Source organism: Rhodopila sp. (assembly GCF_035548095.1).
Taxonomy (GTDB): domain Bacteria; phylum Pseudomonadota; class Alphaproteobacteria; order Acetobacterales; family Acetobacteraceae; genus Rhodopila.
The window spans coordinates 1-55,323 of the sequence record NZ_DASZUV010000027.1; the positions used below are offsets into that span (position 1 = coordinate 1).

Annotated in this window: 57 protein-coding genes, 1 tRNA gene and 1 pseudogene (1 of these 59 only partly in view); 27 read left to right on the top strand and 32 right to left on the bottom strand. The window is 65.2% G+C overall.

Annotated elements, in window-relative coordinates; all coding sequences use genetic code 11:
• Positions 1 to 129: 129 nt before the first annotated feature.
• The 7 genes from VHC04_RS18680 to VHC04_RS23085 all read right to left on the bottom strand — a co-directional run bounded on the left by VHC04_RS18680 (position 130) and on the right by VHC04_RS23085 (position 3,111).
• Entirely contained in the window at positions 130 to 321 is a 192-nt protein-coding gene (locus VHC04_RS18680; protein WP_325684099.1) for a hypothetical protein, read from the bottom strand.
• A 182-nt stretch (positions 322 to 503) separates the two neighbouring features.
• Complete coding sequence (locus VHC04_RS18685) at positions 504 to 710, bottom strand: hypothetical protein (RefSeq protein ID WP_325684349.1); 207 nt, start codon at positions 708 to 710, stop codon at positions 504 to 506.
• Positions 656 to 883, bottom strand: coding sequence for a LysR family transcriptional regulator (locus tag VHC04_RS18690; protein ID WP_325684101.1), 228 nt, complete (start codon positions 881 to 883; stop codon positions 656 to 658). The genes VHC04_RS18685 and VHC04_RS18690 overlap by 55 nt, the downstream gene beginning before the upstream one ends.
• A 129-nt stretch (positions 884 to 1,012) precedes the next feature.
• Complete coding sequence (locus tag VHC04_RS18695) at positions 1,013 to 1,417, bottom strand: CrcB family protein (protein ID WP_325684103.1); 405 nt, start codon at positions 1,415 to 1,417, stop codon at positions 1,013 to 1,015.
• A 12-nt stretch (positions 1,418 to 1,429) separates the two neighbouring features.
• Positions 1,430 to 1,816, bottom strand: coding sequence for a fluoride efflux transporter FluC (locus VHC04_RS18700; protein WP_325684105.1), 387 nt, complete (start codon positions 1,814 to 1,816; stop codon positions 1,430 to 1,432).
• A 201-nt stretch (positions 1,817 to 2,017) separates the two neighbouring features.
• Positions 2,018 to 2,260 (bottom strand): hypothetical protein, encoded by a 243-nt coding sequence (locus tag VHC04_RS18705; RefSeq protein ID WP_325684351.1) that lies wholly within the window; start codon positions 2,258 to 2,260, stop codon positions 2,018 to 2,020.
• A gap of 464 nt (positions 2,261 to 2,724) precedes the next feature.
• Positions 2,725 to 3,111, bottom strand: a complete 387-nt coding sequence (locus tag VHC04_RS23085; protein WP_408903835.1) for a transposase — start codon at positions 3,109 to 3,111, stop codon at positions 2,725 to 2,727.
• 266 nt (positions 3,112 to 3,377) lie between these two features.
• On the opposite strand from VHC04_RS23085, the gene VHC04_RS18710 reads away from it, so the two are divergent.
• From VHC04_RS18710 to VHC04_RS18760, 10 genes and pseudogenes are all read left to right on the top strand, one after another.
• Positions 3,378 to 3,680: an urease subunit gamma gene (locus VHC04_RS18710; RefSeq protein ID WP_325684107.1), complete on the top strand. Its 303-nt coding sequence runs from the start codon at positions 3,378 to 3,380 to the stop codon at positions 3,678 to 3,680.
• Between the two features lie 128 nt (positions 3,681 to 3,808).
• Positions 3,809 to 4,099, top strand: a pseudogene (locus tag VHC04_RS18715) (urease subunit beta); the annotation flags it as partial.
• A gap of 150 nt (positions 4,100 to 4,249) precedes the next feature.
• Positions 4,250 to 5,971, top strand: coding sequence for an urease subunit alpha (locus tag VHC04_RS18720; protein ID WP_325684109.1), 1,722 nt, complete (start codon positions 4,250 to 4,252; stop codon positions 5,969 to 5,971).
• A 56-nt stretch (positions 5,972 to 6,027) separates the two neighbouring features.
• Positions 6,028 to 6,642: a hypothetical protein gene (locus VHC04_RS18725; protein ID WP_325684111.1), complete on the top strand. Its 615-nt coding sequence runs from the start codon at positions 6,028 to 6,030 to the stop codon at positions 6,640 to 6,642.
• Positions 6,608 to 7,345, top strand: coding sequence for an urease accessory protein UreF (locus VHC04_RS18730; protein WP_325684113.1), 738 nt, complete (start codon positions 6,608 to 6,610; stop codon positions 7,343 to 7,345). Before VHC04_RS18725 ends, VHC04_RS18730 begins: the two co-directional genes overlap by 35 nt.
• Before the next feature lie 13 nt (positions 7,346 to 7,358).
• Positions 7,359 to 7,997, top strand: a complete 639-nt coding sequence (gene ureG, locus VHC04_RS18735; protein ID WP_325684116.1) for an urease accessory protein UreG — start codon at positions 7,359 to 7,361, stop codon at positions 7,995 to 7,997.
• On the top strand, positions 7,997 to 8,905 hold the full coding sequence (locus VHC04_RS18740) for an urease accessory protein UreD (protein WP_325684118.1): 909 nt from the start codon (positions 7,997 to 7,999) through the stop codon (positions 8,903 to 8,905). Before ureG ends, VHC04_RS18740 begins: the two co-directional genes overlap by 1 nt.
• A gap of 9 nt (positions 8,906 to 8,914) precedes the next feature.
• On the top strand, positions 8,915 to 9,958 hold the full coding sequence (gene yut / locus VHC04_RS18745; protein WP_325684120.1) for an urea transporter: 1,044 nt from the start codon (positions 8,915 to 8,917) through the stop codon (positions 9,956 to 9,958).
• A complete protein-coding gene (locus tag VHC04_RS18750) occupies positions 9,955 to 11,013 on the top strand; it encodes a hypothetical protein (RefSeq protein ID WP_325684122.1) in 1,059 nt (352 codons plus the stop codon). Before yut ends, VHC04_RS18750 begins: the two co-directional genes overlap by 4 nt.
• Positions 11,014 to 11,729: 716 nt before the next feature.
• Entirely contained in the window at positions 11,730 to 12,095 is a 366-nt protein-coding gene (locus VHC04_RS18760) for a Na+/H+ antiporter NhaA (protein ID WP_325684125.1), read from the top strand.
• Positions 12,096 to 12,209: 114 nt separating this feature from the next.
• Here VHC04_RS18760 and VHC04_RS18765 read toward each other — a convergent pair whose 3' ends face one another.
• The gene (locus VHC04_RS18765; RefSeq protein ID WP_325684127.1) at positions 12,210 to 13,340 is read right to left on the bottom strand and encodes a nitronate monooxygenase; all 1,131 of its coding nucleotides are present in this window, start codon (positions 13,338 to 13,340) and stop codon (positions 12,210 to 12,212) included.
• Positions 13,341 to 13,551: 211 nt separating this feature from the next.
• Here VHC04_RS18765 and VHC04_RS18770 point away from each other — a divergent pair, with 211 nt between their 5' ends.
• Complete coding sequence (locus tag VHC04_RS18770; RefSeq protein WP_325684129.1) at positions 13,552 to 14,178, top strand: glutathione S-transferase family protein; 627 nt, start codon at positions 13,552 to 13,554, stop codon at positions 14,176 to 14,178.
• A gap of 3 nt (positions 14,179 to 14,181) precedes the next feature.
• Here VHC04_RS18770 and rsmG read toward each other — a convergent pair whose 3' ends face one another.
• Complete coding sequence (gene rsmG, locus VHC04_RS18775) at positions 14,182 to 14,796, bottom strand: 16S rRNA (guanine(527)-N(7))-methyltransferase RsmG (protein ID WP_325684131.1); 615 nt, start codon at positions 14,794 to 14,796, stop codon at positions 14,182 to 14,184.
• A 418-nt stretch (positions 14,797 to 15,214) separates the two neighbouring features.
• A complete protein-coding gene (gene purU / locus VHC04_RS18780) occupies positions 15,215 to 16,072 on the bottom strand; it encodes a formyltetrahydrofolate deformylase (RefSeq protein WP_325684133.1) in 858 nt (285 codons plus the stop codon).
• Positions 16,073 to 16,275: 203 nt separating this feature from the next.
• On the opposite strand from purU, the gene VHC04_RS18785 reads away from it, so the two are divergent.
• Positions 16,276 to 16,350: transfer RNA gene (locus tag VHC04_RS18785), tRNA-Val, on the top strand.
• A 9-nt stretch (positions 16,351 to 16,359) separates the two neighbouring features.
• Here the strand turns inward: VHC04_RS18785 and VHC04_RS18790 are convergent.
• On the bottom strand, positions 16,360 to 16,809 hold the full coding sequence (locus VHC04_RS18790; protein ID WP_325684347.1) for a SufE family protein: 450 nt from the start codon (positions 16,807 to 16,809) through the stop codon (positions 16,360 to 16,362).
• A gap of 207 nt (positions 16,810 to 17,016) precedes the next feature.
• On the opposite strand from VHC04_RS18790, the gene VHC04_RS18795 reads away from it, so the two are divergent.
• Complete coding sequence (locus VHC04_RS18795; RefSeq protein ID WP_325684135.1) at positions 17,017 to 18,105, top strand: acyltransferase family protein; 1,089 nt, start codon at positions 17,017 to 17,019, stop codon at positions 18,103 to 18,105.
• A gap of 191 nt (positions 18,106 to 18,296) precedes the next feature.
• Here VHC04_RS18795 and xseA read toward each other — a convergent pair whose 3' ends face one another.
• Entirely contained in the window at positions 18,297 to 19,775 is a 1,479-nt protein-coding gene (gene xseA / locus VHC04_RS18800; RefSeq protein ID WP_325684137.1) for an exodeoxyribonuclease VII large subunit, read from the bottom strand.
• A gap of 245 nt (positions 19,776 to 20,020) precedes the next feature.
• Between xseA and purD the strand changes: the two genes are divergently transcribed.
• Genes purD through VHC04_RS18815 form a run of 3 tightly spaced genes read left to right on the top strand, consistent with a single transcriptional unit; the run spans position 20,021 to position 22,653 of the window.
• Positions 20,021 to 21,289 (top strand): phosphoribosylamine--glycine ligase, encoded by a 1,269-nt coding sequence (purD, locus tag VHC04_RS18805; RefSeq protein WP_325684139.1) that lies wholly within the window; start codon positions 20,021 to 20,023, stop codon positions 21,287 to 21,289.
• Positions 21,286 to 22,086 (top strand): pseudouridine synthase, encoded by an 801-nt coding sequence (locus tag VHC04_RS18810; RefSeq protein WP_325684141.1) that lies wholly within the window; start codon positions 21,286 to 21,288, stop codon positions 22,084 to 22,086. The genes purD and VHC04_RS18810 overlap by 4 nt, the downstream gene beginning before the upstream one ends.
• A gap of 18 nt (positions 22,087 to 22,104) precedes the next feature.
• Positions 22,105 to 22,653 carry an RsmD family RNA methyltransferase gene (locus VHC04_RS18815; RefSeq protein ID WP_325684143.1) on the top strand — a complete coding sequence of 183 codons (549 nt, stop codon included), beginning with the start codon at positions 22,105 to 22,107 and terminating at the stop codon, positions 22,651 to 22,653.
• A gap of 136 nt (positions 22,654 to 22,789) precedes the next feature.
• Here VHC04_RS18815 and VHC04_RS18820 read toward each other — a convergent pair whose 3' ends face one another.
• Positions 22,790 to 23,677, bottom strand: coding sequence for a polysaccharide deacetylase family protein (locus tag VHC04_RS18820; protein ID WP_325684145.1), 888 nt, complete (start codon positions 23,675 to 23,677; stop codon positions 22,790 to 22,792).
• A gap of 65 nt (positions 23,678 to 23,742) precedes the next feature.
• On the opposite strand from VHC04_RS18820, the gene VHC04_RS18825 reads away from it, so the two are divergent.
• Both VHC04_RS18825 and VHC04_RS18830 read left to right on the top strand, forming a co-directional pair.
• Positions 23,743 to 25,134, top strand: a complete 1,392-nt coding sequence (locus tag VHC04_RS18825; RefSeq protein WP_325684147.1) for an amidase — start codon at positions 23,743 to 23,745, stop codon at positions 25,132 to 25,134.
• Between the two features lie 386 nt (positions 25,135 to 25,520).
• Positions 25,521 to 27,848, top strand: a complete 2,328-nt coding sequence (locus tag VHC04_RS18830) for a xanthine dehydrogenase family protein molybdopterin-binding subunit (protein ID WP_325684149.1) — start codon at positions 25,521 to 25,523, stop codon at positions 27,846 to 27,848.
• Positions 27,849 to 27,884: 36 nt separating this feature from the next.
• Here the strand turns inward: VHC04_RS18830 and VHC04_RS18835 are convergent, their stop codons facing one another.
• The 5 genes from VHC04_RS18835 to glk form a co-directional block, all read right to left on the bottom strand.
• Positions 27,885 to 29,078: an LLM class flavin-dependent oxidoreductase gene (locus VHC04_RS18835; RefSeq protein ID WP_325684151.1), complete on the bottom strand. Its 1,194-nt coding sequence runs from the start codon at positions 29,076 to 29,078 to the stop codon at positions 27,885 to 27,887.
• Positions 29,079 to 29,264: 186 nt separating this feature from the next.
• The gene (locus tag VHC04_RS18840; RefSeq protein ID WP_325684153.1) at positions 29,265 to 29,882 is read right to left on the bottom strand and encodes an NIPSNAP family protein; all 618 of its coding nucleotides are present in this window, start codon (positions 29,880 to 29,882) and stop codon (positions 29,265 to 29,267) included.
• A 107-nt stretch (positions 29,883 to 29,989) separates the two neighbouring features.
• Positions 29,990 to 30,670 carry a ribose-5-phosphate isomerase RpiA gene (rpiA, locus tag VHC04_RS18845; RefSeq protein ID WP_325684155.1) on the bottom strand — a complete coding sequence of 227 codons (681 nt, stop codon included), beginning with the start codon at positions 30,668 to 30,670 and terminating at the stop codon, positions 29,990 to 29,992.
• A 348-nt stretch (positions 30,671 to 31,018) separates the two neighbouring features.
• Positions 31,019 to 32,101 (bottom strand): transaldolase, encoded by a 1,083-nt coding sequence (tal, locus tag VHC04_RS18850; protein WP_325684157.1) that lies wholly within the window; start codon positions 32,099 to 32,101, stop codon positions 31,019 to 31,021.
• 110 nt (positions 32,102 to 32,211) lie between these two features.
• Positions 32,212 to 33,240, bottom strand: a complete 1,029-nt coding sequence (glk, locus tag VHC04_RS18855) for a glucokinase (protein ID WP_325684159.1) — start codon at positions 33,238 to 33,240, stop codon at positions 32,212 to 32,214.
• Positions 33,241 to 33,318: 78 nt separating this feature from the next.
• Here glk and VHC04_RS18860 point away from each other — a divergent pair, with 78 nt between their 5' ends.
• Both VHC04_RS18860 and VHC04_RS18865 read left to right on the top strand, forming a co-directional pair.
• Positions 33,319 to 34,038, top strand: coding sequence for a DUF1028 domain-containing protein (locus VHC04_RS18860; protein WP_325684161.1), 720 nt, complete (start codon positions 33,319 to 33,321; stop codon positions 34,036 to 34,038).
• 245 nt (positions 34,039 to 34,283) lie between these two features.
• Entirely contained in the window at positions 34,284 to 34,934 is a 651-nt protein-coding gene (locus VHC04_RS18865) for a flavin reductase family protein (protein WP_325684163.1), read from the top strand.
• 15 nt (positions 34,935 to 34,949) lie between these two features.
• Here VHC04_RS18865 and VHC04_RS18870 read toward each other — a convergent pair whose 3' ends face one another.
• Positions 34,950 to 37,142 (bottom strand): Hint domain-containing protein, encoded by a 2,193-nt coding sequence (locus VHC04_RS18870; protein ID WP_325684165.1) that lies wholly within the window; start codon positions 37,140 to 37,142, stop codon positions 34,950 to 34,952.
• 339 nt (positions 37,143 to 37,481) lie between these two features.
• Between VHC04_RS18870 and VHC04_RS18875 the strand changes: the two genes are divergently transcribed.
• Positions 37,482 to 37,688, top strand: coding sequence for a hypothetical protein (locus tag VHC04_RS18875; RefSeq protein WP_325684167.1), 207 nt, complete (start codon positions 37,482 to 37,484; stop codon positions 37,686 to 37,688).
• Positions 37,689 to 37,849: 161 nt separating this feature from the next.
• On the opposite strand, the gene VHC04_RS18880 is transcribed toward VHC04_RS18875, so the two are convergent.
• A complete protein-coding gene (locus VHC04_RS18880; RefSeq protein ID WP_325684169.1) occupies positions 37,850 to 39,682 on the bottom strand; it encodes an ABC-F family ATP-binding cassette domain-containing protein in 1,833 nt (610 codons plus the stop codon).
• Between the two features lie 138 nt (positions 39,683 to 39,820).
• Here VHC04_RS18880 and VHC04_RS18885 point away from each other — a divergent pair, with 138 nt between their 5' ends.
• From VHC04_RS18885 to VHC04_RS18905, 5 genes are read left to right on the top strand one after another with little or no spacing between them, the layout of a single operon-like run.
• Positions 39,821 to 41,278 (top strand): FAD-linked oxidase C-terminal domain-containing protein, encoded by a 1,458-nt coding sequence (locus VHC04_RS18885; protein WP_325684171.1) that lies wholly within the window; start codon positions 39,821 to 39,823, stop codon positions 41,276 to 41,278.
• Positions 41,275 to 42,480, top strand: coding sequence for an FAD-binding protein (locus tag VHC04_RS18890; RefSeq protein ID WP_325684173.1), 1,206 nt, complete (start codon positions 41,275 to 41,277; stop codon positions 42,478 to 42,480). The genes VHC04_RS18885 and VHC04_RS18890 overlap by 4 nt, the downstream gene beginning before the upstream one ends.
• A 3-nt stretch (positions 42,481 to 42,483) precedes the next feature.
• On the top strand, positions 42,484 to 42,756 hold the full coding sequence (locus tag VHC04_RS18895; RefSeq protein ID WP_325684175.1) for a hypothetical protein: 273 nt from the start codon (positions 42,484 to 42,486) through the stop codon (positions 42,754 to 42,756).
• A gap of 9 nt (positions 42,757 to 42,765) precedes the next feature.
• Positions 42,766 to 44,067: a glycolate oxidase subunit GlcF gene (gene glcF, locus VHC04_RS18900; RefSeq protein ID WP_325684177.1), complete on the top strand. Its 1,302-nt coding sequence runs from the start codon at positions 42,766 to 42,768 to the stop codon at positions 44,065 to 44,067.
• Between the two features lie 3 nt (positions 44,068 to 44,070).
• Positions 44,071 to 44,646, top strand: coding sequence for a tetratricopeptide repeat protein (locus VHC04_RS18905; RefSeq protein WP_325684179.1), 576 nt, complete (start codon positions 44,071 to 44,073; stop codon positions 44,644 to 44,646).
• A 6-nt stretch (positions 44,647 to 44,652) separates the two neighbouring features.
• Here the strand turns inward: VHC04_RS18905 and VHC04_RS18910 are convergent, their stop codons facing one another.
• Entirely contained in the window at positions 44,653 to 45,027 is a 375-nt protein-coding gene (locus tag VHC04_RS18910; RefSeq protein ID WP_325684183.1) for a hypothetical protein, read from the bottom strand.
• A 93-nt stretch (positions 45,028 to 45,120) separates the two neighbouring features.
• Complete coding sequence (gltX, locus tag VHC04_RS18915) at positions 45,121 to 46,518, bottom strand: glutamate--tRNA ligase (protein WP_325684185.1); 1,398 nt, start codon at positions 46,516 to 46,518, stop codon at positions 45,121 to 45,123.
• A 62-nt stretch (positions 46,519 to 46,580) separates the two neighbouring features.
• On the opposite strand from gltX, the gene VHC04_RS18920 reads away from it, so the two are divergent.
• On the top strand, positions 46,581 to 48,821 hold the full coding sequence (locus tag VHC04_RS18920) for a ComEC/Rec2 family competence protein (RefSeq protein ID WP_325684187.1): 2,241 nt from the start codon (positions 46,581 to 46,583) through the stop codon (positions 48,819 to 48,821).
• Between the two features lie 68 nt (positions 48,822 to 48,889).
• Here VHC04_RS18920 and VHC04_RS18925 read toward each other — a convergent pair whose 3' ends face one another.
• The 10 genes from VHC04_RS18925 to VHC04_RS18970 form a co-directional block, all read right to left on the bottom strand.
• A complete protein-coding gene (locus VHC04_RS18925; protein ID WP_325684189.1) occupies positions 48,890 to 49,462 on the bottom strand; it encodes a PEP-CTERM sorting domain-containing protein in 573 nt (190 codons plus the stop codon).
• Between the two features lie 396 nt (positions 49,463 to 49,858).
• Positions 49,859 to 50,380 carry an integrase core domain-containing protein gene (locus VHC04_RS23090; protein ID WP_408903836.1) on the bottom strand — a complete coding sequence of 174 codons (522 nt, stop codon included), beginning with the start codon at positions 50,378 to 50,380 and terminating at the stop codon, positions 49,859 to 49,861.
• A gap of 81 nt (positions 50,381 to 50,461) precedes the next feature.
• On the bottom strand, positions 50,462 to 51,322 hold the full coding sequence (locus VHC04_RS18935) for a F0F1 ATP synthase subunit gamma (RefSeq protein WP_325684191.1): 861 nt from the start codon (positions 51,320 to 51,322) through the stop codon (positions 50,462 to 50,464).
• Positions 51,319 to 52,857: a F0F1 ATP synthase subunit alpha gene (locus VHC04_RS18940; protein ID WP_325684194.1), complete on the bottom strand. Its 1,539-nt coding sequence runs from the start codon at positions 52,855 to 52,857 to the stop codon at positions 51,319 to 51,321. Before VHC04_RS18940 ends, VHC04_RS18935 begins: the two co-directional genes overlap by 4 nt.
• The gene (locus VHC04_RS18945; protein WP_325684196.1) at positions 52,854 to 53,627 is read right to left on the bottom strand and encodes a F0F1 ATP synthase subunit delta; all 774 of its coding nucleotides are present in this window, start codon (positions 53,625 to 53,627) and stop codon (positions 52,854 to 52,856) included. Before VHC04_RS18945 ends, VHC04_RS18940 begins: the two co-directional genes overlap by 4 nt.
• Before the next feature lie 13 nt (positions 53,628 to 53,640).
• On the bottom strand, positions 53,641 to 53,889 hold the full coding sequence (locus tag VHC04_RS18950; RefSeq protein WP_325684198.1) for a F0F1 ATP synthase subunit C: 249 nt from the start codon (positions 53,887 to 53,889) through the stop codon (positions 53,641 to 53,643).
• Entirely contained in the window at positions 53,886 to 54,587 is a 702-nt protein-coding gene (locus VHC04_RS18955) for a F0F1 ATP synthase subunit A (protein ID WP_325684200.1), read from the bottom strand. Before VHC04_RS18955 ends, VHC04_RS18950 begins: the two co-directional genes overlap by 4 nt.
• Positions 54,584 to 54,877 (bottom strand): ATP synthase subunit I, encoded by a 294-nt coding sequence (locus tag VHC04_RS18960; protein ID WP_325684202.1) that lies wholly within the window; start codon positions 54,875 to 54,877, stop codon positions 54,584 to 54,586. The genes VHC04_RS18955 and VHC04_RS18960 overlap by 4 nt, the downstream gene beginning before the upstream one ends.
• A complete protein-coding gene (locus VHC04_RS18965) occupies positions 54,874 to 55,164 on the bottom strand; it encodes an AtpZ/AtpI family protein (protein WP_325684204.1) in 291 nt (96 codons plus the stop codon). The genes VHC04_RS18960 and VHC04_RS18965 overlap by 4 nt, the downstream gene beginning before the upstream one ends.
• Positions 55,161 to 55,323 carry the end of a F0F1 ATP synthase subunit epsilon gene (locus VHC04_RS18970; RefSeq protein WP_325684206.1) on the bottom strand. Its footprint extends 296 nt past the window's final position, so only the last 163 of its 459 coding nucleotides appear in the window; the start codon falls outside the window, past its right edge — the gene reads right to left on this strand; it ends in the stop codon at positions 55,161 to 55,163. The genes VHC04_RS18965 and VHC04_RS18970 overlap by 4 nt, the downstream gene beginning before the upstream one ends.

A 55,323-nucleotide genomic window follows, 5' to 3' on the forward strand; every position in this document is an offset into this window, starting at 1 on the left:
CATCCCGGTGGTGCCATCACGCAAGGGCACCAGGCAGCCGGAACCATGCCCCGCCTTCATCTATCGCCACCGCAATCTGATTGAACGTTGCTGGGCCCGTCTCAAGGAACGGCGCGCCATCGCCACTCGTTACGACAAGGCGCGCGCTGCGCCCTGTTTCTCGGCAATGGCGAGAATCCGGTGCTTAAGGTTGCTCTCTCCCATGTAGAACAGGCTCTGCCCGGTCATCGTCGAGTAGCAAGCCGTCTCCTCATTCGGCATGAACTCCAGCACCACATCCATCAGCGCGGGTTTGCTGGCGGCACTCGATGACTGGATCATCACGGCGAGCGGCCGATCCAGTTGCGCGAGGTTGCCGCGAGATATCCGACCAGCTTGTTGGTGGCCGCGCCGCGCTCACCGGCCTCGTCACGCCCGAACGCGCGGCACGACAGGCAAGCAAGCGAGCCAACTCGACCAGCCGCGGATCGGGACCGTCGCCACGTTGCAGCCACGCATCTGGATCAACGACCGACGGCGGCGAACGAGGCCTCTCGGTTCGTCAGCTTCACAAGCTTGCCGGAGGGCGTCAATCCCATATCGACCCAGGAATGGAAACGCGCAACTTCGGCGAAGTCCGGCATGAGCAGGTGTGTCGCGAGGGTCGGTGCCAGCGTCACCCGCAGAAGCCCACGCACGCTCTGGTCGCGCCCAAAGACGCGCGTCTCCATGACGACGATTCCATCTGGTCCACGAACTCGAGGACCTCTTCGCCCGCAGCCGTCAGGCGATAGCCCAAAGGCAGCTTCTCGAACATGTACGCCCCGAGGCGTTCCTCGAGCTGGGCGATGCTTCGCAGCACGGTTGAGTGATTCACCCCGAGGCGCTCAGCGGCAGCTTGCACCGAGCGATGATCCGGTGAATCAGTCCTTCCTTAACGGCACGCTTTCTTTTGGGACAGGCTCTTGGATGTACACGCTGCAACGGGAAGCGTTGGTCTTGTCCTATTGACAGGGAGGATCGTGCACCACAGTCACGTCAAGGAACCGGATCTTCTCAGGCGGCTCTCCCCGCCGAGCTTTAAACCGATGAGGACCGCTATATAGCCGAGCACTGTGCTGATCGTGACATAGGCGGCCGCGACTGCGGCACTGGCGGTTGAGGCGGCCATCAGTACGACGGCACCATAAACGAAACTCGAGAAGGTCGACATTCCGCCCATGATGCCGGCACCTGCCAATGCATTAACGTCGTCGGATATAATCCGCCGACTGTGCAGCGCCGCCACGAGCCCAAGCAGGAACGCGGCGACAAGATTGGCGGCGAGGATGTCGAGAGGGAAACCGTCAACCGGATCTTGCACCATCAGCATGATGTACTCACGAAACGTGGCGCCGAGCGCCCCGCCGACGAACACCGCTATCATGAGATTGATCATGGTGCGTCCTCCTCAACCCACCAAACGGGCCAGCATTGCCCCGAGCGCCGCGCTCAGCAGGCCGACCACCGTCGACAGCGCAAGATAAGGCGCGGCAAGGATGCGATTGGTTCCGCCCAATTTGGCGGCGTCAAGCTGCATGCTGCTGAAGGTCGTGTAACCGCCGAGCAGACCGGTCAGTACACCGGCATTGAGAACCGTTCCGTAGCGGTCGCGCCAGTCCACCCCAAACAGCACGGACAGGTAGCCGATAGCGAAGGCGCCGGAGATGTTGATCACGAACGTGCCAAGTGGAAAGGCGCCGTGGTGGCGCTCGCTGATAAGGCTCCCGATCCACCAACGCAGCAATGATCCGAAACCTCCGCCCAGGCTGACCCACATCACATCCAGCGGTTTCATTCCGACTGCCTCCGAATTTGAGCTGACCGTCCCTATCTTTCAACCGCCTTCGACAAGAGTTGGCCTCACGTGTTTGGACAGCGCCCCGGGGAATTTGCGTGGATTCCTGCCGTTACGCTGAACGCAGGACTTGGCAATTTTACTGCGGCGTCGGGAGGTCGTAGCCCGACCAGAGCTGCAGTAAAATCACGCGGCGACTGATCATGCGACCATCGCCAAGCGTTCCATGCCGAAGTAGGCCTCGTCGGGCGTCCGCTCGTCAATGCTCGAATGCGGGCGCCATCCATTGTAGAAGGCCACAGCGGCATCGGGATATAGCTTCGGACGGCAGATCGACATGCCCCGCAACAGGTAGGGATAGACCTTGCGTCCCGGCGCGGGCTTGGGCGCGGGCTTGCTCGTATTCGGGGGACGATAGGTCGCCTCGATCCCTATCAGCGTCAAATTCTCGACCGAGATGGCCGGGCCTTATGATCGACCGTGCTACGGATCAGCTTCAGAACCTTCGTCTGGCGTGCCACAGGCAGTTCGTGATTGCGATGGATCGGTACGCATTGAAGTTTCGATGATGAAGCTGTACGCTCAGCGGAACTAGATTTTGTCAAACGCGAGGCAATGGTCATGGCGGAGGCATCAGCGAACAAGCCGACGGCACGCCGGACTAAGCAGTCGACCGGAAGCCTGCTCAAAAGTAGCGCGGGACGGACGAAAGTTGTTCAGCGTGACGCGAAGATCGACCAAACTTTCGTCGGTAAGACGCGGTTCGAGGCGGTCATGCGGGCAGCGACCAGTCAGGTCTTCTGAGAACCTGATTCAAAAGTCTACGACCTGGCGAGCCGCCTGACGGCGAGCTGGACGCAGGCGGTGTAATGAAGGCCGCGAGGGTGTAAGCGAGGCTGTCGTAGTCTTTAGCCAGGCGGCGGTTTCGGCCGAACCACGAAAAGGTCCCTTCGACAGCCCAGCGACACGGCAGGACGACAAATCCTGAACTGTCGTCGGGGCGCTTGACAATCTCCACCCGCAGAGGAGGCTGCGCGGCGACGGCGTGTTCGGACCTCGCGGGCGTTGTAACCGCCATCGGGCCAGACGAGTTCGAGCCAATTGAAGCGCTGGCGGATGCGGTCAAACACCAAGGCGGCGCTTTCCCGGTCCTGAATGGCGGCGGAGTGAACCGCTGCGCACAAGGGTAAGCCTTCGGTATCGACCAGAACGTGGGCCTTGCGCCCCTTCACCTTCTTTGCTCGGCAGGCAATCCCGGCTCGGCGATACCGGCTCCGATCAGCGTCCGTCCACATCCCGAATCATCCGCAAAATTGCAGATGACCCAGTGAATCATACCTTCCTTAACGACTTTTGAGACGGGCTCTAAACAGGCATGGCGGAGTATCGACGCATATCAACGACACTCATAGAAATTACCGGTAGACAAATATTGTGAAGCAACTCCAACTTGAAAGGCAACGCAAGTAAGAGCAGTATCGCGGCGTTAGTGGGCTCGGCCTGTAGATTCCATCGAGGCGGCAACGGCTCTTATTGGTCGTTGCGTCGAAGAGAGATTGGCATGCACCTGACACCGCGGGAGTTCGACAAGCTTCTCATCCATATGCTTTCCGATGTGGCGCTCAAGCGCAAAGCCAAGGGCTTGAAACTCAACCATCCCGAGGCCGTCGCCGTACTCTGTGCCTACGTCCTCGAAGGTGCCCGCGAGGGAAAAACCGTCGAAGAGGTCATGGATGGCGCCCGCAATGTCCTCAAGATGGAGGATGTGATGGAGGGCGTATCGGATCTCGTGCCACTCATTCAGGTCGAAGCGGTCTTTACCGACGGCAGCCGACTGGTGAGCCTGCACAATCCGATCACCTGAATTCAAGTCGCTACTGGACGCGGCGTATTTAGCGCGCACCAAAGGAGAGTTCTGTGGCCAAGACTGCCCAGCAAACCACCCATCCCCGGCCTGAACACACGAATATTTCACACAAGTTCGTCAGGCCCGTGGGCGGCTATGTCCTCGCAAAGGACCCCATCGAGATCAATGTCGGCCGGCCGCGTACGAAAGTGACGGTGCGCAACACCGGTGATCGGCCGATCCAGGTCGGCTCGCATTTCCACTTCTTCGAAACCAATCGCTATCTCGAATTTGACCGCGCGGCCGCATTCGGCAAGCGCCTCGATATTCCGGCCAACACCGCCGTGCGTTTCGAGCCCGGCGACGAAAAGGAAGTGACGCTCGTGCCTTACGCCGGCAAGCGCTTCGTCTACGGGTTCAACGGTCTGGTCGACGGCTGGACCGGTGGCGGGCCACCCCCAGACTACTGCCCCAACCGGGATGCAGCCATCGCGCGCGCTGCCAGGCTTGGCTTCAAGTCGCGGACATCGGGCAAGTCGAGCAAGTAATGCATCCTGCCACCCGGGCACCAATCGAGGCGCGGTACCATGACTCAGATTTCTCGCCAGCAATATGCGGACCTTTATGGGCCGACCGTCGGTGACAAGATTCGCCTCGGCAATTCGGACCTCTACGTCGAGATCGAGCAGGATCTGCGCGCCAGCTACGGCGATGAACTGCAGTATGGCGGCGGCAAGACATTGCGCGACGGCATGGGATCAGAAAACCAACTGACGCAGGAAGCCGGCTGTCTCGATCTCGTCATAACCAACGTCACCGTCATCGATCCGATGCTGGGTGTGGTCAAGGCTGACGTCGGCATTCGTAATGGCCGGATCGTCGGGCTCGGCAAGGCGGGCAATCCCTCGACCATGCAAGGCGTGACGCGGGGTCTCGTCACCGGAGCGGCGACCGATGCGATTTCTGGCGAGCACCTGATCCTCACTGCGGGCGCCATGGACACCCATGTGCATTACATCTCGCCGCAGCAAGTCTACGCCGCACTGTCGAACGGGATCACCACGCTTTGGGGCGGCGGCATTGGTCCGGTGGACGGAACGAATGGCGTCACCACGGCCAACGGGCCATGGAACCTCGAAATGATGCTGCGTTCGATCGAGGGTCTGCCGATTAATTTCGGCGTGTGCGGCAAGGGCAATTCCACTGGCAAGGCGCCGCTCGTTGAGCAGCTTCTGGCTGGCGCCGCAGGTTTCAAGGTGCATGAGGACTACGGTGCAACCCCGGCGGCGATCCGCACCTGCTTGACTGTTGCCGACGAGTACGACGTGTCCGTCGCGGTTCACACCGACACGCTCAACGAGTCCGGCTACGTTGAAGATACCATTGCCGCGTTCGACGGCCGCTCGATCCATACCTACCACAGCGAGGGCGCCGGCGGCGGTCACGCTCCCGATCTGCTCAAGGTGGTCGGCCAGAGCAATGTCCTGCCGAGCTCGACGAACCCGACGCTCCCGTGCGGGTCGAACTCCGTCGCCGAGTTGTTCGACATGATCATGGTCTGCCATAATCTCAACCCCAGGATCCCCTCGGACGTCGCCTTCGCCGAAAGCCGGGTTCGGGCTGAAACCATTGTCGCCGAAAGCGTGCTGCATGACATGGGCGCGATCTCGATGATCGGCAGCGACTCCCAGGCCATGGGCCGCATCGGCGAGTCGTTCCTGCGAGCGATTCAGACCGCCGACGCCATGAAGAAGGGCCGCGGTCCCCTGCCGGAAGACGCCTCCGGCAACGACAACTTCCGGGTGTTGCGCTATCTCGCCAAGGTGACCATCAATCCGTGCCTGACGGCTGGCATCGCCGATGTGGTGGGATCGATCGAGCCCGGCAAAATCGCCGATCTCGTCTTGTGGGAACCGGCCTTTTTCGGCGCCAAGCCCAAAATGGTTCTCAAGGGCGGCTTCGTCGCCTGGGCCAATATGGGCGATCCCAACGCCTCGCTGCCGACGCCACAACCGATGTACTATCGGCCGATGTTCGCCGCTTTCGGTTCAACGCTGCCAAAGACTTCCATCACCTTTGTCTCGCGCGCCGCATATGACAACAAGATCGGCGAACGCTATGGCCTCCAGCGCATGATCAGCCCTGTGTCGAGCACGCGTGTGCTCGGCAAGGCCGATATGGTGCGCAACGGCTACCTGCCAAATATCGAAGTAAATCCGCAGACCTTTGCCGTCACGGTCGACGGGGTGCACGCCACCGTGAAACCGCCGAGAACGATCGCCCTCAACCAACTCTATTTTTTCAGTTGATCAGAGGAGCGCGCGCACAGGACGGTTCTGCCGATGCGGCAACAACGGAGGATTTGATGATTATAGTCGAGAGCGTCATCGGGAACGCGAACCAGCCGCAATGGCGCGACCGTCTCGAAGGCGCAGACATTGACTGGTTGATGCTGGACCAGTGGGAAGCCCAGAAGAGCCGTCTGCGCAAATCGACCGCGCAGGATGTCGAGCTCGCTTTGTCACTCGACCGCAACACCCATCTGCATGACGGTGACATACTATTCTGGAACGATGCCGACCGACGGGCCATCGTGGCACGCATCCAGCTCAAGGAAGTCATGGTCATCGATCTTGCGGACGTGATCCGCGAGGACGTCGAGACCATGGTCCGCACGATGTTCGAACTCGGTCACGCGCTCGGCAACCAGCACTGGCCGGCGGTGGTCAAGGACACGCGCGTTTTCGTTCCGCTTACGATCGATCGCAAGGTCATGGCGTCTGTCATGAAAACCCATGCCCTACCTGGCGTGCGTTACGACTTCACGCCTGGCGCCGAAGTCATCCCCTACATGGCGCCGCACGAAGCGCGCCGGCTCTTCGGAGGCGCGAGCGCGACGTCTCATTCGCACGCCCATCAGCAAGAGCGCGAGCACCAAGACGACCATGAACATCGTCACCAACACGGCCACGATCACTGAGCCGGCCGGCTCCTGTCGCCGTCTGCCGGTGCTGCTGCATCTGTTGCAGTTCGGCGATTCTGCCTTGCCGGTCGGAGGCTTCTCCTTCTCAAACGGACTCGAGTCGGCGGTCCAACAGAACATCGTCCACGACGCGGACAGCCTGCGGGAATTCGTGTTGACGGCCATGCGCCAGGCGGCGACATGCGACGGAGTCGCGCTCCTGTGCGCACACCGCGCCGCCATGGCTGGGGACCTTGTCGCCCTGACGGCAATCGACCGCACGACTTTCGAACGCAAGCTCAATGAGGAGACACGGCTCATGACGGTGCGCATGGGCCGCAAGCTCTGCGAATTGTCTGACGCTATCATCGGCGACGAACTCAACCGCGTCTGGCTCGGCAGGATCAAGCGGGCGGAGACCGCTGGAACGCACCCGGTCAGTCTGGCAACGGCAACGGCCGCGCTGGGCGTCGAACGCAGGGACGCCTTTGCCGTCCAGCAATACGGGGTGGCCACGACCATATTGGGGGCTGCGTTGCGCTTGATGCGAATGTCGTTCGTGGACACCCAGAAGATTCTTCTTGATGCGACCGCGACGGTTGCACCGGCCTACGAGGAAGCCGCCGACGCGACCATTAACGACATGGCGTGCTTCGCACCCATGACCGACATACTCGCCGCGGTACATGTGAAGGGCCACGTACGCATGTTCATGAACTAACTCGGAAGGTGATATGAAAAAAATTCCTCGCATCGGCATCGGCGGCCCGGTCGGCTCCGGCAAGACTGCGATCATCGAGGGGATCACGCCGATCCTGATCGATCTCGGTTTCCGCATTCTGGTCATCACCAACGACGTGGTCACGACGGAGGATGCCAAGCATGTCCAGCGCACCCTGCGCGGTGTCCTGATCGAAGAGCGCATCATTGGCGTCGAAACCGGTGGCTGCCCACATACGGCCGTGCGCGAGGATCCCAGCATGAATCTCGCCGCGGTCGAGGAGATGGAAGCAAAATTCCCCGATTCCGACCTCGTTCTGATCGAGAGCGGCGGCGATAATCTGACGCTGACCTTCAGCCCGGCGCTGATCGACTTCTTCATCTACGTGATCGACGTGGGTGCTGGCGACAAGATACCGCGCAAGAACGGGCCCGGTATCACGCAGTCCGACATCCTTGTCATCAACAAGACCGATCTCGCGCCTTATGTCGGGGCCAGCCTCAAGGTCATGGATGATGACACACGCATGATGCGCGGCAAAAAGCCTTACGTCTTCACGAACTGCAAGCTCAAGGAGGGCATTCCTAAACTGGTCGAGCTGATTCGCGAAAACCTGCTGTTCGACATCAGGATCCGGAAGGAACCTGCGTAATGCTCGGCAATGCACGGGAGCTGGCTGGCTATCAGGCCGAGCCGAAGCAGCTCCCGAGCGGCTCATTCGGAAAAAACGCCTACCTCCGGCTCGGCTTCGAGCCACGCCTGGGCCGGTCGGTTTTGGCCACACTGCACCGGCGCGCGCCGCTCCTGGCGCAGCAAGCACTTTACTGGGACGAGCAGATGCCGGGACTGCCCTGCGTATCCATCATCTCCAATGCGGGCGGCATCCTCCAGGGCGACCGCAACCTGATCGAGATCGATGTCGCGCCAGATGCTCAAGCCCACGTGACCACCCAGGCAGCGACAAGAATTCACGAAATGGATTGCAATTTTGCGACCCAGACACAGAATCTGACTCTCGGTTCAGACTCCTACCTCGAATACATTCCCCACCCCGTCATTCCCCACAAACACTCCCGGTTCGTTCAGCACACGACAGTTTCGATCGATCCGGCCGCTACTCTGATCTATTCTGAAACTCTTATGCCGGGGCGCAAATACTACGGAGCAGGTGAATTGTTTCAGTACGATCTATTTTCGTCGTCGATTCATGCTGCGCGCCCTGACGGTAAAACGCTCTTCACCGAGAAATTCATCATCGAGCCACACCGTTTCGGCGTCTCGCGTCTTGGCGCAATGGGCTCATTTCAGGTCTTCGGCAACGTCATCCTGCTCACGCCGAAGAAGTATTCGGATCGGCTGTTCGGAGCGATCGACCCCGCATTCGATAAGGAGACGGGCCTTGCCTCTGGCGTTAGCCGCCTACCCTACGACGCCGGCCTCGTCTTCAAGGTACTTGGCTTTGAGACCGCGCCGGTCAGCGCGGCGATCCGCGCGTTTTGGTCGCTTGCCCGACAGGAGGTCACTGGCGCGCGCATCCCTGATAATTTCCTCTGGGCCTAGGAGCCGGCGATGCCGGACACGCCCTCCGCCTGGACGACGATGGTGGAACGCAATGCCATCGTTCGTTTTGTCGACATCAATCTTCGCGGCGCTGGTCAGGTCATCTTCCAGAACAATCCGTTGACCGGTCTCTTCTTTCTGGCGGCGATCGCATGGGGCGCCATCTCCGACGACCAGATCGCAATCGCCTACGGTGCGTTGACTGCCCTCGTCATCGCAACGATCACGGCAATGCTGCTCGACGTCGATCACAGCTCGCTCAGACAGGGGCTGTTCGGCTTCAACGGTGTGCTGGTGGGCGCCGCAGTGCCGACCTCTTTCTCCGTCGACCCGGCGATGTGGCTGATCCTCGTCATCGGCGCCGCCGTCTCGACCATCGTGATGCTCGCCGTCTCCAATGTCATGAAGACGTGGGGCGTGCCGGCGCTCACCTTCCCCTTCGTCCTGACCACTTGGTTTCTGGTGCTTGCCGCCTACTCCTTCGGCCATCTATCGATCGCCTCGATGGGGCCGCCGGAATTGCCGCATCCGGTCGGCGAACTCGCGGGCGGTCCACAGCCTGCGCCCCTGCCGTTGCTGGAAGCCTGGCTGAAGGGCCCCGCTCAGGTGTTCCTCATCAACAATGCCGTCAGCGGCGTCCTTGTCGTGCTCGGGCTACTCGTCAATTCGGCCTGGGCCGTGCTGTTCGCCCTTATCGGCTCCGCGGTAGCGCTCGCCTTGTCGCTCGGCCTTGGCGCCAGCCTCGCCGATGTGACGGCAGGGCTTTATGGCTTTAGCCCGGTCCTCACCGCTGTCGGATTAGGCTGCGTGTTTTATGAACCATCCTGGCGCGTCGCCCTGTTCGCCCTGCTCGGTACGATGTTCACTGTGATCGTCCAGGGCGCCATGGATGCGGCGATCGCACCGTTCGGGATTCCGACCTTTACCGCGCCATTCGTCTTCGTGACCTGGCTGTTCCTTCTTCCGAAAGCGAAACTGCAACCGCACCCACACGCGCCGATCAAGGATGGCGTCCTGACCAGGACTCCTCCGGGCCCGGCGGAAGGAGCATGATGGATTCCGCCCTTCGCGTATCGAGCATGGCGATCGGCCTCCTTGGGCTGGTCCTGTATTTCCAGTCGATTGTACGGGTCACGCTCTTGAACCGCCGCGAGCGGGATTTCGTCGAGCGGGGAGCCCGATTTGGCGCCATGACAATCATCCACGGCCTCGCCGGCAGCGGGCGCAGCTATCAATACGTACAACGGATTCAGGCGTGGGCGCTGCCGCTGTTCATCTTCTTCTCGGTGACAACATGGTTCCTGCTTGTGCAGTTCTCCTTCACCCTCGTACTGTGGGCGCTGCGCGCGGAACCGAGTTGGGTGCGCGCATTCATTTCAAGCGGTTCGGCGCTTAGCACACTGGGTTTTCGGACGCCCTCGACTTTGCTCGGCGAATATCTGGCGATCTTCGAGGCTGCGGTCGGTCTTGCTATCGTCATCCTGCTGTTCACCTTCGTGCCCGGCTATCAAGCCGCCATTCAGGTGCGCGAACGCAAGGTCGGATGGCTTTGTGCCCGCACGGGCCGGCATCCAAATGTCGTGAGCCTGCTAGAAGCGCTCAAGAATTCAGGTCAACTTAACGATCCCGAAGCCTGGGAAGACTGGGAAACCTGGTTTCGCGGCGTGCATGAAACACACTCGATCGCGCCGATCCTGGCTTGTGTGCCATCGATCTATCGTGGCACGACCTGGGTCGTCGTGTCCGCGGCCGTGCTCGACGCCACGTCGCTGCTGGTGGCCGCTCTCGATCACAAGCAAACCAATGCCGCACGCATCTGCCGGGAGACTGGCGTAACGACAGTGCGGCTTATCGCAAGCGGGCTGCATGGAGATGTCCCAATCGAATCTCCGGCCAACAGTCACCTGGACGCCAATATGAATGCAGCCTTCGACCAGCTCTACGACCAGTTGCTCGAGCAAGGTCTGCTGCTGAAAGCCAACAAGGACGAGTGCCGCAAGACGTTTGGCAATCTGCGGTCCGAATACGAGGCGAGCATCCGCTATATCGCCAAATCAACCTTGATGCCGATCGAAGAACTGGGGATGCCACATTCGGCAGCACCTTGAAGCCTTCGGCGGTATCACAACGCTTGGCGATCTCCACGATCACACCGGGCAGTGCCTTGTTGGCCTGCTCGCGGAATTGCCGTCCCTGATATCCGCCGTCGGCGAAAATGTGCTTCAGGAATGGGAACAATCGAAGCAGCGTCGCCAGCACCAACACCCCGATCCTGGACGTCCGCCGGATGCACCACGGGGTGCAGCATCATCGACACGTGGCACAGCGTCGGGCTGCACGGCACGGGCAGTCATGACTGCGCGGTGACAGACTGCTTCATCCCGGCTAGTCACGGTATTTCTCTGCGCGAGTGCCCCCAGCAGCCGGAGCCCCTTTATTCGCGGCCGTTCATCGCCCTTGCCGCTACTATATTGGTCGCGGTGCCTCCGGGCATCGCGCGATACGCGGTTGGCATCGCTCAGCGACTGGCGCACGCCAGGGCCGCGAGTCACTCAAAGCGGCCGCTCGGGCAAGACACGCTGGCGCAGGCCAGCCGCGGCCGTGCGGAGGCTCCGGTTCGTTCCGGCGGCGCGTTTCTTTACAGGCTCCGGGTGAGGCGTGGGAAGCCGCTTTGGGTGGCAATGTGCTCATGGTCCCGCAACGCGCGATGCTGTGGCTGGCAGCTACGCACGCCGCGACGATGGTGTCGGAGATGGTCGGCGGCCCGTAGCGTGCCGCATTTGCGCTGCTGTGCTGGTGACACCTCGTTGCGGAGGCGTCGCCAATGGGTCAGCCGGTTTCGTTCGCGGGCGTGACGCCTGTCGTGCTGGTCGAACCCCTGACGTTTGGCGTCGCTGCTGGATTGGTGGCCGGCAAACTGGTCGGCGTATTCGGCACGGTCTGGCTTCTGGTGCGCGCGGGCCTTGCCGATCTGCCGGCTGCAGCAAGTTGGCGGCAGATCCTCGGCGTCGCTCTCCTATGTGGAATCGGCTTTACCATGAGCCTGTTCATCGGTCCGTTGGCATTCAATGATCCCGCAATGCAGGATCGCGTCAAATTCGGCATTCTCGCTGGATCGCTTATCGCCGGTCTTGCGGGCTACATCGTATTGAGCGTCGCCGCTCGCAAGCCCGCCGCCGGACGTCCGTGAGTTTTCCTGCCATGAGCATACCCCAGAGCTCTCCGCAATAACCGAATCACGCCCGACACGCCGGCGAAAGGGTTTTCCGCAGCCTGTTAGATCGCCCGCCCACCACTGGGTCGATCATTCCTCCAGCAATCCGTTCAGCCGCTCCGCCGCTTCCAGAAAATCCTGCTTGAACTCCTGCACGACCTGCCCGGCGGAGCGGATGTTCTCGATCAGTCCGACACCCTGCCCGACGAAGTAGCTGACCATGTCGCGTGCCTTCGGGTTGCCGGCCGCGGCGGAGCGTTCGATCGATTTGAAGGCGTCACGGCTGATCAGGCTCATCAATGGCATCGGCAGGGCGCGCGGGCTGTTCGGGCTGCGCTCCCACGCCTCGGTCCAGGTCGAGCGCAACTGGCGGGCCGGCTTGCCGGTGCGGCTGCGCACGCGCACCGCGTCACGGCTGGATGCTTCGATCATCTTCTCTCGGAAGATTTCGCTCGTTTCGCTTTCGACGGTGGCCAGCCAGACCGATCCGGTCCAGGCGCCGGCCGCGCCCAGCGCCATGCAGGCCGCCATCTGCCTGCCGTTCATGATGCCGCCGGCGGCCAGCACCGGCACCTCGCGGATCGGCTTGATGGCCTGCAGCACCTCGGGCACCAGCACCAGCGTCGAGACTTCCCCGCAGTGGCCCCCGGCCTCGGTACCTTGCGCCACCAGAATGTCGATGCCGGCCTTCACCTGGCGGATGGCATGCTCCTTCGCACCGACCAGCGCGGCAACGGGGACACTGTGCGAGCGCCCCATCTCGATCATTTCCGGCGGCGGTACGCCCAGCGCGTTGGCGATCAGCTTGATCGGATGGCGGAACGCGACGTCCAGCACGCGCAGCGCGTTGTCCGGATCAAAGGGCTGCGGCTCGTCCGCCGGCCTGGGTTCCACGATCAGCTCCACGCCGGCCTCGGCCAGCACCTCGGCGGTGAAGTCGCGGTGCTGCTGCGGCACCCGGGCGGCCAGCTCCTGCCAGGTCGGGTGTTCGCCCGCCGTCGCCATGTTCTCCGGCACCAGCACATCGATGCCATAGGGCTTGCCACCGACATGCTCGTCGATCCAGCGCAACTCCTGTTCCACCGTCTCCGGCGAGTGCGCTGTCGCCCCGAATACCCCGAACCCGCCCGCTCGGCTGACCGCCGCCACCACATCGCGGCAATGGCTGAAGGCGAGCAGCGGAAATTCGATGCCCAGCATGTCGCAGATCGGCGATTTCATGACGCTTCGCTCCCGGCCTTCAATGGTGTGCGCACGATAGGCGATCGCACGGCGGCGGGGCAGGTGGAATGAGAGAGTGGGATGAGAGACGGGACGGAGCCGTACATCCGCTCTTCCCGCGCACCGGGGTGTCCGGTCTATCATGGCTGGCGCGACATGGACCGTGGCTCGTACCCATGGAGTCCTTGCCTGGCGCGTATCGGAGGACCCCATGATCCTGATCGGCCAATATGACTCGCCCTTCGTCCGACGGGTCGCCATCGCCCTGCGGCTGTATCACGTCCATTACGAACATTGGCCCTGGTCCACCTTCGGCGATGCGGACAAGCTGGCAGTCTACAACCCGCTGCGGCGCGTGCCGACCCTCCTGCTGGATGACGGCGAGGTGCTGATCGAAAGCGCTGCCATTTTGGACTATCTGGATGAGCGTGCCGGCGATCATCGCCTGATCGCGGCGGCGGGGCAGCAACGCAGGGCGGCACTCAAGGTCTGCGGCCTGGCAACCGGCCTGTGCGACAAGATGGTCAGCCTCGTCTATGAGCAACTGCTGCATGCAGCCACCTCCGACATGTGGATCGCGCGCTGCCGGTCGCAGATCGGCGACGTGCTGGATGCGTTGCAGGCGGATCGCGCCCAGCAGGCAACGCCGTTCTGGTTCGGGAACTCTCCCGGACATGCCGATATCGCGGTCGGCTGCGCGATGCGGTTTCTGGCGGACGCACACCCCGACATCCACGCGCCGGGACAATGGCCGGCTCTGGCGGCGCATGCTGCGCGGTGCGAGGCGCTGCCGGCGTTCCAGGCCGTCGTGCAGCCGTTCATTCCGCCGACCCGGTAAGGGTCAGGCAGTCTTCGGCTGCAAATCCGTGATCCGCAGGATGACACCATCCGGATTCGTCCGGCTGGGCGTCGTCGCCGCCGACATCGTCCAGGCGGTGGCGGCGTCGTCGATCTCGGCGGCGGCGCGGACGCCTTTCAGGAACAGGCAAGTGCCACCGGGTGCCAGAAGACGGTAAGCCAACGGCAGCAGGCGCGGCAACGGGGCGAGCGCCCGGGCGGTGATCAGCCTGGCGGGGGGCAGCTCCGCCGCCTCGATCCGACTGGCATGGACCGTGGCTCTGGCACCGGTTTCCAGGATGGCGCCGCGGAGAAAAGCGGCTTTGCGCTGATCGGACTCGATCAGGTCGAACGGAATGGGGCCGGCGATCGCCAGTACCAGGCCGGGGAATCCACCGCCTGAACCCAGGTCGATGCCGCGATCCGCGTCGGCCGGCAGCAGGGGTAGGAGCTGCAGGGAATCGGCGATATGGCGCTGCCATAGCATCGGCGCGTCTCGCGGGGCGATCAGGTTGAGCCTGGCGTTCCAGCGCAGCAGCAACGCGGCGAAACGGTCCAGCCGGTCCCTGGTGACGGGGGGAAGGGTTTCCGGCGATAGGAGGGTCGGCGGCCGTGTCATGACCAGCGGCACTGAGGCCGGCGCCACCGCAATTGGGGCCGCCGCAACTGGGGCCACCGCGATTGGGGCCACTGAGGCTGGGGCCAGTGAGAGCGTTGCCGCCGGGGCTGGTGGTGCCGGGGCTGGTGGCACAGCTGGGGCCGATGCGGGTCGGCATCCCGGCGTTGGCCGGTGAAGCCGGCTGCTTCGTCATGGTCGGCGAAGGCGGACCATCCACGCCTTGCGATGGAGAATCCCAGGCAATGACGGTGCTTGCTGGCCAAAGCCATGCACGGCCGATCCTCACCGACCATGACGGAGGCCGCCTCCTGTCTGCTCACTATAATGAAAGCCGGCTCCTGCCCGTTCATCATGACGGAAGCCGGTTCCCGCCCGCCGGGTATGATGGGGCGCCCCGCCGCATCCCCCGCCGCATCCCTCAATCCCGGAACACGACGGTACGCGAGCCGGCCAGCAACACGCGGCCCTGCAGCAGCCAGCGCAGAGCGCGGGACAGCACCCGCCGTTCGATATCGCGGCCGACGCGCACCAGGTCGTCCGGCGTGTCGGCGTGGCTGATCCGCTCCACGTCCTGTTCGATGATCGGCCCTTCATCCAGGTCGGCGGTGACGAAATGGGCGGTGGCGCCGATGATCTTCACCCCGCGCTGATACGCCTGGTGATACGGCTTGGCACCCTTGAACCCCGGCAGGAAGGAATGGTGGATGTTCACGCAGCGCCCCGCCAGCTTGCCGGCCAGGTCATCCGACAGCACCTGCATGTAGCGCGCCAGGATGACGAAATCGGCGTGCGTCTCCTGCACCAGGGTCCAGATCCGCGCCTCCTGCTCCGCTTTCGTCGCCTTGCTGACCGGCAGGTGGTGGAACGGGATATCGTCCAGCACCACATTTCGAAACGTCTCGCGCGGGTGGTTGGAGATGATGCCGACGATCTCCATCGGCAACTCGCCCATCCGCCACCGATACAGGATGTCGGCCAGACAATGGTCGGACCGGGAGGCCAGGATCATTACCTTCTGGCGCAACGCCGCATCACGCAGCGACAGTGTCATGCCGAACCAGCCGGCGATGCGGTCCAGCGCATGGCGCAGGGCGGTGACGTCCAGCCTGTCCTCGGGGTGGTCCAGGACGATGCGAGCGAAGAAGCTGTCGCTCTCCTTGTCGTCGAACTGCTGCGATTCGCGGATGTTTCCCCCGTGCTCGAAGATGGCATTGGCGACAGCGGCGACGATGCCGGGTCGATTGGGGCAGAACAGCGTCAGGATGTATTCAGCCATGAGACGGGGATCCTTGAATGGGCCTGCGGGGATGGCTCCGCGGGGGCGGGGTCGGCCAGCCAGTGCGGCGGTTTATGCCACTCGCCAGGACGCCACGGCCAGTGCGGCGGGGTGGCGCGGGAAACGCGATTTGGACGCTTGCGCCGGCCGGCCCCAGGTTGTAGTGAACGCGCCTCCTGGTCGGGGTCCCCGATCTTGGGGATGGGCGCGTAGCTCAGCGGTAGAGCATTCGCTTCACACGCGAGGGGTCACAGGTTCAATCCCTGTCGCGCCCACCATTTTCCTTCTCATGCGGATGCAGACAGGTGCGCCGCCACCTCGCGCACCTTGCGGGCCATGGCGGCGATGCCGTTGCCGCGATTGGTCGACAGTGCTTCTAGCAGCCCCAGCTCCTTCAGGAACACCGGGTCGGTGGCGGTGATCTCGGCCGGCGTGCGCCCGGAATAGACGCGCAGCAGCAACGCGATCAGACCGGACACGATGGCGGCATCCGAGACGCCCGCAAAGAAAATCTTGCCATCGCGCAAGGTCGCTTCCATCCACACCCGGCTCTGACAGCCCGGCACCCGGTGCGCATCGTCGGCCCAGATGTCCGGGAACGCGGGCAGCTTCCGCCCCATCTCGATGATGAACTCATAGCGGTCCATCCAGTCGTCGAACAGCTCCAGCTCATCGGTGATCGCAGCAATAGCGTCGGCGGCGGTGGGTTCGGCAGGCTGGACAAAGGGATCAGTCATCTTGGGTAGGTTGCGCCGGATGGGGCGAGGATCAAGCATCCGGTTCAGTGCTCCCCGGATCTTCGATACCAACGCGCGCGGCGGGTCATGTTTGCCGAGCGGCGGACATGCGGACCCTTAACGAAATGACTAAATCCTTGTGTTTTGCGTCGATTGGTACCTTGTCTTTGCAATCTGCTGATCAGTGCCGTCTCCGGAGTGCAAAGCGTGGCAGTCGTCCCCCCCACGAAACTTGGCTGGGTCGAGGCATATCGAGGCATCGCGGCGACTGCTGTGATCCTTTATCATACGGCACGGCACTTCGATAAGAACTACGACACCCCGAGATTGGAGAGCGTGTTTCAGTTCGGACACGCAGGTGTCGATTTGTTCTTTGTTATCAGCGGGTTTATTATTCTCTTTGTCCACTTCGATGATATCGGCCAGCCCGGTCGGGTCAGACATTACCTGGGTCGCCGTTTGACCCGCCTTCTGCCAGCCTATTGGGTGGCGGTTGCCCTGACGATTGCGGTGTCGCAGCTTAGCGGTCATGTGACGGATTGGAGCGATGTGGCCTGGGCTGCTCTGCCGGTGCCAACATTCAGCGAACCCGTGTTGGATGTCGCCTGGACGCTGCAATACGAGTTTGTTTTCTATGCGGCCTTTGCGGTCCTGATCATCAATCGGACAGCGGGCTTGATATTGATGGTGGCCTGGCTGGCTGGCGTGGCTTTGGCGGCGGCAACGGGTTGGCATCCCGGATTGCCGCCAACATATTTGGGCATCTTCAATATCGAATTTTTCGCTGGCATGGCTGTGGCCTACCGGTTGCGCCGGGGCAGCCTGCCCCAATACAGAGTTGTATTGGGGATCGGCATTGTGTTGTTCGTCGCCGCGGCTGTGGCCGAGGATCTGGGATGGATGGATGGCTATACGCCGTTCGCCAGGCTGGCTTATGGCCTGCCGAGTGTCCTGATCCTGTTGGGAGGTGTCGAAGCGAGCCGGCGGAGCAACATCCGGATACCCCGCCTGCTTCGGACATTGGGGACAGCCTCCTATTCGCTGTACCTGTTTCATTTCCTGCTGATAGGGCTGTTATGGAAATTCTGGCTGGCGGCAGGATTGGGCGCGACCTCACCCGCCATCGGCGTTGCCGTATTCGCGGCATTGGCGATAGCCGGCGGCATCGTTCTGTCGCGGCTGGTCGAGTATCCTCTCATGCGGCTGATGCGCGAGCCGCTCGGCTGGTGGAAACTGCGGTCCGCAGCTCGCGTCGCGCCTGATACGTTGCTTCCTTCCGACCGTGGTGCCGGCTGACCGCGCGGCCGGTGATACAAATGTGGGATGTCGGGGGAAGCGCGCCGCCTGAACCAGGCAGCTCCGCGGCAAGCATGGCTTCAACGCCTTGAGGCAGGTCGACATCGGGGGTCGGCCGATTTTATGGTCCGCAACGCATTGATCCCGGGGCCGCATTCATGCCCCGGCCGTCAACTTGCGCGATATGCTCTCTAAAGATCCAATGCCTCCTGTTTGCCCTGCGGGCGAGCGCGGCCTGGCGCCGTGGGTGCAGCACCTCCCTGCGCCACCGCATCCACCTTCCCGTCGCCGAAATGCAGCCGCAGCCGTGCATGCGGCTTCACCGCGGCGGCGGAGGTGATCGGGCGATCCGCCGGGTCCGTCACCAGGACATAGCCCCGCTGCAGGATTGCCAGCGGGGAGGCTGACTCCAGCCTGGCGCCGGCACCGGTGAGGTAGACGCGGGCCTCGCGCAGACGGGCGCGCAGCGGGGCGTCGGTCACCCGTCCGGTCACCCGTGCGGCGGCGTGGCGTGCTGTGTCCAGCGTCCGGCGCAGGCCCGCGTTCAACCGATGCGACAGCAGGTCCAGCGCGCCCCGCCTGATCTCCAGCAACCGATGCGGATCGGGCAACCGTCGCTCGATCGCGGTCAATGCCATGCGCTTGCGCGAGACCAGCGCCGGCAGGGCCAGCAGAATACGGTCCGACCGGTCGTCCAGCCGCTGCCGAGCCGCTCCCAGCAGTGCCGGCAGGTCCGGCAACCCCCGTTCCGCCTTGGTCAAGGCCAGATGCTGCTCATGCAGTGCTCGGCGCACGGCACTGATCAGCCGCGAGCCCTTGTGCTCCAGATCGGCGACGATGTCGGACCGAGCGGGGATCGCCATCTCGGCCGCGGCGGTGGGGGTCGGTGCGCGGCGGTCGGAGACAAAGTCGATCAGCGTCGTGTCCGTCTCATGTCCGACCGCCGAAATCACCGGAATCCGGCAGGCCGCCACCGCGCGGACCACGATTTCCTCATTGAAGGCCATCAGGTCTTCGAGGCTGCCGCCACCGCGCGCGACGATCAGCACGTCCGGCCGTGGCAGCGTTCCATCCGCCGCCATGGCATCGAAGCCGGCGATGGCTGCGGCAATCCGCTCCGCCGCGCCCTCACCCTGCACCGGCACGGGCCACAGGAGGAGATGGCGCGGAAAGCGACGGGAGATGGTGGTGCGGATGTCCTGGATGACCGCACCCCGCTCACTACTGACCACGCCGATCACGCGCGGCAAAACCGGCAGCGCCCGCTTGCGTGCGGCATCGAACAGGCCTTCGGCCGCCAGGCGCTGACGGATCATCTCGATGCGCGCCAGCAGGGCACCGGCACCGGCGTATTCCATCCGCTCGATGATCAGCTGATACGAGGACCGTTCGCCATAGGCCGAGATGCGGCCGGTCGCGATCACCTCCACCCCGTTCTCCGGCACCATGCCCAGGCGGGCTACGGCACTTTTCCACACGACGCCGGCGATCTTCGCGCCCTCATCCTTCAACGACAGGTAGATGTGGCCTGAAGGATACCGCTTCACCTCGGTCAGTTCCCCGCGCACGCGGATACGGCCGAACGTCGTCTCCAGCGTACGCTTCACCGCGCCGGAAATCTCCGACACGCTGTATTCGGGCACGTTGGACGCGGTGGCCAGATCGTTCATGCGGGCGCTTTCGGGGTGGGGTGAAGGCCAGGGGCTTTGCCCCGGACCCGGCTAAGGGCTGAGGCCCCTGGAACCTGTTCATTAGGGGTTTCTGCGATCGGCGGGCAACCTGTCACCCGAAACCGCTGCGTTGCCCCCTGATCGGAAAAACCCTTATTAGGTGGGATCCAAAGGGGCCACGGCCCCTTGCGGGGGTTTGGGGGCAGCGCCCCCGGCACTTTCACCCAACCCGAAGGAGACTCCCCATGAACGTCCTGGTCCTCGGCTCCGGTGGCCGGGAGCATGCGCTGTGCTGGGCGTTGGCGGCGAGTCCGTTGTTGACGAAGCTGTGGTGTGCGCCGGGCAATCCAGGAATCGCGCAGGTGGCGACGTGTGTGCCGATCGGGGCGCTGCAGATTCCCCAACTGGTGGCATTCGCGCAAGAGAATGAGATCGATCTGGTGATCCCGGGGCCGGAGGCGCCGCTGGTGGAGGGGATTACCGACGCGATGGAGGTTGCCGGCATCACGTGTTTCGGCCCCACCAAGGCGGCAGCGCGGTTGGAGGGCAGCAAGAGTTTCACCAAGGAAATCGCTGACGCAGCGGGTATTCCCACGGCGTTGTGGGAGCGGTTCGACAACTCGGCCGCGGCCTGTGACTTCATCGAGCGACGGGGTGCCCCGGTGGTGGTGAAGGCGGACGGCTTGGCGGCCGGCAAGGGCGTGGTGGTGGCGCAGACCGAGGCCGAGGCGATCGATGCCGTGACCGCGATGATGGACGAAGGCGTGTTCGGCGAGTCCGGTCGGGCGGTCGTGATTGAGGAGTGCCTGGTTGGTCCGGAGGTGTCGCTGTTCGCGCTGTGTGATGGGGAGGATGCGCTGCTGATCGGATCCGCCCAGGATCATAAGCGGGTGGGCGATGGTGACACCGGGCCGAATACCGGTGGGATGGGGGCCTACAGTCCGGTGCCGGACTTTCCGCCGGCGCTGGAACAAGCCTGTGTGGACCAGATCGTGCGACCGGCGCTGGCCGAGATGGCGCGGCGCGGTACGCCATTCCGGGGCGTGCTGTTCGCCGGGCTGATGCTGACGGAGCAGGGCGCGAAGCTGATCGAGTTCAATGTCCGCTTCGGTGATCCCGAGTGCCAGGTGCTGATGCTGCGGTTGAAGTCCGACCTGCTGGCCGCGATTCAAGCCGCCTGCGACCATGAGCTGAAGAATTTCGACCTGCGTTGGCATGACCAGGCGGCGCTGGCGGTGGTGATGGCGGCGCGCGGCTATCCGGAAGCACCGGAACGAGGGACGGTGATCGGCGGCCTGGACGCGGCGGCGGCGCAGCCGGGCGTGCAGATCTTTCATGCCGGCACGGCGGTCGGCGCCGACGGGTCGATCCAGGCGGCGGGCGGCCGCGTGCTGACCGTGTGCGGCTCCGGCGCGACCCTGCGGGAAGCGCATGATGCCGCCTATGCCGCCATCGGCAAGCTGGTCTGGCCCGAGGGGTTCTGCCGACGCGATATCGGAAAGCGGGCACTGTGACCCAGCCGGACGAAGCTGACGGGAACGCCGCGCGCGGGGATCGGATCGCCAAGTATCTGGCGCGTGCCGGGGTGGCATCACGGCGGGACGCGGAGAAGCTGCTGGCCGAGGGCGCGGTGAAGGTGAACGGCAAGCTCGTGGCCCATCCGGCAACCTTCGTCACGCCGGCCGATATCATCCAGGTACACGGCAAGGTGGTGGACCCGCCGGAACGGACGCGGGTGTGGCGCTACCACAAGCCGGAGGGGCTGGTGACGACGCACCGGGACCCGGAGGGGCGGCCGACCGTGTTCGACAAGCTGCGGCAGCAATTGCCGCGCGTGATCAGCGTCGGACGGCTGGATCTGAACAGCGAAGGGCTGTTGCTGCTGACCAATGATGGCGCGCTGGCGCGCCGGCTGGAATTGCCGGCGACCGGCTGGGTCCGGCGCTACCGTGTGCGCATTTACGGCCATCCCGATCCCGCGGCCCTCGCGGCCCTGGCGCGCGGCGTCACCGTGGAGGGCGTGCGCTACGGTGCGATCGAGGCCGCGGTGGATGCGCGCAAGGGTGACAACGCCTGGCTGACGGTCAGCCTGAAGGAAGGCCGCAATCGCGAGGTCCGACGGGTCATGGCGTATCTGGGCCTGCCCGTGTCCCGCCTGATCCGCGTCGCCTATGGACCCTTCCAGCTTGGCACGCTGGAACGCGGCGGGATCGAGGAAGTGCCGCAGCGCATCCTGCGCCAGCAATTGCCGGCCGAGGTCGCCCCACCCGCTCCGGTTCGGCCCGGCCGTGGCGGACGGCGCCAGGCATAGATGCGGCCAGGTGCATAGATGCGAATCGTCGCTGGCGCGTGGCGGGGAAGAACCCTGGCGGCGCCACGGGGCCAGACCACGCGGCCGACCGCCGACCGGCTGCGACAGGCGCTGTTCGATATGCTGTTGCATGCGCCCTGGGGCGGCCGCGCCGTGATCGATGGCGCGATCGTGGTGGATGCGTTCGCGGGAACCGGCGCGATGGGGCTGGAGGCGCTGTCGCGCGGCGCGGCCAGATGTTACTTTATTGAATCCGATCCGGCGGCGTTGCGGGTGCTGCGCTCGAATATCGCCCTGTGTCGGGCTGGGGACCGCGGCGTCGTGGTGGCCGGTGACGTGTTGTCGGTCGGGCGTGGGGAGGCGGCGACGCTGGCGTTCCTGGATCCGCCTTACGGCCAGGGGCTTGTGCCCCGAGCAGTGACTCATTTGCTGCATGTGGGCAGGTTGGCGGCGGATGCACTGCTGGTGGCCGAGACCGGGCGTGAGGAAGACTGGCGGCCGAACGGCGTGCTGGCGGAGCGGACGTATGGCGCGGCGCGCGTAGTGGTGTGCCGGGTTGCGAAATAATCGGCGGAGCACCGTCCCTGGTATCGGATACGACCATAAAGGTCAGGTCGGTTCAAAGGTCAGGTCGGTTCGGCCCGGTGTCGGAATTTCAGAGCGGCTGGCTGGGCAGGCATGGGCACGGATTCCCATGGCCGCGCTACCTCTTGCAATACGCCGCCACCTGGGCATGCGTGGCAAACCAGCACCCGCCCTTGGCCTTCATGTGCGCGATCAACCGTGCCAGCAGCGGCAGGCGGGAGCGGTGGCCGATGATGTGCGGATGCATCGTCAGCAGATACAGCCCGCCTTCCTCCCAGGCGCCGTCGAACTCCGCGGTGAAGATCTCCTCCACCGCCGAGGGCGGCGTGTAGGGCCGCAGCCCGGAGAACCGCAGCATGTTGAAGTAGACCGCATCGTCGCGGATCCATTCCGGGGGCAGCTCCACGATGCCGGTCGGCTCGCCCTGATCCTCCAGCTCGTAAGGGTCGTCATCCGCCATCAAGCTGCTGTCGTACAGCAGCTTCATCTCCCGGATGATGTCAAGCGTATTGACGGAAAAATCCCAGCTTGCGGTCCGGATGCCCACCGGTTCCGTCCCGCTGATCCGCGCCAGCGTATCGCGGGCTAGGAAGGTCAGATCCCGTTCCGCCGCACGCGGCAGGGACGTGTTGACCTCATGAATCCAGGAGTGGATGCCGATCTCATGCCCGTCGCCGGCGATCGCCCGGACTTCATCAGGATACAGCAGGGCGGACACCGCCGGATAGAAGAAGGACGCCGGCACCGACTCTCGCTCCAGCAGCCGGCGGATACGGGGGATCGCCTGCCGATTGCCGTACTGGCCCTGGCTGATGCGCATCGGGCTTTCGTCTCCGTCGCGCAGCGGGATCGTCTCATGGTCCGCGTCGAAGCTGATTGCCACCGCGCAGCGCGCACCGTTCGGCCAGGAAGCGGGCCGCAGGCTGCGTCCGGCCCTGGCGCGGCCGGTGATGCGGCGCCAGGTTTCCTCCGGCCACTGCCAGGGCTCCGGCTTGTCCATGCTCATGCGGGGTTCCCTCCGACCTTGCGGCGGATCATGCTGCACCCGCGCAAGCTTGAGGGAAAGATACGATGCCCGATACCGATCTCGCCACGCTCAGCGCCGAGGACATGCTGGCCGGCTACGCCCGCTGCCAGGTCAGCCCGGTCGAGGTCCTGCAGGCCGTCACGGAACGCATCGCTCGGTTGAATCCCGGCCTGAATGCCTTCGCGGTGATGAACCCGAACGCGCTGCAGGCGGCGGGAGAGAGCGAATCGCGCTGGCGGTCCGGCCGGCCGATCGGTCCGCTGGACGGTGTGCCGGTGACGGTAAAGGACCTGGTCGATCTGGGCGGCTTCCCGACCCGGCGCGGCAGCCGCACCACCAGCGCCGACCCGGTGCCGGATGACGCGCCGATGGTCATGAGCCTGAAGGCGGCCGGCGCGGTGGTGATCGGCAAGACGACGACGACCGAGTTCGGCTGGAAGTCGCCCGGCGACTGTCCGCTGCACGGCATCACGCGCAACCCGTGGAACCCGGCCTATACCACCGGCGGCTCGTCCTCGGGTGCCGGGGCGGCCGGGGCCGCCGGGTTTGGCCCGCTGCATGTCGGCACCGATGCTGGCGGATCGGTGCGCATTCCGGCCGCCTGGTGCGGGCTGGTGGGACTGAAGCCAACCTATGGCCGCATTCCGCAATGGCCGGCCAGCGCCTTCGCCAGCGTATCCTGCGCCGGGCCAATGACCCGCACCGTCCGGGACACGGCGGTAATGTTTTCGGCCATGGCGCGCTGGGATCTGCGCGACCCGTTCTGCCTGCCTGACGATCCTCGGAACTGGCTCGAAGACATCGAGGATGGGGTCGAAGGCACGGTGATCGGCGTGCTGTCCAACCCCGGCTTCGACGCGCCGTGTGACGCCGATGGGATCGCTGCGGTGGAACGCGCCGCGCAGCTGCTGTCGGAAGCCGGGGCGATCGTCGAGCAGGTCGACCCAGGCTTGCCCGACACGTCCAGCGTGTTCGGCCGGGTCTGGGGCGCGGCGCTGGCGCGGCTGGTCGCCGGCATGTCGACGGACAAGGCGGCCATGCTGGACCCCGGCATCCGCCAGGTGGCGCAGACGGTGGGCGGGATGTCGGCGATCGAGTTCATGGATGCCGAGGCGACCCGCGCCGCCGCCGCCCATGCGATGGCGCGACTGCATCAGCGGTACGACCTGGTGCTGTGCCCCACGGTGCCGGGCGGGCCGCCTTTGGCGGATGCTCCGATCATCGATCCGGTCCGATCGCTTTGGACCGATTGGGCGCCTTGGACCTTCGCCTTCAACCTGACCCGCCAGCCAACCATCACCGTGCCGATGGGGCCGCGCGGCGATGGCCTGCCCAATTCTGTGCAGATCGCCGCCGCCCAGTTCCGCGACGATCTGGTGCTGCGCGCCGCGCGCGCGATCGAGGTGGCACAGCCGTTCCCGGTGGCCGCGCTGTGACGGCGCGACGCCGGCCCATGCCGGCAACGTCTCCCGAGAGCATTTCCGATATCCATGGCGCCAGTCCGCTACATGAGCCTGCCGCATGAGGCCGCGGCCACGCTGGCCTGGCTGAAAACGGCAGCGCTTCCGATGGCGCCGGCTGATCGGGGAGAGGCATCAAGCCCGGCCACGCTGACGGGCGGTCCGATCCCATCATCGCGGCGGTCGCCTCGCATCATGAAATGACGTCCGTCATGTGCAATACACGCGGCTTCACCGGATCGGGCGTCCGGCATTACGATCCCTGGGAACAGGGTTCAGGAGCCTGACCTCTTGGCCTTGCCTCCGAAGACTGTACATCTTTGGCTATTACCTTCACTCGATCCGCGCGGAGAGCCACGTCCATGACCACCAAATTCGGCCTCGCTCAACCTGTCCGCCGTGTGGAGGATCCGCGCCTGTTGAAAGGCAGCGGTCGGTATACCGATGACATCGTCCTGCCGGGCATGCTGTTCGGCGTCGTGCTGCGTAGCCCGCACGCGGCGGCGAAGATCACCGGCATCGACACGGCGGCGGCGAAGGCGGTGCCGGGCGTCCGCGGCGTCTACACCGGCGCCGATCTGGATGCCGACAAGATCGGGCCGCTACCCTGCGCGGCGCTGGTGAACAACCGTGACGGCTCGCCGCAGGCCGCGCCGCCACATCCGGTCCTGGCCAGGGACGCGGTGCGCCATGTCGGCGATCCGGTCGCCTTCGTGGTGGCCGACACGCCGCGCCAGGCACGTGACGCCGCCGAGGCGATCCTGGTGGACTATGAGACCCTGCCCAGCGCGACCGATCTCGCCACCGCCATGGACGCGGGTGTCCCGGCCGTGTGGCCGGAGGCGGCGAGGAATATCGCCTTCGATTGGGAAATCGGGGACAAGGCCGCCACGGATGCGGCCTTCGCCAAGGCGGCGCACGTGACCAGGCTGACCATCGTGAACAACCGGATCGTGGTGAACTCGATGGAAGCGCGGGCCGCGATCGCCGATTACGATTCCGGTACGGGTCGCTGGACGCTGTACGCGAACACCCAGGGCGGCTGGCTGGTGAAGAACCTGATCGGTCCGGTCTTCGGCACCGATCCCGAAAAATTCCGCGTCATCACGCCCGACGTGGGCGGTGGCTTCGGGATGAAGCTGTTCCTGTACGCCGAACATGTCCTGACCTGCTATGCCGCGCGCAAGCTGGGACGACCGGTGAAATGGGCTTCCGACCGGACCGAGGCGTTCCTGGCAGACACGCAAGGCCGGGACAATATCACCACGGGTGAGCTGGCGATCGACGCGGACGGCCTGTTCACGGCGCTGCGGATCCGAAACGTTGCCAATATGGGCGCCTATCTGTCCACCTTCGCGCCCTATATCCCGACCTATGCCGGCACTGGCGTGCTGTCCAGCGTGTACGGCTTCAAGGCCATCTACTCCAATGTACTGGGTGTCTTCACCAATACCGTGCCGGTGGATGCCTATCGCGGCGCCGGCCGTCCCGAAAGCAACTACCTGGTTGAACGCCTGGTCGATGCCGCCGCACGCGAGCTGAAGGTCGACCGTGTGGAACTGCGGCGTCGCAACATGGTGCCCCCCTCGGCGATGCCGCATGAAACGCCAGTCGGCAAGAACTACGACAGCGGCGATTTCCGCACCGTGCTGGAGGCGGCGGTCGAGAAGATCAGCTATGCCGGCTTCGCCGCCCGCAAGGCCGCGGCTGCCGCGCGCGGCAGGAAGCTGGGCCTCGGCTTGGCGTATTACCTGGAGGCGACCGGCGGCGACGATTCCGAGCGGGCAGAGATCCGGTTCGCGGATGACGGGTATGTGGATGTTTATGTTGGAACGCAGTCGACGGGGCAGGGGCATGAGACCGCCTATGTCCAGTTGACCGCCGCGCAGCTTGGCATCGATGGAGATCGTATCCGCATTCGGCAGGGTGATACCGATACGATCCCGGTCGGTGGCGGCACCGGTGGGGCGCGCAGCCTGTACTCGGAAGGGCAGGCGATCCTGACCACCGCGGACTCCGTGATCAATAAGGGCAAGCAGGCCGCGGCGGATGAGCTGGAGGCCGCCATCGCCGACATCGCCTTTGCGGATGGCAGTTTCTCCATCGTCGGCACCGACCGGCGGATCGACGTCCTGGCCCTGGCGGCGTCGCAACGAAAGAAGGCGGCGGCCGGGCAGAAGGCGGTGATCCTGGATGCGGCCGAGGTGGCGCCGATCAAGGCGCATACCTTCCCCAACGGCTGCCATATGGCCGAGGTGGAGATCGATCCGGATACCGGCGTGGTGACCCTGGTGCGATACCTGGTCTGCGACGACTTCGGAAAGACCATCAACCCGCTGATCGTGCGGGGACAGGTGGCCGGCGGAGTCGCGCAGGGCTATGGCCAGGCGGTGCTGGAACATACCGTCTTCGATCCGGACTCCGGGCAGTTGCTGTCCGGCACCTTGATGGACTACGCCCTGCCGCGCGCCGACCAGTTCCCGGATATCGAGGTCGAGCTTCTGGAAATCCCCTGTGCCACCAACCCGCTGGGCGTCAAGGGCGCGGGCGAAGCCGGCGCGGTGGGCAGTCCCCCAGCCGTGATCAACGCCATCATCGACGCACTGCGCGATGACGGCGTGACCCATATCGACATGCCGGCGACGCCGGAGCGGGTATGGCGGGCGCTCGCGATGGCGAAGGCGGCGTAACGACAGGGGCGGGCGCGATCCGCCCGCCCGGCCGTCCTACTTTGCCAGTTCCGGTTCCTTCACGCCGACTCGGCCCTTGAAGGCTGGCATGACTTCCTTGGCGAAACGTTCGACCTGCTCCAGGATGACCGCCTTCGGCACGCCGAGCGACGGGCTGATGGAGATGCGATCGAGGCCGGGATAGGCTTTTTCCAATTTCATCAGATGTTCGATGATCTCGTCGGCCGAGCCGGTCAGGAAGCCGCCCGACGCCACCGCATCCTCGATCCGCGGCAGCTTCGCCGAGGGCGCGCGCTTCGGGTCGCGCATGATCTCGATCTGCTCATCGGACAGGGCTCGGTTCAGCCGCAGCTCACCGAACATTTTCATGTTTTCCTCGTAATAGCCGGCGGCCTCCTTGATGCAGGTCTGCTTGTCCTTGCCCATGTAGAAATGGAAGCCGAAGCACAGGCGCTCACCCAGTTCCAGCTGCTTGCCGAGCTTCGCGTGCTCTGCCTGCCAGCGCAGCACGACATTGTGCATGGCGCCGCCCTCCGCCGACCCGCCGCCGACCATGCCTTGGATGCCATGCTTCGCCATGAAGGCGATGGCGCGCTCCGATCCGCCCTGGATCGGCTGCCAGCATTCCACCGGCAGCCGTTCCGGGCGCGGCACCAATGTCAGGTCCTGCAGCATATAGCCGCGATATGGCACTTCGGGCGGCAGCGTATAGTGCTTGCCCTTGTGGCTGAAGCGTTCGTTGTTGAAGGCCTTGAAGATGATGTCGACCTGTTCCTCGAACAATTCGCGATTGGCGTCCTGGTCGATCAGCGGTGCCCCGAACGTTTCCACCTCGCGCGTGTGATAGCCGCGGCCGACCCCGAACACCACGCGGCCACCGGATAGGATATCGGCCATGGCATAATCCTCGGCCAGGCGCAGCGGGTGCCACATCGGGGTAATGTTGAAGCCGCAGCCTATCTTCAGATTCTTCGTCATATGCGTCAGATGCAGCGCCATCATCAGCACGTTCGGGATGCACTCGGTCCCTTCGCGCTGGAAATGGTGCTCCGCCATCCAGAACGTCGTGTAGCCCAGGTCATCCATCTTCTGCGCGATCGCCTGCGCCTTCCACAATGCGCTGGACAGGTGCTTGTTGTCATACAGCCGGTCGTTGATCGGCGTGCCGCCGTAACCAATGTTCTCCACATCGGTGTGACCGGCGAACAGGCTGTCGAATTTGGTGATCATGGCCGCCCCGTTTTTGTTGACGAGAGCGCGTTCGCTGAGACCGACGGTGAGAAGGCTGAAGCGCGCTCCCGGATCAAGGAATGATGGAATGTCACCCGGTCAACCGACCCTCGTGTGCTTCCTGGCGTAGTGTCCTGCCGGCGGGCGGGATTGGCAACCCTGCCATCCCCCCCGACCGGAGCGGGATCAACGGATCGGCGAGAAGGCCGATGGCATCACGAACGCATTTTCCTGCTTCACCACCACGCCCGGCGGGTTGCGTGCCGGCCACTGTCCTCCGGCCGCGGCGGCGGCGCGGACGCTGAACCGCTCATTCGCGTCCTTGTACGCCCAGATATGAACCCATTTGTTCAGCGCACCGAATTCCGAGTACCAGCCGCCGACCAGGGGCGAGAACTTCGTACGGCCCTCGATCTTGTCCGACCAGCGCTCGATCAGCCCCGGAATGGAGCCCGGCGTCAGCGTGTATTGCCGGATCTCGAACAGCGGTCCGACCTGGCGCGGCGTCAGCGGCGGGGAGAACGGCGCCGGCAGGAACACCTCGCTCTGCATGTCGGTGACGAATTCCTGGATCGGCGGCGGCCAGCTGCCGTCCTTCACCGCGGCGGCGCGTATCGCACTGCGCTGCTCGAAACTGTCATAGGTCCAGACATGAATGATCTGGTTCAGCGGCCCGACCTCGGAGTGCCAGAATGCCGCCAGCTTGGAGTGTTTTTCCCGTTCCGGCAGCTTGTCGCCGAAGCGCTTTTCGACCTCGGCGAGCGTGCCGGGCTTCAGCGTATAGGTGCGCATTTCAATGATCATGATCCGTCCCTCCTGAACGCCGGACCAGCCTACGCCAACGTCGCCGGCCGGGAAACGGTGTCACGAAATGGCGTCCCAGGAGGCGGCTTCGGCAAGGGACGGCCTGGTCAGGGCCGCCGCAAATGCCGCACGCCGTCCCTGCCGGCGACGAACACGTCCTGGGCGATGCCCAGGAACAGCCCGTGCTCGACGATGCCGGACCGCGCGCCAAGTTGTTGTGACAGCGCATGGACGTCGGCGATCGGGCCAAAATGGCTGTCCAGGATGATATTGCCGGAATCGGTGCGGAACAGCGCATCGCCGGCCTTGCGCGGCACCACCCTGGCGCCGAGGGCTTCCAGGAAGCGGATATGCGACGACAGGCCGAATTCAATGACCTCGATCGGCAGGGCCGAATTCGTGCCCAGCCGCGGCGACAGCTTGCTGTCGTCGACGACGATGATTTCGCGTGTCGAGGCTTGCGCAACGATCTTCTCGCGCAGCAGGGCCCCGCCAGCGCCCTTGATCAGGTTCAGGTCCGGATCGACCTCGTCGGCGCCGTCGATGGTGAGGTCGACAGTGCGCGGCAGGTCATCCGCCATCAGGGGAATTCCCAATTCACGCGCCGCCGCTTCCGTCGCCTTCGACGTCGCGATGGCCACGATGTCCGTCAGGTCGGCGGTCCGCAGCCGCTCGGCGATACGGCGGGTGGCGAAGATGGCGGTCGAACCGGTACCCAGGCCTACGATCATGCCGGGCTGCACCAGGGCGGCGGCGGCTTCGCCAGCTTGTTGTTTCAGGATGCTCATGAACATGGACTCATTTGAAATGGTCAGGTGGCCGGATCAGCAGCCGACTTGGCCCGGGTGTCGGTCGCGGGTGCCGATCACCGTCACCGCTGGTCCGGGCGCCGCCCCATCCTTCGCCGGGCATGCTGCATCCGGACCGGACGGGGTTTTCGCCCCAGAGGGTTTCCACCCCAGAGGGTTTCCACCCCAGAGGGTTTCCGCCCCAGAGGGTTTTCGCCCCAGAGGGTTTCCGCCCCAGAGGGTTTCCGCCCCAAGCCTTGGATCCTGGGACCGCGCCCGCCACGAAAGGGCAACGTCTCAACGCCGCCCCGTCATCATGACGCGAACGGTTCCGATATGGCTCCGCGGTCAGGCCAGGACCTTGCTCTTGGCCTCGATCCCGCCAAGCAACTCGTTCCAGCTATCGACGAAACTCTTCGCACCGTCCGATTGCAGCTTGTCCGCCAGCGCCGTCAGGTCGATGCCGGCCTTGGCGTGAGCGGCGAGCACCGCCTCGGCGTCGCCGCCATCGCGAGGCAGGCTGCCGGGGACCTTGCCATGATCGCTATAGGCCAGCAGCGTCTCTTCCGGCATCGTATTCACCGTGTTCGGCGCCGCCAGCGCGTCGATATACAGTACGTCAGACGCGTTCTTGTCCTTGGTGCCGGTGCTGGCGAACAGCAGCCGCTGCGGACGGGCGCCCAGGTTTTCCAGGCGCTGGAAGCGGTCGCTTTCCAGCAGGTCGCGATAAGCCTTGTAAGCCTGCTTTCCCACCGCGATCCCCAGCGTGTTGCGCATCTCGGCCGGTACCTTCTCGGTCACCGCCCTGTCCCAGCGGCTGACGAACAGGGACGCGACGGAGCGTACATCCGGTGACAGTCCGGCGTCGACCCGCCGCTCCAACCCCTTCAGGTAGGCATCGGCCGCGGCAAGATATTGATCCGTGGAGAATAGCAGGGTCACGTTTATCGCGACGCCCTGGAAGATCGACTCTTCGATCGCCGGCAGACCCTCTTTCGTGCCGGGGATTTTGATGAACAGGTTGGGACGCTGCGCCGCGTCATGCAGCATTTTCGCCTGCCGCGCCGTCGCCTGGGTGTCATAGGCCAGGACCGGCGACACCTCCAACGAGACGAAGCCGTCCACCGTGCCGGTCTTCTTATGCACATCCGCGAACAGGTCGGCCGCGCGGGTCAGGTCCTGGAGCGCCAGGATGAAGAACAGTTCCTCCCCCTTCTTCCCGGCATCGAGCTGCTTGCGGATCTCGGCATCATACCAGCCGCCGCGCGAGATCGCATTGTTGAAGATCGTCGGATTCGAGGTCAGGCCGGTGACCGACAGCTCATCTATATATTGCTTCAATGTCCCGCGATCGAGCAGGTCGCGCGTAATGTTGTCCAGCCAGAGGCTCTGACCGAGATGGTTGAGCGCTTTCGGTGCGTCGGAGGCCATGGGGCGGTTCCTTTGCTGATGACGAGTGACAGTGTGTCGATGGAGAAGTCTGTCGACGGAGAAGTCTGGGGAATCATATCGCCCCGGTGGCGAACAGTGCCAAGGGGTCGTCAGGACGGGTCCAGCTGCGCCAACCCGTGAATGGCCGCCCCCAGCAAGGCGGCGTTGATCGTGACGACGTGAACGGGGACGTCCCGCAGCAATGTCTCGAACCGCCCCTTATCGGTGAAGGCGCGCATGAATCCGCCCACGGTATCACCGCTGGCATCCTTGTTGGTACCTCCTGGGCGGAGCTGCGGCAGGACACGCGGTGGCATGCCGCCGGCCAGGTAGACCCCGCCGGTGGCCATGACCTTCAGCGCCAGATTGCCGGCCTCGGCGCCCCAGATCTCGACCATGATGCGCACGGCGTCGACGGCCAGCCGGTTATCACCGGTGCCGGCGGTGCCAGCCCGCAGGATCGCCGGCGTCCGGTCCTGCGCCCGCGCCAGCTCGGCCGCGAAATCGGGCAATTCCGCCGATGGGGTGCAGGCGCGCAGGAAATCGTAGATATTCGGCAGGCCCGATCCGGCGCACACGCGCTCATACGCCACATGACCGAAGCGCGCCCTCATGAATGCCAGCAAGTCCAACTGTTCCTGGTTCACCGGGGCGAAATCGGCATGGCCACCCTCGGACGCGCAGGCAATGTAGTCGGTCCCTCCCCAGATCAGGAACGCTTCGCCCAGGCCGGTGCCCGGGGCCAGGATCGCCATTGGCGCCCGCGGCTGGGTGGAGCCCCGGTTGATGACCTGTGTCTCATCCGCGGCCAGGTGCGGGACGGCATGGGCGATCGCGTGCAGGTCGTTCATCAGACTGACCCGCCGCAGCCCCAGCTCCCGGGCCAGGTCGGTTTCCGACAAGGTCCAGGGCAGGTTGGTCAGATGCGCCTTGCCGGCGATCACCGGGCCGGCGACGTCGAAGCAGGCGGCAATGGCCTGGGTGCCGGTGTCGGTCATGAATTGTCGCACGATCGGCGCGAGGCCGGCATACTGTCCGCTGGGATAGATTTTCTCAGCCAGGAGCTGGCGTGGCCCCGCCTGTGGTGAGACCAGCGCCAGCCGCGTGTTGGTGCCCCCGATATCCCCGGCGATCAGCATGCTGACTCCTCGTCTCCCGTCCAGCCTGGCATGATCGAGGCACCATACAGGATGACTGTTTGAAGGACACCGCCGCCCATGACATGGTCGATCGTCGCGCATGATCCGGACACCGGCGCGTTTGCCGTAGCGGTCTCCACCAAGGCCTTCGCGGTGGGGGCGTTCTGCCCCTTCGTGCGGTCCGGTGTCGGCGCCGTGTCCACCCAGTCCATGACCAACCGCTATCTGGGGCCCGCGGTGCTGGATGGGATGGCCCGCGGCCTGGCGCCCGCGGCGGCGGTCGAGGGAGCCCTGGCCGGTGACGAGGGGCGGGGTGTCCGCCAGGTACACGCGGTGGACCGGTTCGGCCGCACCGCCGCCTGGACCGGCGGGAACTGCGTCGAATGGTGCGGCGGCGTGTCGGCGGGCGGCGTGTCCGTGGCGGGGAACATGTTGGTGGGTGAGGCGGTTGTTGCGGAAACCCTGGCCGCCTGGAAACGGGATACCGGCCTGCCAATGCCGGAGCGGCTGATGTTGGCAATGGATGCCGGCCAGGCGGCTGGCGGGGATCGGCGCGGCCGGCAATCCGCTGCGATGGTGATGGTCACCACCGAGGATTTCCCCGACCTGGATCTGCGTGTCGACGACCATCCCGATCCCTTGGTGGAACTGCGCCGTCTGCTGGTGCTTTGGCGCGACCAGGGGGCGCCGCGCGTCGGCATGACGCCGTCCAAGGCCAATCCTTCCGGCTTCATCGACCTGGACGTGATCGAGGCCGGTTGGGCCGCGCGTGGCATCGATCTACGTTTCCGCCGATAGGCACAGGGCCGCTTCGGCTCGCACTCGCGCCCGCCGGTGAGCGCCACTCTCGCCGAACGCCGATTCGAGCAATACTGCCGCCTCGGGGTGATCCCTTCAGGATCATCCCCCAGGACCATCCCCCAGGACCATCCCCCTTGGAACCATCCCCCTTGGGACCATCCCCTGGGACCATTTCCCGGCGGTCACCTGGACAGGATGCACGCCGGTATGGGACGCTGGTCCACCAAATCCCGAGGCACGCCATGCTGTTCGATTTCTCCGCCGCCAAATCACGCGACATGTACAAGCTGCTGGTCGCGACGATCGGCCCTCGTCCCATCGCCTGGGTGACGACGCAAGATCTGGACGGTTCGGTCAATGCGGCTCCGTTCTCATTCTTCAACGCCATGTCCGGTGAGCCGCCGGTGGTGGCGATCGGCATCGGCGGGCGGGCACCCGGCGACTATAAGGACACCGGCGGCAATATCCGGCGCACCGGCCAGTTCGTCGTCAACCTCGTCAGCCATGAGCTGGCGGAGCCGATGAACGTTACTGCCATCGACTTCCCCAAGGAGGTGGATGAGCTGAAGGAAGCCGGCCTGACCACCGCGCCGTCCCTGCACGTCAAGCCACCGCGTATCGCCGAGGCGCCGGTAGCGATGGAGTGTGAGCGGCTGGTGATTGTCGATGTCGGGGTCGACCGCGCAGTGATCCTGGGCAAGGTGCTGGCGATCTACGTGCGCGACGATTGCGTGCTGGACAAGGAGCGCTGCTATATCGATACGCCGAAGCTGGACCTGATCGGCCGCATGCACGGCGCCGGCTGGTATTCCCGTGTCACCGACCGTTTCGAGATGCCGCGCATCAGCGTCGAGGAATGGGCCGCGCGCAAGGCCGCCAAGGCAGCAGAGTAGCACCCCCTTCTTGATTCAAAGCCGCGATGGACGCTTTCTGACCGCCGGCCGCGAACGATCGTGCGCTAACCGAACCGCCTGCCGGTCCAGGCTGGCCCGGATCGCGGCCAGGATGGGACCGGTGACCAGCAGCGGCGCGCAGGCTCGGGCCTCCCGCACCAGATCGATATCGGTGCCGCCGCCCTGGCCGAACTCGGGGAACAACCGCAGCAGCGTGCCGCCATTCGCGAAGGCCTGGCGGTCGCCGGTGTCCAGATAGCTTTCCGCCGGCAGTCCCTCTGCCAGCAGGATGTCGTGCCGATCCAGCTCGACATGAAAATAGGTTATCCGCCGCGTCTTCCGCTGCGCCACGGTCGTGCCGTTCACCAGCAGCCGCACCGGGATCAGCGTACCTTCCGCGAACACAGCATGGTCCGGCGACAGCTTCACGGCCCGGCGCGGGCAGCCTGGACCGAAGGCATGTGCCGCGACGCGGATCGGCCACACGCGCTCCGGCCTCGGATGTCGGTCGCACGCCACGGTGCGATAGCCGATCCAACGAACAGGCCGCAACGCACCGCTGGCTGTTCGGACCAGGGTACCGATCGCCAGCTCTTCCACGGGCCGCGCGCCGCCCTCGACCTCAATGCGTGTGCCGGCGGCGAAGCAGGCTACCGGAGCGGCCGTTGGAGCAGCCACCGGGGCCTTGGCCAGGGCAATCGTGGTGGCGGTGCCGAGGTTGCTGAACAGCAGATCGTCAAGCGTGTAGGTGCCGGCAAGGGCCAGGGCGAACGCGCCGTCGCCGGAGCCCATCAGCAGAACCCCGTTGTCGCAGTCGATGGGTATGATGCCGCTGCCGGCCAGGGTGATGGTGTCGCCAGCGCCGAACCCCTGAATGCCGGATGCCACCGATCGCGGCGCGTCCAGCGTCAGCGTGCCCGGTCCCAGAAAGGTGATGGTCTGGCCGGCAGCGCCGCCCGCCTCCAGCGTCACCTGGCCATCGCCGGCGATGGCGATGGTGCCGCTGCCCAGCAGGTCAGAGCCGATGTCGATGGTGCCGCCCATCCGGGCCCCCGGATCCATCACGGATAGCAGGCCATCATTCACCAGCGAGGTGGCAGCGGCGAAGACGATCACCCCCGATCCGGCGCCTTGGCCGGTGTCGACGGTTCCAGCGGCCTCGTTGACGAAGGACAAGCCCTGGATCCGCATGACGCTGAGGCCGGCCCGCTCACCGGCCGGCGGCGTCACGCTCGGCGCGGGGGACGTGTCGAACGCCGATAGCAGGCCGCGATTGCGGAATGCCGTGCTGATGGTCAGGGCATTGTCGCCGTCGCCGAAGCGCGCTGTGCTCGACAAGGTGAGGATGGTACCGGCGTTCACCAGCAGACCCGTGCCGTTGATCGCCAGGCCCTGGACGAGCGGCGAGCCCGTCGGCACGGCCCACACGGCGCTTTGCCCCAGCGTCAGGGTGCCGGCCACCGTCGCTGTCCCGTCCACCACCAGGCTCACGCCATCGATCGTCTGGTCGTTGCCGAAGCGCAGACTGCCGCCCATTGGCGTGTCCAGCACACCGATGCCGTCGACCGAGGTCAGCCCATCCAGAATGGTCACCGGTTGACAGGCGGAGACGCGGCCGGACAGGGTAACGCCATCAAGCGCCACGTCTGGCGAAAGCCCGAGCGAATTGTCGATCGTGCCTCCCTGGATGGTGCCCAGGACGCTCAATGCCGGGCCGCCGGTGCCGGCCAGTTGGCCGGTGTTGTCCAGGGTGCCGATCACCAGGATGGCGCCGCTGCCGCCGATCTGATGCAGGACTGCGGTTTTCACGCTGCCGGTGAAGTTCACCTGGCCTGCATCGTCGATCGAGCCGGTGTTAAACACCGAGCCGTCGGTAACGGCCAGCAGGCCGGTATTCTCGATGATTCCGGCATTCTCCACCGCGCCCACGGTCAGCACGCCGGCGTTGGTCACGGTGCCGGCGACGACGGACACTGTGTTGCTGATGGTGAGGTCGGCGGTCGCGTCGACGACGATGTCGCCGCCCGCCAGCAGCAGACCGCCGGCGGTTACGCTGTTTGCGATCTCTACCGCCAGGGAGCCAGGCGGGATGAAAAGCACCAGGTCATCGGCGGCGGGCACCTGGGCGGACGACCGGTTGCCGGCGTTGTCCCAGACGGCGTTGTCCCAGACACCGGAGGTGCCTGCATTCCAGTTCAGGATGGGCATCGACTTCGCGCTCTGGGGCCGAGCGCGTTTTTTCGCCGACGGCTGGAGGATACGCCGTTTGGGGCACCGGCAGCACCATGAATCTTGCTGGCCGGCAAAAAAATGCGTGCCGCGCGACACGCCGTGGCCCGCCCGCGGGCTGTTGATTTCGTTGTCGGATTTGCGGCGCGGCTTCACAGGCCGATTCAATCTCTCACAAAATTAACCGGTTAGCGGCCAGATTAGGACACAATTGGCCGGCACATCTGTCCTCGGGCCGGGGTGCCGCGGCTGAGCAGGAGAGCGCAGCCGGACACCCGGGTTCGGGGATTGTGACGGGGAAAGGTGAGACCGATGTGCGTGACGACGATCAGCACCCTGACCTTGAACACGATGCTGCAGGACCCGCTGATCAAGCTGGTCATGCGGAGTGACAATGTCTCGGAGCAGGATCATTCGGCGCTGCTGCATCGGGTGCGGCAATCGCTGCTCGCCCGCTCCGTCGAGATCGCTCCTTCCGCGATCGCGCGCGTGCGTCCCGGCCTGCAGACGGGGGTGCGGGCCTGAGCTGATCGCGGAGGATTGAGGGAAGGCGGGCATTGAATATGGCGCCGTGGATAGGCGCCGTCGGAGCGTGATCGCCCGGGGCTGGGGATCAAAAGGCCTGGATTGGGCTTTTAAACCGAAGATTGCTGGAGCGTGGCGGGTCGATCCGGTCCTTTCATGCTCTACGCCTGTTCCAGTGCTTCGCGCAGCATCTCCAATTCCAGCCACTGTTCCTCGGCCGCGCCCAGGGCTGCCTGCGCGGTCTCCAGCGCCTTGGTCGCGGCGATGAAGCGGTCCGGCTTGCGGGCATACAGGTCCGCATCGGCCAGTTCGGCGTTCAACCGACCGATCTCGGCTTCCAGGTCCGCCATGCGCTTCGGCAACGTTTCCAGCGCGTGCTTGTCCTTGAAGCTGAGTTTCCGCGCCGGTGTCGGGTTTGGCGTCCTTACTGGCGCTGATGCGGGAGAGGGCGTGGCGGCCAAACCGGCCGGGCGAGGCCTGTCTTTGCGTGGTTCGGAGCTGGCACCGCCGCGCTGCGCCAGCATGTCGGAATAGCCGCCGGCGTATTCCGTCCAGACGCCGTCGCCGTCGGTTGCGATCACCGAGGTCACCACCCGGTCCAGGAAATCGCGGTCATGGCTGACCAGCAGCACCGTGCCGGCATAGTCGGACAGGCGTTCCTGCAGCAGCTCGAGGGTCTCCAGGTCGAGGTCGTTGGTCGGTTCGTCCAGGACCAGCAGGTTGGACGGCGTCGCGAAGGCCAGCGCCAGCGTCAGCCGCCCGCGCTCCCCGCCCGACAGCACGCCGACCGGGGTATTCGCCTGTTCCGGGCCGAACAAGAAGTCCTTCATGTAGCCGATCACATGGCGGTTCTGACCGCCGACGGTAACCGTATCACCTTTCCCGCCGGTCAACGTCCGGATGAGTGTTTCATCCGGGTCCAGCGTGGCGCGGCCCTGGTCCAGGGTGACGCGGGCGAGGTTGGTGCCCAGCGTCACCTCGCCGCTGTCGGGCGGCAGCTCACCGGTCAGCAGGTTCAGCAGCGTGGTCTTGCCGGCCCCGTTGCGGCCGACGATGCCGATCCGGTCGCCGCGGATGACGCGGGCGGAGAAGTCGCGCACCACCACCCGCTCCCCGAACGCCTTGGTGGCGTGTTCGGCGACGATGACCAGGCGCCCGGACAGGTCCGCCTCGGCCGCCTCCAGCCTCACCTTGCCGACCGCCGCGCGCTGTTCCTTGTGCCGCTTGCGCAGCGCATGCAGGTCGGCCAGCCGCTTCTGGTTCCGCTTGCGCCTGGCGGTGACGCCGTAGCGCAGCCAGTCTTCCTCGGCGACGATCTTGCGGCCCAGCTTGTGGCGCTCGGTCTCCTCCTGCCCCAGTACCTGGTCGCGCCAGGCCTCGAAATGGGCAAACCCCTGGTCGAGCTGGCGGGTGACGCCGCGGTCCAGCCACAGCGTGGCGCGGGACAGCCGTTCCAGCAGGCGGCGGTCGTGGCTGATCAGCACGAGGCCGGATTTCAGGCGGGCGAGCTCGCTTTCCAGCCACTCGATGCCAGGCAGGTCGAGATGGTTGGTGGGTTCGTCCAGCAGCAGGATGTCGGGCTCCGGCGCCAGGACGCGGGCCAGCGCGGCGCGGCGCGCCTCTCCGCCAGAGAGCAGCGCCGGGTCCTCGGCGCCGGTAAGGCCGAGCTGTTCGAGCAGGTAGGTGGCGCGGTAGCGGTTGGCGGCGGTGTCCCCCAGGCCGGCCTCGACATAGGCGAGGGTGGTGGGGAATCCGCTGAAATCCGGCTCCTGCGGCAGATATTGGATGGTGGCGCCGGGCTGGGTGAAGCGACGGCCGGCATCCGGCTGCACCAGGCCGGCGGCAATCTTCAGCAGCGTGGACTTGCCGGAGCCGTTGCGCCCGACCAGGCAGATCCGGTCGCCGGCCGACACGGCCAGCTCGGCGCCCGCCAGCAGCGGCGTGGTGCCGAACATGAGCGAGATGTTCTGAAGCGAGAGCAGGGGTGGGGCCATGGGGTGCCCCTATACAGGGTTTGCCGGGCCGCAGACAGGCGGGCTGTTGGCGGGCATCCGGACCGCTGATCGCGGGCCCTCCCCAAATGCCGGACGATCAGGCATGATATCGGCCGATTTCATAATGGGGACATGCCCATGATCCGCCAGCCCGATCCGAAGCCGGATGTGCTCGCCCGCCGCGACACGATCGTCGCCGGGCTGCGCGCCTTGCTGCCCGAGGATGCGGTGATCGCCGAGGCGCGGCTGCTGAAACCCTATGAAACCGATGGTCTGTCCGCCTATCGGCAGGTGCCGCTGGCGGTTGCGCTGCCGGACACCACGGAACAGGTCGCCGCCATCCTGGCCTTCTGCCACCGCAACGGGGTGCGGGTGATTCCGCGCGGCGCCGGCACCTCTCTGTCCGGTGGCGCGCTGCCGCTGGAGGACGCGGTGGTGCTGGGCATGATGCGGATGAACCGCATTCTGGACATCAACTATGCCGATCGCTGCGCCACCGTGCAGGCCGGCGTCACCAATATCGGCATCACCAATGCCGTCGCCGCCGACGGGTTCTTCTACGCCCCCGACCCGTCCAGCCAGCTCGCCTGCATGATCGGCGGCAATGTCGGGATGAACTCCGGCGGTGCCCACTGCCTGAAATACGGGGTCACTGCCAACAACCTGCTGGGCCTGACGATCGTCACCATCGACGGCGAGGTTCTCGATATCGGTGGCGACCATCTCGACGCCGCCGGCTATGACTGGCTGGGCCTGCTGACCGGCGCCGAAGGCCAGCTTGCCGTGGTCACGGAGGTGACCGTCCGCATCCTGCGCGCGCCGGAAGGCGCCCGCGCCATGCTGGCCGCGTTCAAGTCGAATGAGATCGCTGGCGCCTGCGTCGATGCCATCATCTCCTCCGGCATCATTCCGGTGGCGTTGGAGTTCATGGATCGCCCGGCCATCCATGCCTGCGAGGCCTTCGCCCATGCTGGCTACCCGCTGGACGCCGAGGCGATGCTGATCATCGAGGTCGAGGGCTGCCAGGCGGAGCAGGACCACCTGCTGAGAGAGATCGCCGCGATCTGCGACCGGTTCGATCCGATCAGCCTGAAGGTCAGCCAGTCCGAGGAAGAATCGCTGGCGATCTGGAAGGGCCGCAAGGGGGCGTTCGGCGCCGTCGGCCGTATCAGCCCCGACTATCTGTGCATGGACGGCACCATCCCGACCAGCCGCCTGCCGGAGGTGCTGCGGCGCATCCAGGAGATGTCGGACAGCTATGGCCTGAAGGTGGCCAACATCTTCCATGCCGGCGACGGCAACCTGCACCCGCTGATCATGTTCGACGCCAATGATCCGGCCAGCTTCCACAAGGCGGAGCAGTTCGGCGCCGATATCCTGACCTTGTGCGTGGAAGTCGGCGGCTGCCTGACCGGCGAGCATGGCGTGGGCGTGGAGAAGCGCGACCTGATGCAAGTCCAGTTCGCCCCGCATGAGCTGGAGCAGCAGCGACGCATCAAGTCCGCCTTCGATCCCGACTGGCTGCTGAACCCGAGCAAGGTGTTCCCGCTGCAGGCGGAGACGGCGACACAGGCCGGCTTGAAGCGCGCGGCATGATCCATCCGGCTGCCACCGAAGCCGAAGAGGCGATTGCCGGCACCATCCGCGCCGCCGCCGCCGCGAAGGAACCGCTGCTGATCGAGGGTCATGGCACCAAATCCGGCATGCTGCGCCCGGTGCAGGCGGCGCGGACACTCTCCACCGAGGGACTGTCCGGCATCACGCTCTACGCACCGAAAGAGCTGGTCCTGCAGGCTCGGGCCGGCACCCCGCTGCGGGACATCGAAACCGCGCTGGCCGAAGGCGGCCAGCACCTGATCGCCGAGCCGCCCGACCTGTCCGGCCTGTTGGGCAACGACAAGCCGCAGACCCTCGGCGGGGTCGTCGCCAGCAACCTGTCTGGGTCTCGGCGGATCGCCTGGGGCGCGATGCGGGATCATGTATTGGGCATTCGTGCGGTGACCGGCCGGGCCGAAGTGATCCGTTCCGGCGGACGGGTGTTGAAGAACGTTACCGGCCTGGATCTGTGCAAGCTGCTGACCGGCAGTCACGGCACGCTGGGAGTCATCACCGAAATCACGCTGAAGGTACTGCCCGCCCCGCCGGCGACCGGCACGCTGGCGCTGCCCGGCCTGGACGCCGAGGCCGGCGTGCGCGCGCTGTCGGCCGCGCTGGGCTCCCCGTTCAGCGTTACCGGCGCTGCCTGGGTGCCGCCGGGCAGGGTGGGCCGGGTTCCTGGCCTGGACGGCTTACCGGGCGGCGTGGCGCTGGTGCGGATCGAAGAGATTCCGACATCGGTCGAATATCGGCTTGGGCGGCTGTGGGAGCAGCTTGCCGTCGCCGGCACGCGGCTGCTGGACACCGATCCGTCCCGCGCCGTGTGGAAAGCGGTACGCGACGCGGCGCCGCTGGCGCCCGGTCAGGATGATGCGGTCTGGCGGGTCTCGGTGCGGCCCTCGGCGGGGCCGTCCGTGCTCGCGGCGGTCGCGCCGGCCGGCGTCACCGGTTTTCTGGACTGGGGCGGCGGCTTGGTCTGGCTGACCGGGCCGGCCGATGCCGCCACCCACGCGGCAGTGGAAGCGGCGGCGTCGGCACAGCGGGGCACCTGGATGCTGCTGCGCGCGCCCGACACGCTGCGCGGCGCGGTGCGGGTGGTGCCGGACGAACCGCCGGCCCTGGCGCGAATCACGCGGGCGGTGAAGGCGTCGCTGGACCCGGCCGGCATCCTGAATCCGGGCCGCATCTACGCGGGGCTTTAAGCGATGATCTTCATTCCGCGCTGGCTCACGAATATCGTGTTTCTGGTTGCCTTCTATCTGTGCCTGATCGAGCACGTCCGCTTCCGGTTCGTGAAGAAGCCGCTGAACACACAGCTTTTCCTGGCGATTTTCTGCGCGGCGATGGTCCTGGTGGTGACGTTCAACAATCATCGCGACCCTTGGCTGTCCATTGCCTTCCTGATCGTCGCGCTCGGCTGCCTGGCCTATACGTGGCGACAATGGCGCTATCTGCCCCCGAAACGACGATACGACTGACGAACGGCCATGCAGACCAATTTCACCGCGGAACAGTTGCGTGACCCGGCCATCGCCGTCTGCAACCACGAACTGCGCACCTGCGTCCATTGCGGCTTCTGCACCGCGACCTGCCCGACTTTCCTGCTGCTGGGCGATGAGCTCGACAGCCCGCGCGGCCGCATCTATCTGATCAAGGACATGCTGGAGACCGGACGTCCGGCGACGCCGGACGTCGTGCGCCACGTCGATCGCTGCCTGTCCTGCCTGTCCTGCATGACGACCTGCCCCTCCGGCGTCAATTACATGCACTTGGTCGATCATGCCCGATCATATATCGAAACGACCTACCGCCGCCCGCCGGCGGAGCGGGCGCTGCGGTCCCTGATCGGCTACCTGCTGCCGCGTCCGACGCTGTTCAAGGCGGCACTGTTGGGCGCGCGGCTCGGGCGCCCGCTGGCCAGCCTGATCCCCGGCCAGTCGATGCTGGCGAAACGATTGCGCGCGATGCTGGCCCTGTCGCCCGCGAGCCTGCCGCCGGCCAGTCCGATGCAGGCGCCGCAAGTGCATCGCGCGCAGGGGGAGCGCAGGGCGCGCGTGCTGCTGCTGACCGGGTGTGCGCAGCAGGTGCTGATGCCGCGCATCAATGAGGCCACGATCCGGCTGCTGACCCGGCTGGGGGTGGAGGTCGTCATTCCCCGCGACAGTGGCTGCTGCGGGGCGCTGAACCACCACATGGGCCAGCATGAGCGGGCGATGGCGCTGGTCCGCGCCAATGTCCAGGCCTGGGGCGGAGAGATCGATGCCGATCGGGTGGACGCCATCATCATCAACACCTCGGGCTGCGGCACGACGGTGAAGGATTACGGCTTCATGCTGCGCACCGAACCGGAACCCTTGGCCGCCCGCGCGGCGCGGATTTCCGCCCTGGCGCAGGATATCACGGAGTTCCTATCCCGCATCGGTTACGCGCCGTCGCAGCCGGCGCCGGACCTGACCGTGGCCTACCATGCAGCCTGCAGCCTGCAGCATGGGCAGAAGATCACGGCGGAGCCGAAGACGTTGCTGAAACGTGCCGGGTTCCGCCTGGTCGAACCGCGTGAGCCGCATATCTGCTGCGGCTCCGCCGGCACCTATAACATGCTGCAGCCGGATATTGCCGGCCGTCTGCGGGACCGCAAGCTGGGCAACCTGAAGGCCACGCGGCCGGACCTGATCGCCGCAGGCAATATCGGTTGCATCACGCAATTATCAGGCGGCGGGGTGCCGGTGGTCCATACCGTGGAACTGCTCGACTGGATGGCGGGGGGTCCCCGGCCGCCGGAAGTCTGATCGATGCGATCGTACCGACCGGCCCTGTTCGCGATGTTCGTGCTGGCACTCTTCCTGGCACTGGTCATGGCGGCGCAGGCACAGCCGGCGACGGACAAGTCTGGCAAGCTCGATCAGATGCTGGACGCGCTGAAGGCGGCACCCGATGAACGCGCCGCCGCTTTGTTGGAAGAACAGGTGGAACAAGCCTGGCTGCAGGCCGCTACGCCGTCGGTGACACTGCTCATGAGCCAGGGGCTGCGGCTGCTGAACGCGGGGCAGAACGACAACGCAGTGGCTTCCTTCACCGCTGCGATCACGCTGGCGCCGGACATGGCCGAGGCCTACCGGCAACGGGCGATCGCCCGGTATCGTTCGGGCGATTCGGCGGGCGCGGTGCATGACCTTCAGGAGACGTTGAAGCTGGATCCGCGCAATTTTGCCGCGTTCCGTACCTTGTCGGCGATTGCGACGGCGCGGCAGGATTGGAAAAGCGCCTATGCCGCCTGGCAGAAATTGCTGGAACTGGATCCGAAGACCCCCGGTGGCGAGACCAAGCTGAAAGAGCTGAAGCGGAAGGCGGTGGGCGAAGAGACCTGAGCTGCATCACCGGCGCGCGGCCATGCGCAGCCGGTCCAGGTCGGTACGATCCAGCAGAAGATCGGCGGTCCTTCCGCAGTCACCGGCATCCGCGCTGGTCCTGGTGCCGGCCCAATGGACATGCACGGCGCTGGTCCGCTGATGCTCCAGCCCCTCGATCACCAGGCTGCCGTGGCTTGCGGCCATCGCGTTCAGGTCCAGCACGCAGGCGAAGCCGCCCCGACGACGCACCAGCATCCGCGGATCGTCGACCGTGCGGAAGGCAGACGGACCGCGAAAAGCGATGATGTCACCGACACGCGGATTCGCCGCGTGGCCCTGCCAAGGCTGCCAGACCGACGCCATCACCGCGGCCGTTCCGGTTGCGATTCCGGCCGCCAAGGCCAGGATATCCCGGCTCGTTCTCCGCCCATGCCGCACAGCAAGCTCCTTTGCCGACGGTCATGGACGTAAAGCACGAAGGTTGCGGAACGGTTAATCCGCGGCGGCGGCGATGCGGGCCAGCGCTTCTTCCCGCCCCAGCGCGGCCAGGGTCGCATCGATGCCGGGGCTGACGGTGGAGCCGGTCAGCGCCGCCCGCAACGGCTGGGCGACCTGGCCCAGCTTTATGCCGCCGCGTTCCGCGAAGGCGCGCAGCGCCGCATCCACGCCAGCGATCGAAAAGTCGCTCCGTGCCAGGCTGCCCGCCACATCCCGCAGCAGCGTTTTCGCCTCCGGCGTCAGCAGCGCCGCCGCCTTGGCATCCATCGGCACCGGCGCCCGCCGGGCCAGGAAAGCGGCCGATTTCGCCAGGTCGACCAGGGTCTTCGCCCGATCCTTCAGCGCCGGCATCAGGGTCTGGATGCGCGCGCGTGCCGCGTCATCCAGGGTCACCCCTTGCGTGTCGTGCAGGCGCCGCATCACCTCCTCGGTCAAGTGTCCGTCATCAGCCTGGCGGATATACACGCCATTGAGGTTGGTGAGTTTGACGTAGTCCATCCGCGACGGGCCGCGATTGATGTCGGCAACGTCGAACAGTGCGATCGCCTGCTCCCGGCCGATGACCTCCAGGTCGCCATGCGACCACCCCAGACGCAGCAGGTAATTGCACAGCGCCTCCGGCAGGTAGCCCTGCTCGCGGAATTCCAGGACGAACTGCGCGCCGTGCCGCTTCGACAGCTTCGACCCATCCGGCCCGTGGATCAGCGGGATATGCGCGAAATGCGGCTTGTCCCAGCCCAGCGCTTCATAGATCTGCAGCTGCCGGAACGTGTTGGTCAGGTGGTCGTCACCGCGGATCACGTGGGTGATCGCCATGTCATGATCGTCCACCACAACCGAGTGGTTGTACATCGGCGTCCCGTCGCTGCGCAGGATGATCATGTCATCCAGCTCCGCATTGGCGACGCGGACGGCACCCTGCACCAGGTCCTCCAGCACCGTCTCCCCGTCGCGCCGAGCCTTCAGGCGGATGACGGGCTTCACGCCGGGCGGGGCCTCGGACTTATCGCGGTCGCGCCAGCGGCCGTCATAGCGCCAGACCTTGCCCTCGGCGCGCGCCTGCTCCCGCTCCCGCGCCAGTTCCTCGGGCGTGCAGTAGCAGTAATAGGCGGCGCCGGCGGCCAGCAGCTGATGCGCGACTTCGGCGTGGCGCCGTACGCGGGTGGACTGGAAGACGGTCTGGCCGTCGCGGTCGAGCCCGAGCCAGTCCAGGCTTTCGATGATGCCTTGTGTGGCTTCCCGGGTTGAGCGTTCGCGGTCGGTATCCTCGATCCGCAGCAGGAACTCGCCGCCATAATGACGGCTGTACAGATAGTTGAACAGGGCGGTACGCACGCCGCCGATATGCAGCGGGCCGGTGGGGCTGGGGGCGAAACGGGTCCGGACGGTCATGGCTCAGCATCTAGCACGCTGATTCACTCTTTGTAGACGGTTGCGTCTCTAGGCTGCCGTGCATGCGGTTCAGCTCAATCCTGTGGCGATCTCCCGAGCGGACCTGGAGGCGGATCCGGTGGCGAATTCAGGCGCCGGTTCCCCGGCTGGAGACCTGGCTGGCGGATCGGCTGGCGGATTGGCTCGATGGCGAACGCGACCGCCTGCCGCTGTGGCTGCCGGTGTTCATGGGCGCCGGTGTCGCCCTCTATTACGCGTTGCGGTTTGAACCGGCGGGGTGGATCGGCCCGGTGTTGTCCATTCTGGCGGTGGCGGCAGCGATCCGGTTCCGGTCACTGCGCCTGCTGCTGGCACCCGCCGCCGCCTGCGCGCTGGGCTTCGCATCCGGCCAGATCGCCACCGCTCGGGCGCCGCCAACCGACGCCGATCTGCCGTCGCGCGGCGTGTGGCTGTCCGGACCGATTGTCGCGGTCGACGTGTTTCCCGACGGGCGGCGCATCGTGATTCAGCCCGCGTGTCTCGACGGCGCGGCGGAGCCGTTGGCCCGATCAGTGCGCATCCGGTTGCGCGACAGCGATCCGGCAAGCCTGGAAACCGGTGACACGGTGCGGGTGCGGGCACTGGTCCGCCCACCGGCGCCGCCGTCCTACCCCGGCGCCTGGGACCTACAGCGCGACGCGTTCTATGCCGGCCTGGGCGCGTCGGGATACGCGCTGGAACCGGTGCGGCGGGTCGACCCGGCCGTATCCGGCGGCGTGACGCGCCGGGTGCAGTGGCTGCGCGAAGCCATCGCAGCACGCATCACCGCCGCCGTGCCGGGCCCGGCCGGTGCCGTGGACGTCACATTGCTGACCGGCTATGCGCTGGGTATTCCTGACGCAGACCGCGCAGCTTTCCGGGATTCCGGGCTGGCGCATCTGCTGGCGGTGGCCGGGCTGCATATCGGCATCGTCATGGGCTGGGTGCTGCTGGTGACCCGGCAAGGCCTGGCCTGCAGCGAGTATGCCAGCCTGTTCTGGCCGACGCGTCGGATCGCCGCCTGCGTGGCGCTGGTGGCTGGCGGCGCCTATATGGTCCTCACCGGCATGCATGTGCCGATCCGGCGCAGCTTCCTCATGGCCACTCTGGTGACTTTGGCCATTCTGGCGGACCGCAATCCCGTCTCGGTGCGTGGGCTGGCGTTGGCTGCGGTCGTGCTGATGCTGGTCACGCCCTACGAGGTGCCGGGCGTATCCTTTCAAATGAGTTTTTCCGCCGTGCTGGCGCTGATCGCCGGCTATGAAGCGTTGCGGCCTTGGCTATGCCGTCTGCATGGTAGCCGGGCGCGGCGGTTTGCCGGCCACCTTGTCGCCCTGGGCTTGACCAGCGCGTTGGCCGGCACTGCCTCCGCCCCGTATGGCGCCTACCATTTCGGCCACGGGCAGCTGTACTTCATTCTGGCCAACATGGTGGCGGTCCCGCTGGCCGCGTTCTGGGTGATGCCGGCCGGGCTGATCGCGCTGACGCTGATGCCGGTGCACCTGGAAGCGGTCGCTCTGGTGCCGATGGGCTGGGGCACCGAGCTGATCTTGTGGGTGGCGAGGGCGACGGCCGCGCTGCCGGCGGCCACATTCGCGGTGCCGCACATGCCGCTGTGGGGGTTGTGCGTCTTCTCGGTCGGGTTGGCCTGGACCGGGTTGTGGCGTACGCGCATGCGACTGCTGGGTGTGCCGATCATGGCCGCTGGCCTGGTCTCTCCGTTATTCACCCGGTTGCCTGACCTTCTGGTTTCCGCCGATGCGCGGTTGATCGGCGTGCGGGTCGGCTCCACGCTGTATCTGCAGCAGGTTCAGTCGGGCTCACGCTTCACGCGCGACGCCTGGGCGCAATACTGGTCGGCCACGGCGGTCGTGCCCATGCCGACGCGGGGCGATGCGGCGGACGGGGCGATCCGCTGCGATGATGGCGCCTGTCTGCTGCGCCCGGATGCCCGGCGGCGCGGCGCATTGCTGGCGCGCGGCGATCCGCATCCGCCGTTCTGCCGCGACGCTGCCGTGGTGGTGTCCGCGGAGCCGGCTCGTGGGCTTTGTCCGAAGCCATGGCCCATGCTGGTCGACCGCTTCACTGTCTGGCGCGATGGCAGTGCCGCCATTTGGCTGGGACCCACGGGCGCGCGCGTGCTGACGGATCGGGCGGAGCGGGGCGACCGTCCCTGGGTGCCACCACCACCGAAGCCGCGGCCGGCGGGGGCACCGACCCTGCCGCCGGCGGCGCGTGACGATGGGTTGCGGGCGGAGGCGCCGCGCCCGGGCGTTACGCCCTGAACTGGACCCTGGGTAACTGGGGCTCCGCCACGGACCGGCATGGCCGGCGGGCGAGCCGGGCGTGATGATTAGGCGCAGGCGACGCGTGGCGCGCCGTTCCGCTTGCGATAACCCAGGAACCCAAGCCCCCCAACGGCGGCCAGCATCACGGCCACGGCCGATGGCTCCGGCACGGCAGCAGTGGCAAGCCGCGGCGCCGAGATCGTCAGGCTGTCGGATGCCACCGTGCTGTCATACGGCGTCGCGTGGATCTGCCAGGTGTTGGTGTAGACATCCAGATAGTCCGTCCCCGCTGGAACGCCGGTCGGCGGCATCTGCTGGACGGTCAAGGTATACAGTTGACCCGCCGCACCGCTGGACAGGTAGCCGGAAGCGAGATTGCTGGTATCGATCAGGAAATTCTCACCATTCACGTTATTGGCGGTCAGACTGACGAAGTAGGGCGCAATACTGGTGTAGGAGATGTTCTGCACCGCGCTCAAGGAATCCAGGTTCAGGACCAGTTGCCCGGTCCCGCCGCCGCCGAAGGACAGGTCGTAGATCACGTCCGCCTTGGCGGGAGTGGCACCAAGGCCAACCACGACAAGAGCAGGCGCAAGGAACTGGGCTGCAGGCAAGCAGCGCTTGAACAAGGATGTCACGGCATTCACTCGCTACAATAGGGTTTTGCCGGGACTGATGGAGCGGGTGTTACCGCGGGCGGAGAAATGGACGGAAACCCGATCCCCCCAACCCGCCGGCACGCCGCATGCGCTTGCCCTGGCCGCTACCGAAGCGGGCGTTCTGCCGCACCGGCGTCTTGGATGGGAAATATGGTGGGGGCGACAAATTGTCCAGTATCTATAATAATATTAATATCAATAATAGTTCATATCGGCTGGCAAAGGCGCTGTTGCCGGTCGGACGGCTTGCCGTTTGCCTTCGATTTGACCGACCGGCCGTCTCAAAATATGACTATAAAATATAATAATATTGCTGACTGCCCCGTTCCACAATGGAGCCGTGGACTGCCTAGCTGTCGAATCCAAGCAGGTTGTTCATCCGATCGAATGGGTTGGGTGGTTGATGCCGCTATGGGTACGGCTGGTGTTGCAGGCTGTGATCCAGGGCCAGGGGGCCTGTGTTCGTTGGGCGGAGCTTTCAAAAGCGCTGGCATAGGTCCAGTCGCGCAGGCTGGTCTGGATGAAGCGTTCGGCCTTGCCGTTGGGTGCGCGGGTGTAGGGTCGGGTTCGCTTGTGGCGGATGGCCCGTTCCGTCAGCAGATGGCGGAAGGCGAAGCTTTGATAAGCGGAGCCGTTATCGGTCATGACCCGCTCGACCCGCCCCCCGAAGCGTTTGAACCAATAGGGGTCCTTTTTCGGCGCCGAAACACATCTGGAGCGTGCATCACCTCTCCCGCCATGGTGAATCGAAACAAGAAAGGCGAAGGGGAGGTCGCACGAAGATATGGCTTGGTGCTGCGGAGCTAGCTCGCCGACCGCCTTACATTTTGTGGCATTCACCTGCCTGGAAACCATCCTTGCGGCAATATCGAGCGACACAGCTCGCGGATTGTGCACAAATCGCTATCTCCTTTTCGCGACGAACATTCCCATCAGCAGATCACGGAAGGCGTACGAGAAGCACCAGGCGTATTGCTCTCAAGTGATTTCACCTGCTCCGCTTCCAAGCTCAAGGAGCTCGCTAGTAATCTCCTCTTGCCGCAACTGACGCGATCGCGCGATCAGTTCGTCAAGCGTTTTGGTGACGTTGCTTTTGGCAGCGATCATGGCCCGCATGCGTGCCTCATTCTCAGAGGCGAAGGACAGCATGACCGCCTCACACATCTCGGCGAAGATGTATTCTTCCGCAAGACGCGCTAGCAGGATCTCAGCCGGCAAAGTGAACAGCGGTTGTTGCGATCGTTTTGCGGGTGGGAACCGGCCAAAGTCGAATGGGATGATCTCCTTCTCTTGCACTTCGATGACGGCAGACGGTCCCGGCCCGGCATGGACTATAGTGATCTGGGTCATTTGACCGGCAACAAGCTGGCGATAAATCTCTTCGACGATCCGGTTGGCAAGGGACGCCGCCTGGGCCGGGTGAGCAATCATCGGTGCGGACCATGCGACGGCGATACCGCGCTCTGCCGCCGACATGAGGCCGCGATCTCCAATGAGCATCAATGTTGAAGACCGGTCCGGCTCCTGCGTCAGCATGTGCTGAGCAGCATCCAGGACGCGTTCGTTGAAGCTGCCCACGAATCCCTGCTCGGCGCAGAATGCCACGACGCCGCGGCGGCCTTGCGGGGCGCCGGCTACTGCAGGTGGTGCGGCTGGGACATGGGCCAGAGCCTGGCCGATTGCCCCTGCGATCGTTGCCGCGTAGGCACGCACGCCTTCGAGCTGACTGCGCGCTTCGCGCGAACGCGCCGCTGCTATGCCGCGCATGGCAGTGATGACGGCAGAGAGCTGCCGTACCGATCCGATACGGACAGAGACATCGCTGAGGCGCTCGGTCACGACCGGTTCTCCCGCAAAGTTCCTGCCAATCCGCGCACCGCATCTGCAAGTTGTTCGCGGACGGCATCGTGGAGTACCGCGTCTGAGGCGAGAGCTTTGACCGCGTCGGGCATCGTCGCGTCGAGATGACCCGGCAGACGAGCGCGGAGTTCAGCGATTGATGTCGCCGACAACGCGTCGAGCACCCCAGCATTAAGCGCCGCCAGCAACGCGATTTGATCGACAGGACGGAGCGTTACAAAACGCGGTTGCTGGAGCAGTCTGCGTATCCGCTCGCCGCGGGTTACCTGCGCCTTGACCCGGGTATCGGCGATACCGCCGAAACGGGTGAACATCTCCAGTTCCAGGAACTGGGCATAATCGAGTCGGATCTTCCCCGAGACGTGCCTGAGTGCTGGACGCTGCGCCTTGCCGCCCACGCGGCTGACGCTGAGGCCGACATCGACCGCCGGACGCTGGTTCGCAGCGAAGAGCTGGCTGTTGAGGACGATCTGCCCATCGGTGATCGAGATCAGATTGGTCGGAATATAGGCTGAGAGGTTGCCGGCATCCGTCTCGGCAATCGGTAGCGCGGTGAGCGATCCGCCCCCTAATTTGTCCGACAGCTTCGCGGCGCGCTCGAGCAGCCGCGCATGCAGATAAAAAATGTCGCCCGGATAGGCTTCGCGCCCCGCAGGTTCCCGGGTCAGCAGTGCGAGCTCCCGATGGGTCGCCGCATGCTTGGTCAGATCATCGATCACAATCAAGGCGTGCTGGCCGCGATCGCGGAAATATTCGGCGATCGACATTCCGGCGAATGGCGCGATCCACTGCAGGCCCGGAGAAGCGGCCGCTGAGGCGACAACGAAAATACAGCGCTCTGGCGCGCCGTGCTGGTGGACAGCTTCGATGACCCGCTCGACCGCGGTCGCACGTTGGCCGATCGCGACATAAACGCAGGTTATGTCCGACGTCTTTTGGGCGATGATGGTGTCGACAGCGACCGACGTCTTGCCGGTGGCGCGATCGCCGATGATAAGTTCACGCTGCCCGCGGCCGAGGGTGAAGAGGGTGTCGATCACCAGGATGCCGGTGTCCACCTGCTGCGAGACCATGTCACGCTGGATGATTGCCGGCGCGGGCCGCTCGAGAGGTTGCCATGCCTCCGCGACGACCGGTTGGCCGCCATCGAGCGGCCGGCCAAGCGGATCGACGACGCGCCCTAGCATACCCGGCCCAACCGGCATCTGCGCCACCGCACCGGTCCGTGACACGCGCGAGCCGGCCTGGATAGTGGTCGCCCCATCGAGGACGACGGCGCTGATTGCATGTGCGTCGAGGGACAGCACGAATCCGGTCTGTCCGCCATCGAAATGCAGGATCTCGTTGAGGCGTGCCTCGGGCAGCCCGGAGACCCGGACGATCGTGTCAGCGACCCGCTCCACGCGGCCGATGGACACCGCCTCCGGCGCGAGAGCCGTGTGCAACAACCGCTGCCGGCTCTCGGTCAGCCAGCGCTCGGCAGCCTCATCGTTTGCAGGACGGGGATCGGTCATGGTCGCGGAGCCTGTCGTCCGGTTTGAGTGGAAGCCGGTTGCGTCAAGGCTGCTTCGATCCGGTCGAGGTCTGCGCGAAAGCTGTTGCGCACGCTGGCGTGCGGCATGTCCATCTCCAGGCCGGCGAGCAATGTCGGATCGACCTCAAGCGCGATCTCGATCGGGCGGCCACCGAGTATCCGCGACAGTCGTTCCCGACACATTTTCATCTCATCGACGGTCAGGGCACGGGCGGCCTTCAGCCGTATTGGCGTGCCGCCAGTACCAAGGCCGGCACGGATAGCGGCAGGCAGGGTGGCAACGCCCTCGGCAAGGCCGTCGATGAAACCGGCAATGCGCGCGGCATCGGGAAGGCGGGCAAGCAGCTTTGCTGCTATGTCGATGGCGAGTTGACGAGCGCGGGCGGCGTGGGCTTCGATCGCGTTCTCGTTGGCGCGCGCAATATCGGAATCGGCTGCGGCGCGCAGCCGATCGGCCTCTGCGCGTGCGGCAGCGAGGATGGCCTGCCTTTCGGCGTCGGCCTCTTCGGTGATTTTTTTCAGCGCTTCGCTGCGCGCAAGCGCGAGGCCCGCGGTTTGCTGTACGGCCTTTTGTCGTTCGGCGGCCGCCTCTTCGCGTGTGGCGCGGGCTTCATCGATCAGCTTCGCCGCCTCAACGCGCCGCTGCTCGATCATGGCAGCGACCGGCTGGAACAGGAATCGGCCCAGGATCCAGATGAGTATAACGACATTGACCGCTTGCAACCCGAGCGTCCACCAGTCGATCTGCATCGCGTGCGGAGACTCACTTCACGAAAGGGTTGGCGAAGAGCACGAGAAGCGCGATGACGAGGCAGTAGATAGCCATCGTTTCGATCATCGCGAGACCGACGAACAGCGTACGCGACAGCGTTCCCGCCGCCTCCGGCTGCCGGGCAATGGCATCCATTGCGGCAGCGACCGCACGGCCTTCGGCCAGCGCCGGACCGATCGCGCCGAAAGACACTGCGAGCGCCGCGGCAAATATGCTGACGATCTCGATTGCATTGCTCATGGGGTATCGTGCTCCATCGTAGGGGCTTTGCTTGAGGCTTTGCGCTCGCCGATTGCCGCGCCGATGAAGACGCAAGCGAGTATCGCGAAGATGTAGGCCTGAACGGCGCCCGTGAGCAGATCGAGGGCCATGAGCGGGATCGGCACGAGGAATCCGGCTAGCGACAGGATGATCCCGATGACAAAGACGCCGCTCATGATGTTGCCGAACAGGCGAACGATCAGGGAGAATGTGCGGGTGAGCTGCTCCACAAGGTTGAGTGGAATCATCACCCAGCTTGGTTCGGCGAAAGTCCTGAGGTACCCGATGATCCCTTGAGCGCGCACACCGTAGGCGATGGTTGCGCAGAGTACAATGAGCGCAAGCGCAGCATCGGTTTCGACGTGAGCGGTGGGAGGCTCAACGCCAGGGATGAGAGAAGACCAGTTGGCAATCAGCACGAAAATGAGGATCGTACCGATCAGCGCCCGATAGGGCGCGGGGTCGGCCTGCATCGTGTCCGCGATTTGGGTGTCGATGGCGCCCACTACGGCTTCGAGCGCGGCCTGAGCCCGAGACGGCTCGAGAGACAGTCGGCGGGTTGCAAAATACGCAAAAAAGCCCAGGGCGATCATGATCGCCCAGGTCACCAGCACCGGTGATGTGATGGCCGCCGGGCCGATATGGAACAACGGTTCAAGTTTCAGCGGCGAGCTCATGACCAACCTCCAGCCCGGCGGAGGAATGGGCGGCGAACAGCGAGCAGGCCGAGCGCGCCGGCCAGCAATGCACTGGCGCCGAGATGCGCCAGCAGCGACAACACGAGACCCAGAACCGCGAGGCGTGCCAGCTGTAGACTGAGCCCGAGCGCGAAATGCCGGCCAAGGTAAAGCGCGGTGGCCCAGCGCAGCGTGGCGAAGTGCAGCAGACCCACGAGTACGCCGGCAGCGATGCCAAGAGCGATGTGCGCTGCTGTCGCCATACCGATGCCGTCAAGGATGGCCGTCATCGGTGACGCATCCATTTCCATGCTGACCACAGCCCGATGCCGGCACCAATCATGATCAGCGGCGCGGAGAAGAACACGCGGGTTCCGAAAATGCGGTCAAGCCAATGCCCGAGCAGCAACGCGAGCAAAGTCGGAATGACGATGGCCCAGCCGAGCACACCGATCTGTCCGAGCCGCGCGCCAAGGGACGGTTCTGGAACCTGCGCGCCCTCGGTGGCACGCTCGGCTGCTTGCCGTGCAGCCTTTGTCATGTGGTCCGAACCGGACGTCGGCTGCGGGGCGTTCATGTGGCGTTTCCGCCGAAAATGCTGTCCGGCGATGCGCCTGTGGTCTGCAGGGCGGTCGCGTTGCCCGGGCTGAGATACCGCATCAGCTGGCGTACAGCCTGCGCGTGCATGCGCGTCTGCGCCACGCGGGCGCGGCGGTCGGTATCTTCTTCCGCCGAG

Excerpts from the sequence above, each read along its gene's own strand:
- VHC04_RS18680 (WP_325684099.1), bottom strand. The coding sequence starts at position 321 with ATGATCCAGTCATCGAGTGCCGCCAGCAAACCCGCGCTGATGGATGTG.
- VHC04_RS18685 (WP_325684349.1), bottom strand. The coding sequence starts at position 710 with ATGGAGACGCGCGTCTTTGGGCGCGACCAGAGCGTGCGTGGGCTTCTG.
- VHC04_RS18695 (WP_325684103.1), bottom strand. The coding sequence starts at position 1,417 with ATGATCAATCTCATGATAGCGGTGTTCGTCGGCGGGGCGCTCGGCGCC.
- VHC04_RS18700 (WP_325684105.1), bottom strand. The coding sequence starts at position 1,816 with ATGAAACCGCTGGATGTGATGTGGGTCAGCCTGGGCGGAGGTTTCGGA.
- VHC04_RS23085 (WP_408903835.1), bottom strand. The coding sequence starts at position 3,111 with ATGTGGACGGACGCTGATCGGAGCCGGTATCGCCGAGCCGGGATTGCC.
- VHC04_RS18710 (WP_325684107.1), top strand. The coding sequence starts at position 3,378 with ATGCACCTGACACCGCGGGAGTTCGACAAGCTTCTCATCCATATGCTT.
- VHC04_RS18720 (WP_325684109.1), top strand. The coding sequence starts at position 4,250 with ATGACTCAGATTTCTCGCCAGCAATATGCGGACCTTTATGGGCCGACC.
- VHC04_RS18725 (WP_325684111.1), top strand. The coding sequence starts at position 6,028 with ATGATTATAGTCGAGAGCGTCATCGGGAACGCGAACCAGCCGCAATGG.
- VHC04_RS18730 (WP_325684113.1), top strand. The coding sequence starts at position 6,608 with ATGAACATCGTCACCAACACGGCCACGATCACTGAGCCGGCCGGCTCC.
- ureG (WP_325684116.1), top strand. The coding sequence starts at position 7,359 with ATGAAAAAAATTCCTCGCATCGGCATCGGCGGCCCGGTCGGCTCCGGC.
- VHC04_RS18740 (WP_325684118.1), top strand. The coding sequence starts at position 7,997 with ATGCTCGGCAATGCACGGGAGCTGGCTGGCTATCAGGCCGAGCCGAAG.
- yut (WP_325684120.1), top strand. The coding sequence starts at position 8,915 with ATGCCGGACACGCCCTCCGCCTGGACGACGATGGTGGAACGCAATGCC.
- VHC04_RS18750 (WP_325684122.1), top strand. The coding sequence starts at position 9,955 with ATGATGGATTCCGCCCTTCGCGTATCGAGCATGGCGATCGGCCTCCTT.
- VHC04_RS18760 (WP_325684125.1), top strand. The coding sequence starts at position 11,730 with ATGGGTCAGCCGGTTTCGTTCGCGGGCGTGACGCCTGTCGTGCTGGTC.
- VHC04_RS18765 (WP_325684127.1), bottom strand. The coding sequence starts at position 13,340 with ATGAAATCGCCGATCTGCGACATGCTGGGCATCGAATTTCCGCTGCTC.
- VHC04_RS18770 (WP_325684129.1), top strand. The coding sequence starts at position 13,552 with ATGATCCTGATCGGCCAATATGACTCGCCCTTCGTCCGACGGGTCGCC.
- rsmG (WP_325684131.1), bottom strand. The coding sequence starts at position 14,796 with ATGACACGGCCGCCGACCCTCCTATCGCCGGAAACCCTTCCCCCCGTC.
- purU (WP_325684133.1), bottom strand. The coding sequence starts at position 16,072 with ATGGCTGAATACATCCTGACGCTGTTCTGCCCCAATCGACCCGGCATC.
- VHC04_RS18790 (WP_325684347.1), bottom strand. The coding sequence starts at position 16,809 with ATGACTGATCCCTTTGTCCAGCCTGCCGAACCCACCGCCGCCGACGCT.
- xseA (WP_325684137.1), bottom strand. The coding sequence starts at position 19,775 with ATGAACGATCTGGCCACCGCGTCCAACGTGCCCGAATACAGCGTGTCG.
- purD (WP_325684139.1), top strand. The coding sequence starts at position 20,021 with ATGAACGTCCTGGTCCTCGGCTCCGGTGGCCGGGAGCATGCGCTGTGC.
- VHC04_RS18815 (WP_325684143.1), top strand. The coding sequence starts at position 22,105 with ATGCGAATCGTCGCTGGCGCGTGGCGGGGAAGAACCCTGGCGGCGCCA.
- VHC04_RS18820 (WP_325684145.1), bottom strand. The coding sequence starts at position 23,677 with ATGAGCATGGACAAGCCGGAGCCCTGGCAGTGGCCGGAGGAAACCTGG.
- VHC04_RS18825 (WP_325684147.1), top strand. The coding sequence starts at position 23,743 with ATGCCCGATACCGATCTCGCCACGCTCAGCGCCGAGGACATGCTGGCC.
- VHC04_RS18830 (WP_325684149.1), top strand. The coding sequence starts at position 25,521 with ATGACCACCAAATTCGGCCTCGCTCAACCTGTCCGCCGTGTGGAGGAT.
- VHC04_RS18835 (WP_325684151.1), bottom strand. The coding sequence starts at position 29,078 with ATGATCACCAAATTCGACAGCCTGTTCGCCGGTCACACCGATGTGGAG.
- VHC04_RS18840 (WP_325684153.1), bottom strand. The coding sequence starts at position 29,882 with ATGATCATTGAAATGCGCACCTATACGCTGAAGCCCGGCACGCTCGCC.
- rpiA (WP_325684155.1), bottom strand. The coding sequence starts at position 30,670 with ATGAGCATCCTGAAACAACAAGCTGGCGAAGCCGCCGCCGCCCTGGTG.
- tal (WP_325684157.1), bottom strand. The coding sequence starts at position 32,101 with ATGGCCTCCGACGCACCGAAAGCGCTCAACCATCTCGGTCAGAGCCTC.
- glk (WP_325684159.1), bottom strand. The coding sequence starts at position 33,240 with ATGCTGATCGCCGGGGATATCGGGGGCACCAACACGCGGCTGGCGCTG.
- VHC04_RS18860 (WP_325684161.1), top strand. The coding sequence starts at position 33,319 with ATGACATGGTCGATCGTCGCGCATGATCCGGACACCGGCGCGTTTGCC.
- VHC04_RS18865 (WP_325684163.1), top strand. The coding sequence starts at position 34,284 with ATGCTGTTCGATTTCTCCGCCGCCAAATCACGCGACATGTACAAGCTG.
- VHC04_RS18870 (WP_325684165.1), bottom strand. The coding sequence starts at position 37,142 with ATGCCCATCCTGAACTGGAATGCAGGCACCTCCGGTGTCTGGGACAAC.
- VHC04_RS18880 (WP_325684169.1), bottom strand. The coding sequence starts at position 39,682 with ATGGCCCCACCCCTGCTCTCGCTTCAGAACATCTCGCTCATGTTCGGC.
- VHC04_RS18885 (WP_325684171.1), top strand. The coding sequence starts at position 39,821 with ATGATCCGCCAGCCCGATCCGAAGCCGGATGTGCTCGCCCGCCGCGAC.
- VHC04_RS18890 (WP_325684173.1), top strand. The coding sequence starts at position 41,275 with ATGATCCATCCGGCTGCCACCGAAGCCGAAGAGGCGATTGCCGGCACC.
- VHC04_RS18895 (WP_325684175.1), top strand. The coding sequence starts at position 42,484 with ATGATCTTCATTCCGCGCTGGCTCACGAATATCGTGTTTCTGGTTGCC.
- glcF (WP_325684177.1), top strand. The coding sequence starts at position 42,766 with ATGCAGACCAATTTCACCGCGGAACAGTTGCGTGACCCGGCCATCGCC.
- VHC04_RS18905 (WP_325684179.1), top strand. The coding sequence starts at position 44,071 with ATGCGATCGTACCGACCGGCCCTGTTCGCGATGTTCGTGCTGGCACTC.
- gltX (WP_325684185.1), bottom strand. The coding sequence starts at position 46,518 with ATGACCGTCCGGACCCGTTTCGCCCCCAGCCCCACCGGCCCGCTGCAT.
- VHC04_RS18920 (WP_325684187.1), top strand. The coding sequence starts at position 46,581 with ATGCGGTTCAGCTCAATCCTGTGGCGATCTCCCGAGCGGACCTGGAGG.
- VHC04_RS18940 (WP_325684194.1), bottom strand. The coding sequence starts at position 52,857 with ATGACCGATCCCCGTCCTGCAAACGATGAGGCTGCCGAGCGCTGGCTG.
- VHC04_RS18945 (WP_325684196.1), bottom strand. The coding sequence starts at position 53,627 with ATGCAGATCGACTGGTGGACGCTCGGGTTGCAAGCGGTCAATGTCGTT.
- VHC04_RS18950 (WP_325684198.1), bottom strand. The coding sequence starts at position 53,889 with ATGAGCAATGCAATCGAGATCGTCAGCATATTTGCCGCGGCGCTCGCA.
- VHC04_RS18955 (WP_325684200.1), bottom strand. The coding sequence starts at position 54,587 with ATGAGCTCGCCGCTGAAACTTGAACCGTTGTTCCATATCGGCCCGGCG.
- VHC04_RS18960 (WP_325684202.1), bottom strand. The coding sequence starts at position 54,877 with ATGACGGCCATCCTTGACGGCATCGGTATGGCGACAGCAGCGCACATC.
- VHC04_RS18965 (WP_325684204.1), bottom strand. The coding sequence starts at position 55,164 with ATGAACGCCCCGCAGCCGACGTCCGGTTCGGACCACATGACAAAGGCT.